This window comes from Streptosporangium sp. NPDC049248, assembly GCF_040678965.1.
Lineage (GTDB): Bacteria > Actinomycetota > Actinomycetes > Streptosporangiales > Streptosporangiaceae > Streptosporangium > Streptosporangium fukuiense.
Genome location: NZ_JBFAQY010000021.1, coordinates 111626 through 165428, shown reverse-complemented (window position 1 = coordinate 165428; position 53803 = coordinate 111626). Strand labels below are relative to the sequence as shown.

40 protein-coding genes (1 of these 40 only partly in view) are annotated in these 53803 nt (G+C 69.2%); 15 read left to right on the top strand and 25 right to left on the bottom strand.

Annotated elements, in window-relative coordinates; all coding sequences use genetic code 11:
- The first annotated feature begins 157 nt into the window (after positions 1-157).
- From AB0K21_RS31220 to AB0K21_RS31205, 4 genes are all read left to right on the top strand, one after another.
- Complete coding sequence (locus AB0K21_RS31220) at positions 158-616, top strand: ATP-binding protein (protein ID WP_364155261.1); 459 nt, start codon at positions 158-160, stop codon at positions 614-616.
- Positions 617-1159: 543 nt separating this feature from the next.
- The gene (locus tag AB0K21_RS31215) at positions 1160-1537 is read left to right on the top strand and encodes a hypothetical protein (protein ID WP_364155256.1); all 378 of its coding nucleotides are present in this window, start codon (positions 1160-1162) and stop codon (positions 1535-1537) included.
- Positions 1538-1683: 146 nt separating this feature from the next.
- Positions 1684-2292: a hypothetical protein gene (locus AB0K21_RS31210; RefSeq protein WP_343964003.1), complete on the top strand. Its 609-nt coding sequence runs from the start codon at positions 1684-1686 to the stop codon at positions 2290-2292.
- Between the two features lie 238 nt (positions 2293-2530).
- Entirely contained in the window at positions 2531-3418 is an 888-nt protein-coding gene (locus AB0K21_RS31205) for an aminoglycoside phosphotransferase family protein (protein ID WP_364155253.1), read from the top strand.
- A gap of 817 nt (positions 3419-4235) precedes the next feature.
- On the opposite strand, the gene AB0K21_RS31200 is transcribed toward AB0K21_RS31205, so the two are convergent.
- From AB0K21_RS31200 to gdhA, 3 genes are all read right to left on the bottom strand, one after another.
- Positions 4236-4817, bottom strand: coding sequence for a hypothetical protein (locus tag AB0K21_RS31200; protein WP_364155251.1), 582 nt, complete (start codon positions 4815-4817; stop codon positions 4236-4238).
- Between the two features lie 20 nt (positions 4818-4837).
- Complete coding sequence (locus AB0K21_RS31195) at positions 4838-14605, bottom strand: DNRLRE domain-containing protein (RefSeq protein WP_364155249.1); 9768 nt, start codon at positions 14603-14605, stop codon at positions 4838-4840.
- A gap of 902 nt (positions 14606-15507) precedes the next feature.
- Positions 15508-16851, bottom strand: coding sequence for an NADP-specific glutamate dehydrogenase (gene gdhA, locus AB0K21_RS31190; protein WP_364155247.1), 1344 nt, complete (start codon positions 16849-16851; stop codon positions 15508-15510).
- A 197-nt stretch (positions 16852-17048) separates the two neighbouring features.
- On the opposite strand from gdhA, the gene AB0K21_RS31185 reads away from it, so the two are divergent.
- Positions 17049-17753: a hypothetical protein gene (locus AB0K21_RS31185; RefSeq protein ID WP_364155245.1), complete on the top strand. Its 705-nt coding sequence runs from the start codon at positions 17049-17051 to the stop codon at positions 17751-17753.
- Here AB0K21_RS31185 and AB0K21_RS31180 read toward each other — a convergent pair.
- The 4 genes from AB0K21_RS31180 to AB0K21_RS31165 form a co-directional block, all read right to left on the bottom strand.
- Entirely contained in the window at positions 17693-18355 is a 663-nt protein-coding gene (locus AB0K21_RS31180; RefSeq protein WP_364155243.1) for a response regulator transcription factor, read from the bottom strand. The two genes, AB0K21_RS31185 and AB0K21_RS31180, sit on opposite strands and share 61 nt — an antisense overlap.
- 78 nt (positions 18356-18433) lie before the next feature.
- The gene (locus tag AB0K21_RS31175; protein ID WP_364155241.1) at positions 18434-19615 is read right to left on the bottom strand and encodes a histidine kinase; all 1182 of its coding nucleotides are present in this window, start codon (positions 19613-19615) and stop codon (positions 18434-18436) included.
- An 87-nt stretch (positions 19616-19702) separates the two neighbouring features.
- Positions 19703-21250, bottom strand: coding sequence for a serine/threonine-protein kinase (locus tag AB0K21_RS31170; protein WP_343964013.1), 1548 nt, complete (start codon positions 21248-21250; stop codon positions 19703-19705).
- The gene (locus AB0K21_RS31165) at positions 21250-22827 is read right to left on the bottom strand and encodes a hypothetical protein (RefSeq protein ID WP_364155239.1); all 1578 of its coding nucleotides are present in this window, start codon (positions 22825-22827) and stop codon (positions 21250-21252) included. The genes AB0K21_RS31170 and AB0K21_RS31165 overlap by 1 nt, the downstream gene beginning before the upstream one ends.
- A gap of 622 nt (positions 22828-23449) precedes the next feature.
- On the opposite strand from AB0K21_RS31165, the gene AB0K21_RS31160 reads away from it, so the two are divergent.
- Complete coding sequence (locus tag AB0K21_RS31160; protein WP_364155237.1) at positions 23450-25507, top strand: hydantoinase/oxoprolinase family protein; 2058 nt, start codon at positions 23450-23452, stop codon at positions 25505-25507.
- The gene (locus AB0K21_RS31155; protein WP_364155235.1) at positions 25504-27312 is read left to right on the top strand and encodes a hydantoinase B/oxoprolinase family protein; all 1809 of its coding nucleotides are present in this window, start codon (positions 25504-25506) and stop codon (positions 27310-27312) included. Before AB0K21_RS31160 ends, AB0K21_RS31155 begins: the two co-directional genes overlap by 4 nt.
- On the opposite strand, the gene AB0K21_RS31150 is transcribed toward AB0K21_RS31155, so the two are convergent.
- On the bottom strand, positions 27234-28535 hold the full coding sequence (locus AB0K21_RS31150) for a hypothetical protein (RefSeq protein ID WP_364155233.1): 1302 nt from the start codon (positions 28533-28535) through the stop codon (positions 27234-27236). The genes AB0K21_RS31155 and AB0K21_RS31150 overlap by 79 nt on opposite strands.
- 82 nt (positions 28536-28617) lie before the next feature.
- Between AB0K21_RS31150 and AB0K21_RS31145 the strand changes: the two genes are divergently transcribed.
- The gene (locus AB0K21_RS31145) at positions 28618-29301 is read left to right on the top strand and encodes a TetR/AcrR family transcriptional regulator C-terminal domain-containing protein (protein ID WP_364155231.1); all 684 of its coding nucleotides are present in this window, start codon (positions 28618-28620) and stop codon (positions 29299-29301) included.
- A gap of 59 nt (positions 29302-29360) precedes the next feature.
- Here AB0K21_RS31145 and AB0K21_RS31140 read toward each other — a convergent pair whose 3' ends face one another.
- The 10 genes from AB0K21_RS31140 to AB0K21_RS31095 all read right to left on the bottom strand — a co-directional run bounded on the left by AB0K21_RS31140 (position 29361) and on the right by AB0K21_RS31095 (position 38733).
- A complete protein-coding gene (locus tag AB0K21_RS31140) occupies positions 29361-29987 on the bottom strand; it encodes a Uma2 family endonuclease (RefSeq protein ID WP_364155229.1) in 627 nt (208 codons plus the stop codon).
- A 26-nt stretch (positions 29988-30013) separates the two neighbouring features.
- Positions 30014-30661 carry an adenosylcobinamide amidohydrolase gene (locus tag AB0K21_RS31135; RefSeq protein ID WP_364155269.1) on the bottom strand — a complete coding sequence of 216 codons (648 nt, stop codon included), beginning with the start codon at positions 30659-30661 and terminating at the stop codon, positions 30014-30016.
- A 101-nt stretch (positions 30662-30762) separates the two neighbouring features.
- Positions 30763-31536 carry an ABC transporter ATP-binding protein gene (locus tag AB0K21_RS31130; protein WP_343964027.1) on the bottom strand — a complete coding sequence of 258 codons (774 nt, stop codon included), beginning with the start codon at positions 31534-31536 and terminating at the stop codon, positions 30763-30765.
- A 67-nt stretch (positions 31537-31603) separates the two neighbouring features.
- On the bottom strand, positions 31604-32605 hold the full coding sequence (locus tag AB0K21_RS31125) for an iron ABC transporter permease (protein ID WP_343964140.1): 1002 nt from the start codon (positions 32603-32605) through the stop codon (positions 31604-31606).
- A gap of 72 nt (positions 32606-32677) precedes the next feature.
- Positions 32678-33631 (bottom strand): ABC transporter substrate-binding protein, encoded by a 954-nt coding sequence (locus tag AB0K21_RS31120; RefSeq protein ID WP_343964029.1) that lies wholly within the window; start codon positions 33629-33631, stop codon positions 32678-32680.
- Between the two features lie 424 nt (positions 33632-34055).
- A complete protein-coding gene (locus tag AB0K21_RS31115) occupies positions 34056-34910 on the bottom strand; it encodes a Gfo/Idh/MocA family oxidoreductase (protein WP_343964031.1) in 855 nt (284 codons plus the stop codon).
- The gene (locus AB0K21_RS31110) at positions 34907-35716 is read right to left on the bottom strand and encodes an SDR family oxidoreductase (RefSeq protein ID WP_364155226.1); all 810 of its coding nucleotides are present in this window, start codon (positions 35714-35716) and stop codon (positions 34907-34909) included. The genes AB0K21_RS31115 and AB0K21_RS31110 overlap by 4 nt, the downstream gene beginning before the upstream one ends.
- Positions 35713-36915, bottom strand: a complete 1203-nt coding sequence (locus AB0K21_RS31105; RefSeq protein ID WP_364155224.1) for a cytochrome P450 — start codon at positions 36913-36915, stop codon at positions 35713-35715. The genes AB0K21_RS31110 and AB0K21_RS31105 overlap by 4 nt, the downstream gene beginning before the upstream one ends.
- Complete coding sequence (locus AB0K21_RS31100; RefSeq protein ID WP_343964037.1) at positions 36902-37918, bottom strand: phosphotriesterase-related protein; 1017 nt, start codon at positions 37916-37918, stop codon at positions 36902-36904. Before AB0K21_RS31100 ends, AB0K21_RS31105 begins: the two co-directional genes overlap by 14 nt.
- Positions 37919-37953: 35 nt before the next feature.
- Positions 37954-38733: a phytanoyl-CoA dioxygenase family protein gene (locus AB0K21_RS31095; RefSeq protein ID WP_343964039.1), complete on the bottom strand. Its 780-nt coding sequence runs from the start codon at positions 38731-38733 to the stop codon at positions 37954-37956.
- A gap of 119 nt (positions 38734-38852) precedes the next feature.
- Here AB0K21_RS31095 and AB0K21_RS31090 point away from each other — a divergent pair, with 119 nt between their 5' ends.
- Together AB0K21_RS31090 and AB0K21_RS31085 are read left to right on the top strand one after the other, a co-directional pair.
- Complete coding sequence (locus tag AB0K21_RS31090; protein ID WP_343964041.1) at positions 38853-39767, top strand: TIGR03621 family F420-dependent LLM class oxidoreductase; 915 nt, start codon at positions 38853-38855, stop codon at positions 39765-39767.
- 68 nt (positions 39768-39835) lie between these two features.
- Complete coding sequence (locus tag AB0K21_RS31085) at positions 39836-40429, top strand: histidine phosphatase family protein (RefSeq protein WP_364155221.1); 594 nt, start codon at positions 39836-39838, stop codon at positions 40427-40429.
- Here the strand turns inward: AB0K21_RS31085 and AB0K21_RS31080 are convergent.
- The 5 genes from AB0K21_RS31080 to AB0K21_RS31060 form a co-directional block, all read right to left on the bottom strand.
- Positions 40426-41184, bottom strand: coding sequence for a hypothetical protein (locus AB0K21_RS31080; RefSeq protein WP_364155219.1), 759 nt, complete (start codon positions 41182-41184; stop codon positions 40426-40428). The two genes, AB0K21_RS31085 and AB0K21_RS31080, sit on opposite strands and share 4 nt — an antisense overlap.
- Before the next feature lie 140 nt (positions 41185-41324).
- The gene (locus tag AB0K21_RS31075) at positions 41325-42836 is read right to left on the bottom strand and encodes an amino acid adenylation domain-containing protein (RefSeq protein WP_343964047.1); all 1512 of its coding nucleotides are present in this window, start codon (positions 42834-42836) and stop codon (positions 41325-41327) included.
- 619 nt (positions 42837-43455) lie between these two features.
- A complete protein-coding gene (locus AB0K21_RS31070) occupies positions 43456-43713 on the bottom strand; it encodes a hypothetical protein (protein ID WP_343964049.1) in 258 nt (85 codons plus the stop codon).
- Positions 43714-43836: 123 nt separating this feature from the next.
- A complete protein-coding gene (locus AB0K21_RS31065) occupies positions 43837-44073 on the bottom strand; it encodes a DUF397 domain-containing protein (RefSeq protein WP_030921376.1) in 237 nt (78 codons plus the stop codon).
- Positions 44074-44895, bottom strand: a complete 822-nt coding sequence (locus AB0K21_RS31060) for a helix-turn-helix transcriptional regulator (protein ID WP_343964142.1) — start codon at positions 44893-44895, stop codon at positions 44074-44076.
- Between the two features lie 355 nt (positions 44896-45250).
- On the opposite strand from AB0K21_RS31060, the gene AB0K21_RS31055 reads away from it, so the two are divergent.
- Both AB0K21_RS31055 and AB0K21_RS31050 read left to right on the top strand, forming a co-directional pair.
- Positions 45251-45682 carry an ATP-binding protein gene (locus AB0K21_RS31055; RefSeq protein WP_343964053.1) on the top strand — a complete coding sequence of 144 codons (432 nt, stop codon included), beginning with the start codon at positions 45251-45253 and terminating at the stop codon, positions 45680-45682.
- Between the two features lie 270 nt (positions 45683-45952).
- Positions 45953-48349: a helicase-associated domain-containing protein gene (locus AB0K21_RS31050; protein WP_364155216.1), complete on the top strand. Its 2397-nt coding sequence runs from the start codon at positions 45953-45955 to the stop codon at positions 48347-48349.
- Between the two features lie 105 nt (positions 48350-48454).
- Here the strand turns inward: AB0K21_RS31050 and AB0K21_RS31045 are convergent, their stop codons facing one another.
- On the bottom strand, positions 48455-49441 hold the full coding sequence (locus AB0K21_RS31045) for an ABC transporter substrate-binding protein (protein ID WP_343964057.1): 987 nt from the start codon (positions 49439-49441) through the stop codon (positions 48455-48457).
- Positions 49442-49559: 118 nt separating this feature from the next.
- Between AB0K21_RS31045 and AB0K21_RS31040 the strand changes: the two genes are divergently transcribed.
- The 3 genes from AB0K21_RS31040 (at position 49560) to AB0K21_RS31030 (ending at position 52586) form a co-directional block, all read left to right on the top strand.
- Positions 49560-50633 (top strand): iron chelate uptake ABC transporter family permease subunit, encoded by a 1074-nt coding sequence (locus tag AB0K21_RS31040; RefSeq protein ID WP_343964059.1) that lies wholly within the window; start codon positions 49560-49562, stop codon positions 50631-50633.
- 94 nt (positions 50634-50727) lie between these two features.
- Positions 50728-51795 (top strand): iron chelate uptake ABC transporter family permease subunit, encoded by a 1068-nt coding sequence (locus tag AB0K21_RS31035; RefSeq protein WP_343964061.1) that lies wholly within the window; start codon positions 50728-50730, stop codon positions 51793-51795.
- Positions 51792-52586, top strand: a complete 795-nt coding sequence (locus AB0K21_RS31030; protein WP_364155213.1) for an ABC transporter ATP-binding protein — start codon at positions 51792-51794, stop codon at positions 52584-52586. Before AB0K21_RS31035 ends, AB0K21_RS31030 begins: the two co-directional genes overlap by 4 nt.
- Positions 52587-52605: 19 nt before the next feature.
- Here AB0K21_RS31030 and AB0K21_RS31025 read toward each other — a convergent pair whose 3' ends face one another.
- A protein-coding gene (locus tag AB0K21_RS31025) for a DUF885 domain-containing protein (protein WP_364155211.1) crosses the window boundary here: on the bottom strand, positions 52606-53803 show its 3' portion. Its footprint extends 413 nt past the window's final position; only the last 1198 of its 1611 coding nucleotides appear in the window; its start codon lies beyond the right edge, outside the window; its stop codon occupies positions 52606-52608.

Genomic DNA, 53803 nt, shown 5'->3' with positions numbered 1-53803 from the left:
ACCACCCGGCACGGCACCGTGCAGGGCATCGGCCACCGCCACGTCCGCCTGCTCCAACGAGCCGACGGCTACGGCTACACCACCCACCCGGAAACACGGCACCGCGCCGCGTCTCCTCCCCCGCCTGGAGGCGGGGTCTCCACGCTGGAGATATCTGATGAATCCGGTGAGCGGCTTCTGGCAGGAATACCCGGATGGCGAATCCGAGGTCATCGGGAAGGCGTACCTCAAAATCGATCCGGCGTCCGCGGCAAAGGCCCGCGGGTATGTCCGGGAATGGCTCGGCGCCGCCCATCCGGCGTACCAGAACGTAAGGCTGGCGACGTCCGAGTTGGTGACGAACGCGGTTCTGCACGCCGAACGGAGACGCCCCGACGATCTGATAATGCTCACCCTCACCCGGCGGGCGGGCTCCCTCCGCCTGGAGGTCCTGGACCCGGGCGGCGGCTCCTGGGAGCCCCGGGCGCCCGGAGGCGTACCGGCCGACGAGGAGCGCGGGCGCGGCCTCGACATCGTCGACGAGATCTCCCGGCGGCGCTGGGGAGTCCGCGACCAGGGAGATCTCGGCCGTACCGTGTGGTGCGCGATCGACCAGGCGGCGCCCCCGTGCGAGTGATCGTCACCATCACCCGCGACGGGGTCAGGATCAGCACTCCCGGGCAACCGGGTGTCCTGCTCGGCTTCGACGCCTGGGAAACGTTTCTACACCAAGTCAGGAAAGGCTGGTTCGCCCCGGAGGCGGATGACAGGAGGCGGCCCGACGGCCGGATCACCTGCTGGGCGCGAGTACATTCCGCCGCATTTCCTCGAAAGAAGGCCGGCACCCCGGCCAATGACCGAACAGAGGCCACCGGGACAGTATCCTGACCCATCACGTTCGCCGCCCCAGGGGCCATGATCGGCACTTACGGTATCCCGCCGGAACCGCCTTTCACAACGTCCGCGTCGTTAATCGGCATTCTCCTCAGTAAGGGAAGCACTCGACGGCCGAGAGTGGGGCCAACGGGCCGCCCGGCTCCGTTCTGCTCTATTCCCCACGTCCGCTCATCGGACCTGGGAAGTGGCCCGCGGGATGCCAATGATCCGCAAGTCAGCCTCCAGTACCGCCGCCTAGCGTGATCGTCGGCCACCGGGGCCGACGCTCTCGGAAAGGGAAGGCATGACTGACGACAAGAAGCTTCCAAGGGCCGCCGTACTGCGGATCAACAAGTGCCTGCGGAACGAGTCGGACACGCTCGACCTGAGTCACATACCGCTGGAAACGGTGCCCGAGCAGCTACGTGAGCTGACCGGGTTGCGCGAGCTCCGCCTGTACCTCACCGGGATCCCCGAGCCGCTGGGCGATCTCACCACCCTCACCCATCTCCGTCTGGACGGCAAGCTGACCGGCCTTCCCGAATGGCTGGGCGACCTCACCGACCTCAAGCAGCTCGACGTGAGTGGCCACCGCCCGCCGCCGACGGTCCCGGACTCCCTGCGCCGCCTCGCCCGGACCTCATCACGCTGGCGCCGGTTCCTGGCGACCCTCAACCAATGACGAGCCTCTCGAACACGCCCTCACCCCGCCCCGTAAAGCGTCTCGGATGATCACCAGGATCACACAACGTATCGAATCCACCACAAAGGGTAGAACCAGGAGAAAAGGTGCGAATCGCGACACCGTGAAGTTCTCCGGGGGGGAAAATGCTTGCACGGAGTACCCGATCCCTTGTCGTCCCGGCAGCGGTACTGCTGGCCGTGGCCCTGGTGGGTGGCTGCGGCGGTGACAGGCCGACCGCCCTGAAGCCCGAAGCCGCGGTGGCCACGACCGCGCCGCCCGCCGCCGCCGAAGGCGCCCCGCAGGGCGCGGAGGCCGACCAGGAGTACCCCTCGAACGACTGCCCGGCCACCGGCAACGCCAAGAAGTTCGCCAAGACCCGCTTCGCACTGCACGCGGGCCTCGCCCTGGGAGCCTTCTACCGCTACATCTACCGACCACTGCGGAGCGGGGGCTTCAAGGAAGGGGCGGAGAAGCGGAAGCGGACCTTCGCGAAGGCGGCCGTGGCCGGTCTCTTCACCGTTCACGAACTGAAGGTCGCCAAGCGCTTCGCCCTGGCCAACCCGACGTTGTGCAAGGGCGTCACGGCGGTCACCGCCAGCTTCAGCAACCTGACCTCCAAGCTGAAGAACGGCACCGCCACCGAGGCCGACCTCAACGCCACCAAGAACTCCTTCACCGGCCTGCAGCAGCATGCGACCCAGAACGGCTACGGCTTCAAGGAGAAGAACGTCACCGTCCCCGGCGCGAGCTGAGAGCACCACCGCCTCCGAGGCCGAAAGGCCGTCGCGGGTGACGACAGAAGCGGGCGGCCGCATCGGACAGGTAGGAGTCAGTTTGGCGATTCGCACGCCGGGTGGCCAGATTCACCCGGTGCCGCCAAGGGGATCTCGTCAATTCGAGAGATCACCCTTGTCGTCATGGCGTCCCAAAACCACTTCCTGATATATCCGAGCCGCTTCAGCCCGGCCCTGTGATCGGTAGGGTCACGGCATGCAGAGCCACGACCACGCCCAGGCCGCCCACGACGCGGTGGCCGCGCACCTGCCCGGCTACCGCGTCGACACCATCACGCCGCTCGGCGAGGGTCAGGACAACCTCGCGTACGAGGTCAACGGCGAGTTGATCGTGCGCTTCAGCAAGGAGGCCGATCCCGTACGGCGTGCCATGCTCGTGGACCGTGAGGCCCGTCTCCTGACCGGTGTCGCGGGTTTCTCACCGGTACCCGTCCCCGAACCGGGGTTCACCGTCGCGGAGCAGGGCTGCCTGGCCTACTTCAAGCTCCCGGGCCTGCCGCTGCTCGGCCTGCCCCCGTCGGAGCGGCTGTCCCATGGCCCGTCGGTCGCCGCCACGCTCGGCGGCCTGCTCTCCGCGCTACACGCGGTTCCCCTCGATCGGCTGGCCGGCCTGGTGGAGGTGGACGCCCCGCCGCTGTCCGAATGGCTGGACGAGGCGAAGGAGATCTACCCGACGATCATTAAGGAGATCCCAGAAGCCCACCGCCGAACGGTGCAGACATTCCTGGACACCCCGCCCCCGGACGGCGGCTATGACCCGGTTTTCTCGCACAACGACCTGGGGATCGAGCACGTGCTCGTCGACCCGGCCACGGGTGCGGTGACCGGCGTCATCGACTGGAGCGACGCCGCGATCGTCGACCCGGCCTACGACTTCGGCCTGCTGTACCGCGACCTCGGCCCCGCCGCTCTGGAAGCCGCCCTCGGCGGCTACCGGTCCGGCGACCTCACCGCCCTACGCGAGCGCGCCCTCTTCTACGGCGGATGCAGCCTCTTGGAGGACCTGGCCTACGGCCTCGAAACCGGCCAGGACACATACATCGACAAATCCCGCACCGCGCTGGAGTGGCTCTTCCACTCGTAGGCCCCCCGACGATTTTATAATTTGGTCAGTGCGATCCCTTAGGGCCGATCTTGCAGAGATCAAGAATGCTCTGATGGTGCAGATTTTTACATTTTGAGAAAATATCAACAAAACAGATCTTCACCAAATCGAAGCCATGAGATGACACTGCGACCCGCAACCCGTTTCACATCCCATTTGGAAATTTTTCCGGCCGAGAACAGCAAATCGCCGACCATCTCCCACCAGCCGAGCCTTCAGCAGGCGGGCGCACACGAAGACATCTCAACCAAATAGCTGAACACTCGGAACTAAAAACTACTTTTACTGCCAATCGCTTTCAGTATGTCAGCCACCCAAACCAGATGGTACCCAACAACTCGAGAGTCGTCGTCCAGGGCGTCACGGATATGCCCAATTGACTCGCTCAGCTGCCCAACCGTCAACTCGGGTGGACCGTTGAACATCTCAAAGAGTCCATCGGCTGGAACCGACCAGAAATAGTCTTTATCAAAGGTGACACACTCACCCGCTGACAGGTCTAGACGATCGAGGACTGTTAAGACAATTTGCCGAAGCTCCGAAATCGATATTTCGACGGACGAATCTTCCACATCATCCTCCCATTATTTTCCTTATGTTTCCCCTAAAGGTTTGGACCTCCTTTTTGAGACGCCGAATTTGGCCAGAGATTATTTTTACAAACCTGCCGGCTCGGAGCACGCGCCAATAATCCTTGTAGACGTGTGTTCCGGAGCCGGTCTGCAACCATGACCCGGAGTGGAGTTCGCTGGTCTTCTTCCAGGTGTGAATGTCTGACGTCCAACTCGATCTTCAGTTAGGGTGCATAGTTCGTTGTCAGGGCTGACGCGAATTCACCGGGAACACCTAGTTTACGGAAGTTCGGAGTGATGTACTGGCGCAGTGCGTCGTTAACTGTCAGGAGAGGCCCATACTTCTCGCGCCATCCATCGGCTGGCACACCTTGTATCGCCGCGACTCCGATACTCCTCTCACCCCAACACCCCCACTTTCCAGAAACTCCCGTTAATGCAATGACCTCTGCCGAGAAAACGATTGCGCCGGTAACGTCACCGGAAGGTTCCTCGCTTATTAGCTCCCAGTACTCGTCCATACTTGAGGTGGTAGCTATCGAGGCTGCCGGGTACATGTTGTACTCCGGGACGTAGTACGAATCGCCATCAGGATCGAGAACCAGCAAATGGATCCAGTCATCGCCGTGTAGCTGCGCAAGAGCACAGAGCGCAGGCCAGAAATCAACGCCGAGGACCGCTTCGAACTCGCAGAAGAGCGTGGATTTAGAGGGATTCCTAAACACCATATCTGGAAGACGAGCCTCAAGGTTGAACACTGCAGCAACGCAGGTTCGGACCTCTTCATAGCCACTACGGTCGGCCACGAGTCGGCTTCGCTCCACCATCAGCCACCCAATCTGATTTTCGTATCAATGTTCTTAGATCCGGCCTTATAAAAGTCAGCCGTCCACCCATCATAGCTATTCGCACTTCCCCGAAGGACATACTTGGCGCCACCCTTCTTAAAGATGATTACCTTTCCGTCCTTGGATGCAGACCGACTCCAACCATTAGCAATGAGGTTATTGCCGAACTCCTCGTGGCCAACATCGGTCAGCGCATTTGCGTATCGACTATCCGGAGCAGTGATGTCGTCGCGCTTCGATACAGTTCGCTCGCAACCCGCTGACGTATTGTGAACGAGGACCGGGGTGATGCCGACTAGCACATAATACGTGTGGAAACCATCGACGGTGAGATTGTGGACACGCTGGTGGCCAGTCGTCCACTTTGCGATCCCCACGACCTGGAGCTGGTCACCACCGCTAGTCCGGAGCCAAGCACCGGGCTGAATTTTGGTGGCTTGAACCCAGTCTTGCTGACTGCTGACCCAGAAGGGATGCTGGTCAGTGGCGATGACCACGCCAGTGACGGTTCCCTGGTCGCCGTCGGTGTCGACGGTGATCTGGACGAGGTTCTTGCTTCCCGCACTCGTGATCAGCGCGATGACGGGCTTCGCCTCGGTTCTGCCGGTCTCTGGATCGGTGGCCAGGACAAGGTCACCCACCTCGACCTGTTCGATGGGTTTATGGGACCCATCGGCCATTAATACAAGTGTGCCCGGGACGAAACTGCTACGTTTGCATGCTGCTGTCTTGAGTGCCTTTTCGGCTTTCTGAAGTGCCTTCTGGGCCGCTCCCAGACGCTTCCTGGCCTCAAGCCAGCCCTTCATGGCCGCAACCGCACGCCTGCCGAGATCCCATACCTGTCTTCCGAGCTCGGCCAGCTTCTTCCACTTCCACGGCATGCCGTACTTCGCGGCCAGCTTGCCCACCACTCCACCGGCCAGAGAACTCAGGACGTTGAGGGCGGTTTCACTGCAGGCGTCGATGTTTCCGGTCTTGAAGCACTCGATACCGGCGGTGATGCCCAGCTCTCTGGCGATGAGATCCAGCAGCTTCTTCGCGACACCCAGGAGGGTCGCGAGGTGAGCGTCCACCGCGGACTGGGCACCTTCCACCTTGCTGGCGGCGGCGTTCTTCTTCCACTCCAGGCACTTCTTGGAGCTCTTGTTCTTGGCGCACGGATCGCCCGCGCCGCCGCCCGAGTCCATGATCGGGGCAAGACCCGTGGGATCCGACAGACCGATGGGGTTGTTGGCCGCGTAGCTGTAAGGGTTGGCCCAGTCGGGTTTGTCGAGGTTAAGCAAAGGGTCGGTGGAGATGAACTTGGCGATCGTCGGGTCGTAGTAGCGGGCCGACAGGTAGGTCAGGTCGGTGGAGGCGTCCTCGGTCTTGCCGAGGAAACCCCGGTCGGTGAAGGGAAGGTCGTCGACGCCGCGGCGCTGACCGAAGGGCAGGTAGCGTTCGCGTCTGACCTGGCCGGTGGCGTCATCGATGCCAAGCTGCTGGGAACCGTGCAGCCCCGAGGCCATCCAGGTGACCCCGTCGCCGCCGACACGCATCGCGACCGTGGCGCCGTCGATGGTCGTGTAGTAGCGGGTGCCCTTGACCTGTCCGGCGGACAGTTCCACCTCCATCGCACCGAGGTAGAGCGTGGTCTTGCCGTCGGGGGCGCGACGGATGAGACGCTCACCGGCGGCGTCGTAGACCATCGAGGTGTCCTGGCCGTCAATGCCGGCCTTCTCCAGCTGGCCCAGCTCGTTCCAGGTGAAGACGCCCTGCTTGCCTGCGACGGTGCGCCCGGTCATCTGGCCGGCGTCGTCGTAGGTGTAGGTGTCGCTGGTGCCGCCGGGGCGGTCGATGGCGGTGACCGCGTTCGGCCGGGCGCCCGAGGTCGGGTAGCGGTAGGTGGAGGTCTGGCCCCCGTCGGTCAGTGTGGTGAGGTTGCCGACCGCGTCGTAGGTGTACGACTGCCTGTAGGGGTCGATGCCCAGGTTGTCGCCGCCCGCCACCCCTCCTGCGCAGGAGGAGGCGGTGGTGGTCCAGGCACTGGACAGCCGGTGCAGGCCGTCGTAGGTGAAGCACTCCGACTGCCCCGCGGTCCCGCCCGGTACGGCCGAGGCCGCGTCCAGGATGCGGGTGATCTCACCGGAGACGTCGTAGGTGTAGTGGTCGTCCTGGGCGAGCTGGGGGGCGGTGGTGTCGGCCTTGGCCGTGGTGGTGATCCGGTTGAGCCAACCGGTCCGCTCGTCCCAGATCAGGGTGCGCTTGACCTGGCCGTTGGCACCGTAGGAGCGCTCGGTCATCCGGCCGCTGGCCGACCACCGCGTCTCCTTGACATAGGTGAACCCGCCGCCGAGGTCGGAGGTCAACCCGTTGGCGAAGCCGAGGTCGGTGAAGGTGGAGGTGACCTTCTCCTTGGGGAGACCGCCGGCTGCGGGCATCTCGATCTCGGACATGATGCCCTGGGCGTTGTAGCCGGTCTTGAAGGTGTAGTCCCCGGCCAGTTGCCCTTCCGAAGCCGGGACGGTCAGCGTGGTACCCGTCGGACGCCCGAGCCGGTCGTAACCGGTGACGGTGTCGGTGTAGGCGTTGCCACCGACGTAGCGGGTGGCGGAGGTGAGCTGTCCCTTGGAGAGGGTGTCGTACACGAAACCGGTCAGTTTCGTGCCGGTCTCCGGCTCCCCCGCCCATTGGGCGATCTGACGGCCGAGGTCGTCGTAGCTGTAGGAGACCTTCTGGCCGTTACCGTCCTTGGTCCAGGCCAGTCGTCCGGCGGTGTCGTACTTCATCTCACCGTCGCCGGAGTCAGGGTCGTGGGACGCGACGCGACGACCGAGCAGGTCGTAGGTGAAGGTACGTTCCTTCCCTGCCGCGTCAAGGATCTTGGTGAGCTGGCCGTCAAGGTCGAAGGTGTAGCCGGTGTCATGGTGGGTGACCGCGTCCGCCCACTGTTCGATCTTGGTGACCTGGTCGGCGACATCGGTGTACGTGACGGTCTTGCCGCCGGTCGGCGGCTGGACCTCGGTACGGTCGCCGAAGTGCCTCAGCACGGTGCGCCGCAGTTCGTCGGCCCCGCTGTGCTCGGTCTGGAGCACCGAACGGCCGAGGGTGTCGTAGGTCGACGCGGACCACTGGGGCACCTCGGTCAGGCGCGGGTTGAGCAGGGCGGTTCCCGGCGTGCCGGGGTTGTGGACCGGCCCGGTGGAGGCGGTGGGGAGACCTCGGCCGTCATAGGCGGTGACGGTCACGATCTGGCCGCCGACCGGTGAGGCCGCCTGCCGCTCGCGGTCCCTGCCCCAGCCGTCGACAAAGGTGTAGTCGGTCAGCCAGGTCGCGGAGGCGCCGGTGCCCGAACGCAGCCTGCTGACCGAGGTCCTGGCCGCGGCGACCGGCTGCCGGATGCCTCCGTCGTAGGGAATCGTGTAGGTGACCTTCGCCGCCGGCGTGCCCGTCTCGCTTCTGGGCTCCTCGGGGGTCCAGAGCTGGAGGGTACGGCCCAGCTGGTCGTAGTCGATGTTGAGGTCGTTGTTGTCCGCGTCGCGGATGCCCACGACCTGGCCGTGCAGGTGCGAGGTCCAGGCCGTGACCGTGTGGCCGAGCGGGTTGGTGACCTTCACCCCACCGGTCGGCCAGCCGACGGCCGGACTGTAGGCGGTGGTGGAGACCTTGCCCGCGGTGTCGGTGCTGGAGACGGGACGCCCGTAGCCGTCGTAGGCGGTCTTGGTCGTCAGATATTCGGTGGCGCTGCTGTAGGTGCGGCCCTCGGTCGGGTTGCCGGCCGAGATAGTGCCCGCGGTGGGCGAGGTCGCGCCGTCGTACATGACGACGGTCTTCTCCAGTAGCTCGCCGCTCGCGCAGTCGTCTCCGGCCCGACGCTCACCGCCCGCAGAATAATTGAGCATCCATTTGCTCACATTGCGGGCGTACGTGGTCGAGGTGCAGGTGTTGTCCTCCGCCTTGCCACGCTCACCGTAGTCGTTGACCTTGATGGGCAGACCGTCGTCGTTGTAGGCGGTCTTGGTCTCGGCGTAGCGGAAGCCGTCGGAGACCTTCTCCCTGCTGACCTGGCGGGTCTGCTCCACTCTCGCGGGGTCGTAGATCTGCGGGCCGTCACCGGTCACCACCCGCTGGTACTCGTACCGGGTCCCGGAGAGTTCCTGGTAGTTCCAACCACTTTGGGGCGCGGACAGGGTGTCGACGAACGTCACGACAAGGCGGGGCTTCACACCGGAACTCTCCGAGGAGAGGAACTCCATCGCGGTGTTCTCCCCGAAATTCAACCACTCCTGGCTGGAGACCTGCACGCCATGGTTGTCGGCGCCGTCGGCCCAGGCCTGGGCGACCGAGGTGAGCGCCCAGCTCATCAGACCGTTCGGGCGGCATTCGGTGATCGAGTCGTCCCACAGATGAGTGTCGGGACGGTAGTTCCAGGTCATCTGCCCGCTGCGCCAGCTCTCGGTAACCCTGGACACGTACGCCTTGGGATAGGAGGGGTGGCACCAGGTCGTGCTGTTGTGCATCTCCAGGCGAGCATCAAGAACCTGACGCCCTCGCAGGGCCGAAACGTCAAACTTCAGGTACGAACGGCTGTAATTGATTGTGTTCTGGCCGTTGTAGGAAGCGGACTCCCCGCCGACGGTCAGGGTCTCCTCTCCGGGCGAGTCGGGGGCGTTCCACATCGATTCGAGAGTGGTGTCGGTCACCGGCGGAAGCGCAAGGGTGATCTCGTTGCTGTCGCCCGGGCCGGGTGTGGGGACGGGCATGTCCACGCAGGGACCCATGTCTCTCCAGAAAGAGCTCTCCTCCGGTTCGACGTAGATCTCGTCCCAGTCCTCCTCGTTTTCGAAGTCGAAGTCGCGAGTCGCCTCGTAGCCCCGGTCGTTCCAGAGCACTCGTTCACCCGCTGTGGGGAACTGGCCGGCCGTCCACTCCTCAGCCGCGCAGGAAACACCGGTGGGTGTTGGGGTCGGCGTGGGAGTCGGGGTCGGGGTCGGTGTCGGCGTGGGAGTCGGGGTCGGGGTGGGAGTGGGCGTAGGGGTGGGGGTGGGGGTGGGGGTGCTTGAGGTGACGGTGACGGTGAGTTTGGGGGCGGCACCCGATGAGGTGGAACGGGACGAGGCGAAGTACCGCTCGTACACGATGCCGCTCTCGGGGTGCCCGGCGAGCTGCACACCATTGTTCGCGGTGCCATTGGCCCAGGACTGGGCGATCTGCTTGATCGTCCACGTCATGGGGCCTTCGGCGGCACAGGTACCGGGGGCGTCGTCGAGGACCGCCCCCTGGTTGGTGGTGGTGGGCTCGCTGCCGAAAGAGAGCGAGGCGGGCGCCCACGTGCCGGTGACCTGACGCGCCCGAATCCCCTGGGCCGCCGCACCACAGCCATACCCGTCAACGGAGTTGAGCGTCAGCTTCGCATCCACCACGGTCTTACCCGCCAACGCCGTGGTGTCGAACTTGAGGTAGGCCCTGGATAGGTCGACGTCTCCGTCCACGTCATAGGTACCCGCCGCGAGAAGCTCGTCGTCAGATCCCCCGAACCCCCAGTTGTCCACCGCCGCGTCAGCGACCAGCGGAAGCTGCAGCGTCTGAGTCGGCCCGCCGGTCGAGGTCGGCGTAGGTGTCGGAGTGGGATTGGTTCCTCCGGTGTAGGTGATGGTCAGCGCGGGTGGGACGCCACCGGGCCGGGTGGCGGAGTGGAAGTCGGCGACGTAGTCGGGCAGCGTCTTGGGGAGCTCGTTGTCCAGCAGGACCAGCAGTCCGTGTCCGGGCTCGCCTCCGGCCCATGCCTGGGCGATGGTGGTGACGTTCCAGGTCCAGGCGGCTCCCGAAGCACAGCTCTGGTTGAGTGCGTACCCGGTCCACGTGCTCGCGGGCTGACTGCTCCAATTGGTGCCGGATCCGGGATTTCCGACATCGAAGGGCGTCCAGGGCCCGGTGACCCGTTTGACGGCGATCTGGGGCGCGCTCGCACAGGCGGAGGCGTAGTCATTCTGTAGCCGCAGCGAGGCGGAGGACACGGTGGCGCCATTGAGGAAAGAGGTGTCAAAACCCAGGTAGGAGCGGTAGAGCCGTTTGGCTCCCGTGGTGGTGGACGTGACGAGACGGCCGGTGCTCAGGGTCCGCGCCGTGGAGTAGATGCCGCCGTCATCGGCGATCGAGGTCTCGGCTGTCACACCGAGGGTGGTGGTGGGGTCGACCGTGACCGGGTAGACCGTGGCGGGGTCGGCGAGGAACCCGGGGTCAGGTTTGATCACCAGGGTGTCGCCGGTCAGCTCCATGGAGATCGTTCCCAGACGACCGGGTGTCCTCGCCGACACCTCGTCGGTCGCGGAGTCCCGCCTGGCCGCATCTTCCTTGGCCGTCTGATCCGGCCGCTCGGCCGGAGCGGAGCGGGGCTGGGAGTCCCACATGGCCGGGGCCGAGGTCACCGCGGAGACCCTGCCATGCTTGTCGGTGAGGCGCAATCCGCCGGAGGCGTCCTTGGACAGGGTGAGCCCCTCGGCCTCGACGGCGACGTGGTACTCGACCGGCTTCTCCGGGCGCTCGCGCAGGACCACGTCGTACCGGAACCCGGTGGGCAGCGCGGTGACGACCAGGTCGGCGGCCGGCCCGCCGGCGTCGACATAGGTGGCGACGTTGCCCTCGATGTGAGGCTTGGGCAACGGAGTGGGCCAGCGCAGCCCGAAGGAGTCGCCAGGACGGCGGGTCATGGTGGCGAACGCTCCCTCCCCACCGGTGGAGATCCGTACGTCGGCCAGTGCCGTCCTGGGCCGCAGGGCACCGTCCTGCTCGACGAGTGTCGTGTCGATCGGAACCCAGACACCGTTCTGCCTCACCCGGACCGGGCCGGGCGACACTTCGGCGGTGAAGGTGCGACCGTCGGGCTGGGCATGGGTGATCAGCCGTTCCGTGGTGGCGGCGCTCACCTCGACGGCGGTACCGGTACGCCGGGCCTCGGTCAGCGCGGCCTCCCTGTCCAGTGCCGGGGCGACCGGCTGGGGTGTGGAGGGCTGGGTAGTCGTCTCCGGGCCGACAGCCGACGTCTGGGGTTCGGGCGTCGGCGTGACGGGTTCCCTTTGGGAGTCCTCCGTGCTCTCGCTCTCGGGAGAGGATTGCAGCGCGGCCGTATCACCTTCGGGAGACGGTGCCTGGGAGGTTCGCACCGACGCCGCCCTTGCCCTGGCCTTGGTCAGATGCTCGGGCAGCGCGACCGTCGCCACCCTCGCCGTACGTCCCGGCGTGCTGGAAAACGTCTTTTCGTCACCTCCGGAACCAGCACCGGACGCGTTCTGTGCGGCGCTGCGGCGCCAGGTACGCTCCTCCAGCACCTGGCCGGCCAGCCAGCGCGAATCCTGGTGGACGTTGCCCTCGAAGTCGGTGACCGTCTTGGGATTGTGATCCCTGTGCATGCCGCGGAAGAACGTGGTCGAGTTGACCGAGTAACCCTCGGGGTCGGCACCGGATCCCTTGACCGTCCGGACGGTCTCATACCCTCGGTAGTCGTTCCAGGTGATCTCGTCGATGTCGTTGGTGAGGTAGTTACGCTCCAGGTCCCAGGCGGGCTTTCCCTGGTATTCGTAGGAGGTCACCACTGCCGGTGAGCCTCCGACCATGTCCCGCTCAACGACCCGCTGGACCATCATCTTCGGATGTACGGCCATCACCGGGCGGCGTACCAGGCTTCCGAAGCCACTTGTGGTGCGCGCCCAGCCCCAGTACTGGAACTGTGGAAAGCAGTCGAACCCGGCCTCAAACCATGACCGGGTCCGCAGGCCACTGGTCGGGCAGGGGTTGACCTGGCCGTACGTCACCTCTACCTGGCCGCCCAGGCCGTTGTGCACTCTGGCGATACGCGGCAGGGCGGTCGTGTAGGACCGTTCGACGGCGTCCGGGGCATCGGCCGGCAGGCTCCCGCCGTAGAACTCGGTGCGGAAGCCGAACGACTTGACGGCGTCGAACTCCACGGCGGGGAGCCGGATCTCCCCCGTGCCCGCGGTGCCGACGGGACGGATGTAGTCCAGCCACATCGCCGGGTCGTTCGTGCCTTGGCTCGACCAGTTCCCCTTCGTCAGGTAGAGCTGGCGGAGCTGCAGCTTCGAGACGTCCTCCCAGCTCGCCTGGGCGCTCGTCCGGCTGTAGGTGCCGATCGAGTCCAGCCGCTTGGAGAGGAAGAAGACCGGTGATCCCGGCAGGCACGCGTTGCTTCCGGTCGAGCAGTCCAGGTCCGCCGGAACATCCCAGTAGGTCGTGCAGACCATGTCGTAACACTCGTGCTTCCACGAGCCTGTCGGGGTGGTCGTCGGCGTCGGGGAGGGCGGCGCCTCCGCGCAGGGATCCACCACCGGATTGGCCAGTGGATCGTCCACCGCCATACCCTCGGCGCACCGCCGCACCGAGTTGAACACGGTACGGCTGGTCGCGGCACTGCCGGAGACGTTGACATTGGCGCCCCACTGGACCTGGCTCAGGTAACCACCCCGGTCGTACTCCACCGCCACGTTGCACGGGACGTAGGCGGTGCCGTTCCAGCAGGTCTTGTACTCCTTGACGTACTGGTTGGTCTCGCGTGCCCAGGAGTACTCGGTGACGTTTCCCTTGGCGTCCACCATCCTGTCGAGATTCCACCGCCACACTCCCGTGCAGGAGGGCACCGGCTCAGGCTCGGCGGGCACGTAGTCCGCCGGCGGGTTGAGCGGCCAGCCACCGGAGGGCGGTGTCGGATATGAGTTGTGGCATGGCTCTCCGGCGTCGTCACCGATGAAGGGGATCTGCCAGCGTGACTCCCTGCCGGAGCCGAAGGTGTGCACGTCTCCCTCCTGGGTGGTGATCTGCCAGGAGGAACCGGTGCCGCCGGAGCCGTCGTCACCAAGTTGCCGGATCTTCCAGCCGAAGTCGCTCTCGGTCTTCCACTCCTCGGTCGAGCCGTTCTTCACCAGCCGCGAGGACTTGCCGTCCAGGGAGAGCACCAGCTCGGAGTTGGTCGGATCGGAGGTCGCGCTGTCGCCGTCGTTCTCGTCCGGTGACTCCCAGCACTGGTGGCCGCTGTCCTTCTGGTACGGATGCTTGGCCTCCTTGGGGAGCACGTCGGTGGAGCAGGGCCGGTAGCGGCGCTCGATGAAGCCCAGTCCCGCTACGTCCCAGCCAAGGCCCACCCAGCCCGACTGGGAGTTGGAGATCTGCGTCATTCCGTCCACGCTGGAGGAGTCGTAGCCCAGGGACAGGCCGGGCCCCTCACCCGACGGTGACGGCGGCTCCGGAAGCGGATAGGAGTAGCTGAAGGATCCCGACGACAGGCCCGTCTGCCAGGTACCGGTCGGCTTCAGGTCGGTCGCCTCGAAGTTGCCCGCCGTACCGGCCGCGGCGGTGGACACACCGGACGACATCAGCAGGTAGACCGAGCCGCCCGCCACCGTACCACCGGCGTTCTCGGTGCCGGAGGCGTCGACCTGAGCGATGATCTTTCCGGTTTCCGCGTCGTTGACGAACGGCACCTCCCTCGGACGCAGCGAGCACTCCTGCCCTTGGGGCAACCGCCCGCCCGCCGCGCACGCCGGAAGCCGGACCGCCCGCAGACGCGCGCCGAAACCGGCTCCCTGGATGTCACGGAAACCCGAGTAGTCAAAGGTCATCCAAACCGGCGCGCTCTTGGATCCGCCATCGGCTCGCGTCACCGTCGCGGCGATGCCGACCCCGCCGAGTCGCCTGGCGACCTCTGGCCCAAGCGCGTCCACCCGCACCTTGGAAACCTGTGGGGTCCGTGAATTCACCGAAGGAATCTGCGGCTTGGGAACGCTGGCCGAAAATGCGCTTTTCGACTGAGGAACAAAGGTGATCGGTGCCACCGACAGCGAAAGCTCATTTGCCGCGACCGGCTGGGAGTCGGAGAGCACCAACTCCGTTTTCCCCGGCTTGGGCCACACCGGTGGAGAGGGCTTGCCGGGGGACGGCGTATTCTCCAGCCCTTTTACCTGGGCCACGCTCTTGATCTGGCGTCCGTCGAGTGAGGGCTCGGAAGTGGAGCCCGCGACCTGCGCCGGAGGCTCCACGAACTCGGTCAGCACAATCGTTCCCGAGACCGCCAGAACGGCGACCAAACCTGTGACCACCCATGTCCGCGCATGCGAAACAGCCACCGCCACACCCTCCACAGAACATGCGAAACGTGCGGCGCCAGATGCTGCCGCTCAGGTCATAAATAAGGCATAAATAAATCCTTGTAGATCATCGGTGATGATTTTTTATTGGTCAAGATCAGATCCGTCCGGCTATGAGCACGCAGCGTGAGATGGCCGGAGAATCGAGTCTCTTGCTTTCCGTATTCGCTGATCATCTTCTTGGGACCGATTCGTCGATCAGCGAAGGGCTCCAGAAAAAGCCGGGCCGACCTCGTGTGGCGGGACTGTCACGCCGCGGCGAGGTGCCTGTTCCCCGTCAGGGAGGCCGGCGGCCTGGTGGGACGGCGCGGCCCGCTTTCCTCACGGCGTTTCCGCGGATGGGACTCGGGCTTCAGGACAACGCGTCCACGGCTCAGTTGAGGACGACGCCGGAATTCCGATACACCGGAAACACGCTCGGCCTCTGTGTCCGTGATAGAAGCGGCGCCCGGTCATGGAAGGTGTGCCGGTGACCGACGCCTTTGGCGGTCACGGCAGACGACTCGGGTCAGGGCTCAGATCAGGCCGAGGGAGAGCATCGCGTCGGCGACGCGCTTGAAGCCGTCGATGTTGGCGCCGGCCGCGTAGTTGCCCGGCATGCCGTACTCGTCGGCGGTCTTCAGGCAGCGGCCGTGGATGTCCTTCATGATCTCCTGAAGGCGGCGCTCGGAGAACTCGAAGGTCCACGAGTCACGGCTGGCGTTCTGCTGCATCTCCAGCGCGCTGGTGGCCACGCCGCCCGCGTTGGCGGCCTTGCCCGGACCGAAGGCGACACCCGCCTCCTGGAAGATCCGGATGCCCTCGGGTGTGGTGGGCATGTTGGCGCCCTCGCCGATCGCGATGCACCCGCCGCGTACCAGAGCCTCGGCGTCCTTGCCGGTGATCTCGTTCTGGGTGGCGGACGGCATCGCCACCTCGCACGGCAGCTCCCAGATGCTCCGCCCCGCCACGAAGGACACGTTGCCGCCGTGCCGCTTGGCGTAGGCGTCCATCCGGAGGTGCTCGACCTGCTTGACCTGCTTGAGCAGGTCGAGGTTGATGCCCTTCTCATCGACGACGTACCCCGAGGAGTCGGAGCAGGCGATCACCGTGCCGCCGAGCTGCTGCACCTTCTCGATCGTGTAGACGGCGACGTTGCCCGAGCCGGACACGACGACGCGCTTGCCGTCGAAGGAGGTGCCGCGTGCCTTCAGCATCTCGTCGACGAAGAACGCGCAGCCATACCCGGTCGCCTCGGTGCGGACCTGGGCGCCGCCGTAGCTGAGCCCCTTGCCGGTGATCACCGCGGACTCGTACCGGTTGGTGATGCGCTTGTACTGGCCGAACAGGTAGCCGACCTCGCGCTGGCCGACGCCGATGTCCCCGGCGGGGACGTCGGTGTACTCACCGATGTGCCGGTAGAGCTCGGTCATGAAGCTCTGGCAGAAGCGCATGATCTCGCGCTGGGAGCGGCCCTTGGGGTCGAAGTCCGAGCCCCCCTTGCCTCCGCCGATCGGCAGGCCGGTCAGCCCGTTCTTGAAGATCTGCTCGAAGCCGAGAAACTTGACGATGCCCAGGTACACCGAGGGGTGAAAACGCAGTCCCCCCTTGTAGGGCCCGAGCGCGCTGTTGAACTCGACCCGGAAGCCACGGTTGATGTGGACCTCACCCTGGTCGTCCTCCCACGGCACCCGGAAGATGATCTGTCGCTCCGGCTCGCAGATCCGCTCAATGATCTTGGATTCGGCATACTCGGGATGCTTGCCGAGGACCGGTCCGATGCTCTCCAACACCTCGCGAACGGCCTGGTGGAACTCGATCTCACCCGGGTTGCGGCGCAGGACACTGTCGTAGATCGAGTCCAGTTTTTCGTGCAACATCACTTATCTTTCTGATCGCCGGCCCACACACTGTGGTCTAGACCTTATGAGACGCACTTCTCACACCTTTCACCGGCCCATGGTGAGAACTTCTTACCCCGTGAGAGGGACCTCGGATCAGCCCGGCGACGGACGACCCGGCGGGGGCCCGCCGCCTAACTTCCTGAACTAAGCGGCCCCCCACAGGAAGAAAGACCATGTTCAAGGATTCAGCCGACTTCCGGCGCGTCACATCAGGCCTACTGCTGATCGTCGCCCCGCTGCTCCAGGCCATCGCTGTCATCCTCGATCCCGGCACCTGGGGCGACGAGCGCGAAGCGGTCAGTTTCGCGGAAAATCCCGCCCTCGCCCAGGTCCAGTCGGTGATGTACCACTGGGCCTACCTGCTGATGGCCATCGCGGTCTTCGGCCTGCTGCACGTGATGCGCCGCCGCGCGGTGGTCTTCGGCCACATCGCCGGCTCGCTCACCATCCTCGGCTACATCAGCCTGTCGGGCCTGCTCATGACCGACCCGGTGGAGTGGTGGCTCGGGCAGCGGAACACCCCTGAGCAGGCGCAGCGGATCCTCGACGAGATGCTGAACCTGCCCGGCGTCGTCTTCGGGTTCCAGATGCCCTGGCTGTTCTTCGCCATCTTCGGCCTGCCCGTCCTGCTGATCGGCGTCTGGCGGGCGGGATTCGCACACTGGTGGGTGCCACTCGTCGTCGGCGTCAGCTATCTCGCCTCGCTGGTGGTCCCGTACGGTCCGGTGACCGTTCCGATGTGGGCCGCCGCCGCGGTCGCGCTGGGCCGGCTCGGCGTCAAGATGATCCGGATGAGCCGCGAGGAGTGGATCTCCTACTACCCGACCGCCACCCCCGGCCGCACCACGCCCGACTCGTACGCGAACACCACCGCCTGAGCGCGGTCCCGCAGATGGAGCTTCATCAATACCCGTGCCACATGGGTCTTGACCGTGGCCTCACCGACAAAGAGCTTCCCCGCGATCTCAGAGTTGGTCAGGCCACGGGCCAGGGAGCGCAACACCTCCAGCTCGCGCGGGGTGAGGTCGGCCAGCTGCGGCGGGGGCGCGGGATCATGGCGGCCCGCGAAGGAGGCGATGACCCGGGTGGTGACGGCCGGGTCGAGCAGGGCGTCCCCGGCGATGACGACACGGATGGCGTCCACCAGTTGCTCGGGCGGCGAGACCTTGAGCAGGAACCCACTGGTCCCCGCGCGGAGCGCGGTGTAGAGGTTCTCGTCGGTGTCGAAGGTGGTCAGCATGATGATCTTCGGCGATTCCGGCTGTCCCAGGAGCTGCTTGGCGGCGGTGAGGCCGTCCATACGGGGCATCGAGATGTCCATCAGCACGATGTCGGGCTTGGTACGGCGGACCACGGCGATGGCCTCGACCCCGTCGGGGGCCTCACCGACCACCTCCATGTCGGTCTCACTCTCCACGACGAGTTTCAACCCGGCGCGGACCATCGCCTGGTCGTCGGCGATCACGATACGGATGCTCACTTCTTCTCCTTCTTGCCAGGCGGATCGGCGCCTGGTTCATGGTTCGGTCGGTCAACCGGCTCATACGGCCGGTTCCACTCATGCGATCGGCTCACCGGCCGGCACCTCCAGCGAGGTCGGTAGGGACGCGTGGACACGGAAGCCGCCTTCTGGACGCGGGCCGGCTTCGAAGGTGCCGCCGAAGAGCGCGACGCGCTCACGCATGCCGACGAGGCCGTTGCCCGTCGACAGCGCGGAGAACGTCTCGCCGTTCCCGCTCCCGTTCGTGACCTCCACCTCCACGGAGTCCCGGCGGTAGGAGAGCATGATCCGGATCTCGGACTCTCCGGCGTGCTTGACCGCGTTGGTGAGGGCCTCCTGGGCGATGCGGTAGACCGACAGATCCAGCCCGGATGCCAGCCTCACCACCTCCCCCCGTACGTCGAGGGTGACCCGCAGCCCGGAGGAGGCGAGCGAGTCCACGGTTCCGGACAGTAGGTCCAGGCCGGGCTGCGGGATGCCCTCGTTCAGTGGCATCCGCAGCGCACCCAGCATGACGCGCAGTTCCTCGACCGCCTCGCGCCCCATCCGTTCGATGCCCAGCAGTGTCTCGTCATCTCCGCCTCGCGAGCGGCGGAGCGCCCCGACCCGCATGACCATCATGCTGACGCTGTGGGCGACCACGTCGTGCAGCTCGCGGGCGATGCGCGCTCTCTCCCGCGCGACGGCCTCGGCGGCCTCGCGTTCCCTGTCACGTTCCAGGTGAACGGCCTGCTCGGCCAGGCGGTATGCCCGAGCGACGTGGGCATGCAGGGCGAGGCCGGTGAGGTAGGCGGCGCCGAAGAGGACGATCAGGAAGACGACCTCCGCCAAGGGGAGCCGGCGGTGGTCGACGGCACCGGAGGCGAACACCAGGATGCCGGTGACGGCCCAGGCGAGCCCGGGTCTGAAGGGGAGCTCGGCACCGACGGTGTGGAAGACGATCAGCAGGGAGGCGAGCTGCCAGGTCTGACAGTGTTCGTACCCCTGCCGGTACCAGACGTACTGAGCGATGATCATCAGGATGAACACGGCGACCGGCGACCGGCGCCGGAACCACACGAGCACGCCGGTGACGAGCGCCTGGCCGACCCACCACAGCTCGGTCGTCTCGGTCACGCCGTACTCGGGGGCGACGGTGAACGCCTCCAGCGTGCCGAGGGCGACGATCGCGACGCCGATCAGCAAGTCGGGCTTCGGCACCGCGCGCAGGCGCCGAAAAGAGGAGAGGAGAACCGCCATGCGGGGAGACTAAAGCTTGATGACCGTCTTGCCCATAGGACAAAACACCCGGACAAGTCGATCACAAGTGGGACGCAAGTCAACGGTTCAGAACATTGGGAATGAAACACTCCGCACGAACTGATTGGCGGTCGCGTTGTCGCACCTGCCGGACGCGCAGAAATAGATGATGAGGGCCGGCTCGTCCGGCCGCTCGACGACCCAGCCGGTGAATTCGAGCTGGCCGCCGCGCTGTGGGTCGGCGATCGTCCCCTGCAGCCGGATGGCCGGCTGCCCGCCCACGCTCACCTGGACGACCTGGGAGAAGACGCTGACCGTGCCGGGAAGCGAGGACTGCATCGTCTCCTGCAGCTGTTTGGCACTGCTGCGCGGGTCGAGGGTGTCGAGCGTCTGCGCGTAGAGACCGGCCGCGTCCTGGGGGTCGTCCTTGATGATCTCGTTCACGGTCGCCCAGTCGGCGGTGACGGGCGTGGCGAACAGCGCCCGGAACTGCTCCACTCTCGGCGAGGCCACCACGAACACGTCGGCGTGCGGTTGGAGGGTCCAGGCGCCGGGGTGCTGGAAGGCGACCGGCACCGCGGCCGACCCCTGGTACGCCACCCAGGTGTCGCCACCGCGCAGGAACGTCGCGAGCATCGCCACCAGCGCGACGATCGCCGTGATCGCCACCGCCGCACCGATGAGAATGCCCTTCCCGCCGGATCTGGGCCTGCTCGGCTCCGGTCGCCCCGTGGGCACCGTCGGTGCGGCGGGGCGAGCCTGGGTGAGCTGGTACGGCCGGCCGGCACCGCTGATCGCGTCACGCAGTTCGGCGACGAACTGGCCACAGGTCTCGTAGCGCTGCTCGGGCGACTTGGCCAGGGCCCGCATCATGACACCGTCGACCTCAAGCGGCAGCTCGGGGCGGAGCGTGGTGAGCGGAGTGGGGGTCTCGGCGAGGTGTGCCCAGAGCAGGGCGATCTCGTTGTCGCGCTGGAAGGGCAACCTCCCGGCCAGCGCCTCGTAGACCACGCAGGCCAGGCCGTACTGGTCGCAGCGGCCGTCGATGTGCTCCTTGTTGATCTGCTCGGGCGACATGTAGCGGGGGGTGCCGATGAACTGGTTGGTCTGGGTCAGCCCGGAGATCGAGGTGCGGTGCTTGGTGATGCCGAAGTCGGTGAGGTAGGCGTGGTCGCCCTCGGTGTGGGCGGCGATCAGGATGTTGGCCGGCTTGACATCGCGGTGAACCAGGTCGTGGGCGTGCGCGGTGTCGAGCGCGGCGGCCACCTGGGCGAAGGTCCGGTTGACCTGGCTGACCGGCATCGGGCCCCGGTCGTAGAAGAGCTTGCGCAGGTCGGGGCCGTTGACGTAGCGCATCGCGATGTAGAGGGTGCCGTCGTCGGCGGTGTCGGCCTCGTAGATCGGGATGATGTTGGGGTGGTCGATGCTCGCGACGGTGCGCGACTCCAGCACGAAGCGCTGACGGAACCGCTCGTCCTCGCCGAGGAGCGGGTTGAGGATCTTCAGTGCCACCCGGCGGTTGAGCCTGGGGTCGACCGCGAGGTAGACCACGGCCATGCCGCCCTTGCCGATGATGTCCTCGATCTGGTAGCCGGCCACTTCCCGGCCGATCAGCGCCCTGTCGTTGGCTGACATCACGTCTTGGCCGGCTGGCCGCAGTAGCCGCAGAAGCTGTGGGCGGGACCCAGCCGCATCCCGCAGCCCGTGCAGTACTTCTGCACCGTCGTCTCGGCGGGTCTGGGGTCCGGAGCGGTGCTGGAGCCCGGATCGCGCGCCACCAGCACCGGCTGGCCGGGCGAGGTCGAGGAGATCTTGGGCAATGCGGGGAAGGAGCGGCCGACCACGATCGTTGAGTCGACCTGCTCGTCGAAGACCGATCTCGCCTGCACGGGCGGCGGGTTCACGCTGGGAGGCGGGATGGGGGGCAGGGTGTCGGCGGGCGGGCTCGGCTCCGGTGCCGGTTCGTGGTCGGAGAGCCTGCGGCGCCAGAGCAGGATCGCGGTGGCCAGCACCACCAGCACCAGCAGGCCGCCGCCGACCAGGAACGGCCACAGCGGCGCGCCGCCGGGCGCGTCGGTGGAGGCCGCCGCCCTCTTGGTGCCCTCGTCCTCCGCGGTGCCACGCTTGGCCTGGGCCGTCTTGAGGTGCGCGGCGGCCACGGTGTGGCCCGGGTAGAGGTCCAGCACCCGCTGGAAGGCGGGGACCGCGTCACCGTAGTAGTGGGTGTGGAAGCGGGTCAGCGCCTGCTCGAAGGCGGCGTCGATCGGGCCGCGGGCGGGCGCGACGTCCGCCTCGGCCAGGGCCTTGGTGACCTCCCTGACACCGATCATCCGGGCGTCCTTGCCACCGCCGAGCAGCAGGCCGACGACCTCGCCCTTCTTGTCCTCGATCACCGGGCCGCCGAGCAGCCCCCTGTCGACCAGGGCGCCCAGCTTCTCCGGCTCGTTGACCTTGTTCTCCGGGTCCTTGAACTGTCGGCCGCCCTCACCGGCGCCCCCCGCCCGCAGGTGGGCGATGTCGACGGTCTCCGGCAGGTTCGCGGCCGGTCGACCGGTGAACCCGGCGATCGCCACCGGCGAGCCGTCCTTGGCGGGCACCTCGGCGGCGAGCGGGGCGGTGGGCAGGCCCGCGCTCCCGTCGGCGCGGCCGACGGGCCTCAGCACCGCCGGGCTGTCGGGCTTGTCGCCGACGCGGACGATCTCGGCCTTGAACCCCTCCTTGTCGGCGGGGGTGATGTTGGGGAAGACCCTGATCTCTGTGGTGACGTCGATGATGCAGGTGGCGGTGGGCTGCTTGGGCGGGTAGCACTCCTGCAGGTGGTGGTCGAGCAGGTCGTCCTTGAGCTTGTGCCGCTCGAAGTCCGCGGGGACCTTGACCTTGTGGTGCTCGGCGAAGATCTTGTTGGCGGCGTAGATCCGGACGTCCCTGTCGTTCTTGACCACCCGGGTGAGGGTGACCATGCCCCCGTCGGGGTTGATCACCGTGCCGGTGCCGCTGCCGATCGGCACCTCGTAGGAACGCTCCACGTGGACCAGCTCGCCGATGTGGTCAAGGAGCGTGATGTCCACGCGCGCCGTGGCCTCGATCCTGGCCACCGCGGGGGTCACCAGGTCGGTGATCCCGCTGGGGTGCTCGTGAGCCAGGGCGGGCGCCACCCCGGCGACCGCCAACAGGAGGCCTCCGAACACCGCCGCCGAACCGAACCGCCGCATCGCCACTCCCTACAGGGGATAGGACAAGGGTCGCAAACCAGAGTGAATAAGTGAACCATTCAGGCCCGAGGGCTTGACTTTCTTTCCGCCGTTGCCCGCACCTGGTCACGAAACGGATGTCTCCGCCCCGTCCTCACCATCACCACCCCGGCGCCGACCATGCCTTTCACCATGTCCACCCCCCGTCGCGGACAGTTACGCAAAGTCTAATCCCGACGGGGCCCCGGCGCGACAATGTATACCCTGCGGGAACCGGCTCCCTCGTCTCGCCCAATGACCCGCAGTCACCTCAATCCAGCGGGACGAAAACCCCATATTTCTCGATATTTCCATCTAATAAGCAATAAAGGGGATAAAGCTCTCATTGCTTCCCATCCGCCCGAGGAGGCTCCTCCGGTACGCGAGCGGAGGGCCCGCGAATTCGAAAACGCGAGAGGAGCGGAGGACGAGGGCCACCGGGACACGGGCGAGCCGGTCACCCGGACGCGGCCCAGGCGACCCCATGGACAAGCGCTTGCTAGGGAAATAGCCTGCCCTTCGTGGGCGAGCGGGCGCGGAACCCGTCCCCGCGTCGCGACGGGCCACCTGCCCGGAGCGCCGGACGATCAGACGGGGAGAGCCGTTGAGCCACTCGATCGGGGTCGACGTCGGAGGGACGTTCACGGACGTGGTGCTCCGCGGGCCGGATGGCGGGATCAGCGTCGCCAAGTGCCTGAGCACCCACGACGACCCGGCCGACGGCATCGTCACGGGCATCGTCGCCGCGCTCGGCCGCAGGGACCCCTCCCTGGTGACCAGGGTCGTGCACGCGACCACGCTGGCCACCAACGCCGTGCTCGAACGCAGAGGCGTCCGCGTCGCCTATGTCACGACCAGAGGTTTCCGCTCGGCGATCCCCCTGGGCCGCTACGCGCGAGTCGAGGAGGACCGCTACGACCTCCGCTTCGACCCTCCCGCGCCGCCGGTCGCCGCCGGTGACTGTTTCGAGGTGCCCGAGCGGGTGGACCACCGGGGCGAGGTGCTCGAACCGCTCGACGAGGCGGCCGTGACCCGCGTCGGCGAGGAGATCGCGCGGCGGGGTGTCACCGCGGCCGCCGTCTGCCTGCTGCACTCGTACGCGAACCCCTCGCACGAACGGCGGGTCGCCGAGATCCTCCGACGCGTCGTGCCGACCGTGGTGATCTCCTCGGAGGTCTGGCCGGAACTGCGCGAGTACGAGCGGGCGACCACCACGATCATGTCCGCCTATGTCGGGCCCGTCATGGCGGGATACCTGCGGCGGCTGACCGCTCGGCTGGCCGGCATCGGAATCACCGCGCCGGTGCACGTCATGGACTCGGGCGGCGGCGTGATGTCCGCCGAACTGGCGGCCCGGCGGGCCGTGGCCACCATCGAGTCCGGGCCCGCGGCCGGGGTGCTGGCCGCCGCCGCGTCCGGCCATCCGGACGTCGTCTCCTTCGACATGGGCGGGACCACCGCTAAGACCTGCGTGATCAGGAACGGCGAGCCGGAGATCACCCACGAGTTCCACGTGGGCGGCAAGGGCAGCTTCGGCGGGCGCAGGGCCGGGACCGGGGTGCCGGTCAAGATCCCGGCGATCGATCTGGCGGAGGTGGGGGCCGGAGGGGGCAGCATCGCATGGGTGGACCCGGCCGGCACCCTGCGGGCAGGCCCGCGCTCGGCCGGTTCGGAACCCGGCCCGGCCTGCTACGGCCTGGGCGGCGACGAGCCGACGGTGACGGACGCCAACCTGGTGCTCGGCTACCTCGACGCCGCCTCGTTCGCCGCCGGGACGATGTCGCTCTCCCTCGACCTCGCGGAGAAGGCGGTCGACCGCCGCCTCGCCGGCCCGCTCGGGGTCTCCCGCGCCGAGGCGGCGCACGCCGTCCACGAGATCGCCAACGCCTCGATGGGATCGGCGGTCCACGTGGTGACGGTGCAGCGGGGCATCGATCCCCGAGGGTTCGTCATGGTCGCCTTCGGCGGCGCGGGCCCGATGCACGCGGCCAGGGTCGCCTCCCGCTTCGGCATCTCCACGGTGGTCGTTCCCGCGCACTGCGGGGTCGGCTCCGCGGCCGGCCTGCTGGCCGGCGACCTGTCCACCGACCGCGTCCTGTCCGCCCCGGGTGCCGACCCGGTGCGGGTCTTCGCCATCCTGGCCGAGACCGCCGCCGCCGACCTGAACGTGACCCTCGGCTCCCCCGGCGTCTCGGTCACCCGCTCGGCCGACGTCCGCTTCACCGGACAGGCCCACGACCTGACCGTGCGATGGAGCGACTCCCCCGCCGAACTGGCCGACCGCTTCTTCGCGAGATACCGGCAGGTGTACGGCATCGAGCAGCGGGGCCCCATCGAGGTCGTCGGCTACCGCGTCCGCGTCACCCAGACCGCCCGGCACTCCCTGGTCGGCACCGCGCCCGGAGCCCGGGAGCCGGGTGGGCCCCCGAAGCGCCCGGAGGCCCACGATGCCTCCGACACCGCCGAGGTGCGGCGGGCCGCGTACTTTCCCGAGCTCGGCGGATACGTACCGGTGCCGGTGCTCACCAGGGCGGCCCTGCGCGAGGTGGCGGGACCGGCGATCGTCGAGGACGCCGAGGCGACGATCGTGGTGCCACCGGGCTGGACGGCCAGGCTCGCGGACGACATGTCGGTAATCCTCACCGAGGGCGGAACACCATGACGCGGGAACCCCCGACGGCGCACCGGCGGCCCGCACGAGGGGTCCTCGCCGGGGGTCCCCACGAAGGGGCGAGTCGGTCGACGGCGGAGACGCTGACCGCGGAGGTACTGCGGAACGCGCTGGTGGTGGCGGCCGAGGAGGCGAGCATCGTGGTGGTGCGCTCGGCCTACTCGACGTTCATCGTCGAGGGGTCCGACGCCTCGGCGGCGATCCTCGACGCGGGTGGGCGCCTGGTCGCGCAGTCGATGGCGACCACGCTCATGAACAGCATGGCGTTGAAGGTCGCGCTGCCCGAACTGCTGAAGGACATCCCGGCCGCCGGGATGCGGCCCGGTGACGTGTTCGTGCTCAACGACGCCTACCGGGGCGGGGTGCACACCAACGACCTGCTCGTCTACCGGCCGGTCTTCGTCGCCGGCGAGCCCGCCTACTTCACCGCGACGATGATCCACGTCTCGGACCTCGGCGGCCTGTCCGCGGGCGGCATGGCCCCGCTCGCCACCGACATCTTCCTTGAGGGCCTGCAACTCCCCCCGGTCCTGCTGGCCACCTCGCGCGGCGTGGAACCGGCGATCGAGGCGATCCTGCGGGCCAACAGCCGTACCCCCGACAAGGTCATGGGTGATGTGCGCGCGCTCGTCGCGGGCACCGCGGTCGCCGCGACCAGGATCGAGGCGCTGGTCGGCGAGTACGGCCCGGCCGGGCTCGCCCGGGGGATCGACGACTATCTGGACCACACCGAGACGCTGACCCGCGCGGCCCTTCTCGCCCTGCCCGCCGGGCGCTACGAGGCGTCCTACCCGATCGACGACGACGGCATCGACCTCACCGTCTCGCACACCGTCAGGGTCGCGGTCACCCTGACCCCCGGTGCGGGAGCCGTGCTCGACTTCGACGGCACCGACCCCCAGGTCCCGGCGGCGATCAACTCCTCCTCGTCACAGTCGCTGGCCGCCGCCGTGTTCGCGATGCGCTGCTTCCTGGACCCGTCCATCGCGATGAACGACGGCTGCCTGCGGGCGATCGAGGTGCGGCTGCCACCCGGATCGCTGCTCAACGCGCGTTCCCCCTACCCGTGCGGTGGCCGGTTCGTGCCCATCTACGCGGCGATGGAGGCCGTCTTCCAGGCGCTGTCGGACGCGATGCCCGAGCGCGCCATCGCGGCGAGCGGCATCCTGCAGCCCTTCTCCATCGCGGCCGTCGGGGCGCCGTACTGGATCCACCTGTCGTACGACTTCGGCGGGGTCGGCGCCCGGCAGGGCAAGGACGGCCCGGACGCGACCGGCGTGCACTTCGGCATCGGCCGCAACTCGGTACCCCAGGTCGAGCCGGTCGAGACCCGCTGCCCGCTCGTCGTGGAGTCGGTGGAGACCGTTCCCGACTCCGGTGGCCCCGGCAGGTACCGGGGCGGCCTCGGCTCCCGCACGGTGATCCGCTTTCTGGCCGACGCCCACGTCACCACCCGGGGCGACCGGCTGCGCAACGCCCCGCCCGGGCGCTCCGGTGGCCTGCCCGGCCGGCTCGGCGGCTTCTACCTGCGGCGCGCGGACGGCTCGCTGGAACACCTCGCCTCCAAGGTGAACAACGTCCGGCTCGGCGCGGGCGAGGCGTTCGTGATCGAGACGACCGGCGGCGGCGGCATCGGCTCCCCGTACGAGCGGCCCGTCGCGGAGGTCCTCGCCGACCTCGACACCGGCCGCGTCACCCCACACGGCGCCCTCGCCGACTACGGGGTCACCCTCGAAGACGACGGCACGGCGACGCGGCCCCGGGCGGCCTCACCGGAACGGCCGGGCCTGGAATAGCCCGACTCCGAGGCGGTGTCCCCACCGTCGTCGTTCCGGCCCAGGTCGGCGGGCAGGAGTTGTTCGGTCAGCAGGCGGCGTACCCGTGCGCGGCGGTCAGGGGCATCCAGCCACCGTCGCACCAGCCGCCACCCATGGACGTAGCCGAAGATGTACGGGCTCATGACGGACGGTCTGAGCAGGTTGAGGGTGCGGGCGATCTCGCTCTCGTCGTACAGTGCCCAGCGCGCCAGGTAATCGCCGAGCCGCGCGTCGGACGATCCCTCGGCGGCCAGGAAGGCCGCGTTGCCCCACACCCCCCACAGCACGTTCTTCGCGTGGTGGATCGCGGCGAGGTCGCTGCCGTCCCGGCGGATGCCGAACTCGGGCAGGACGGCGCCGGCCAGCCAGGTCTGAGCCTCGTCACCGGGAAAGAGGATCTCCTGCGCGCACAACCCGAGTCCCTCGCTGATCAGGAACGACGGCGAGAGCATGAACCGCACCCGCTGGTCCGCGCGGCCCTGCCCGTCCACCAGCAGGCGCTCCTTGAGCAGCGACTCGGCGATGTGCCCCGGATGTCCCTCGTGGGCCACGATGTACAGCAGGTCGGCCAGATTGAACGGGAGGTCTCCGTTGATGAAGATCGTGGACTCGGTGCCGCCGTGATGGTGTCCGGCCGCGTGGTAGGACACCCCGCCGACCACCTGGCAGCCGACGCTCTCGTCCGCGGGCAGCGTCACGATGGTCTCGGTACGGGCACGGGTCTCGGCCACGGCTCTGCCCACCAGGTCGGGCAGCCGCTCCATCCGGGTCAGGGTGTGGGTCCGCTGCCAGGCGCGCAGCCGTTCCGCCAGCGAGCCGCGAGTCTTCGGCAGCGCCGCGTCCAGCAGTTCGTGCGCCTCCTCGAACACCGACTCCGGCAACGGCCGCGGCCGTAACCCCAGGCACTGCTGGGCATACTCGGCCAGCGGCAGCCTCTCCCCGTCCAGGTACCGGGCCACCGCGCGCATCGCGCGGATCTGCGCCACCAGGTACGGGGCCTGCTCGGAGGCGAGGGCGTCCAGCAGCCGGTCGGCCTCTTCGGCCAGCCGGCCTGGCCGGGGCGGGCTCTGCGCCCCTGCCTGGGTGCGCCATTCGTCCGGGCCCCGGTAGATGAGCACGGCGCCTCCGGAGGGGACGGCGATCAGACGGTCGATGAGCAGGGCCAGCATCGCGTAGTCCCTCAGCCACACCTGGTCGGTCATGGGATTCTCCTCGTCGTGATGGGACCGGGGCCGCTAAATTAGCTGTACGGTTTTCCGTACAGTGCACGGAAAGGGCGGCGCCATGCCGAGCGGGCAGTCCATCTGGTTCCGCGACGAGGGGCCCGCTCGCAAACCACGTCTGTCGCGCGAGCGGATCGTCAGGGCGGCTGTCGAACTGCTGGACGCCGAGGGCGCCGAGTGCTTCTCCATGCGCGCCCTCGCCGCCCGCCTGCGCGCGGGCACGATGTCGCTGTACGAGTACGTCACGAGCAAGGAGGACGTGCTGGACCTCGCTCTTGACGAGGTCTTCGGTGAGGTCGAGATGGCGGAGACCGACGCGTCATGGCGCACGATTCTGATCGGGCAACTCTCGCAGAGCCGCCAGGTCATGCACCGCCATCCGTGGATACCCGCCCTCGTCGCCACCCGCCCGCTGGCGGGGCCCAATGCCCTGGCCCGCTCCGAGTTCTTCTACTCGGCCCTCGCCCGCGCAGGTCTGCGCGGCCCGGCGCTGACCGCCGCCGTGGGAGCGCTGACGTCCTACGTCAACGGGTACGTCTCCTCGGAGAACATCTGGTGGTCCCGGATTCGCGCTCCCGCCGCCGACGCCGAGATCCGCGACCAGGTCCAGCGGCACCTGGATGAGCGCCTGAAGTCCTATCCGACGCTCGCCCGGCACGCCGAAGTCGGCAACGGTGACTTCGACGACCAGTTCGCGCTGGGCCTGGCCATCATCCTCGACGGCATCGAGGCCCGGCTCGCCTGACCGCCACCGGAGACAGCGCCTCCGGCCCAACCGGGCAAGGACTTCCGGGAACGGTACGACTATCCGCGTGGCCGGGTGAGCGCGGCGGGGTCGAAGGAGACCTCGAACGGCGCGAGCAGGTTCGCGACCTCGCCCGCCTCGTATCTTTCGGCGGGTTTGTAGTCGTCCCCGGCGAGTTCGTGGACGTGGACGGACGGGCCTTCGGACAACTCGATCCGCCAGTAGGCGGGAATGCCCGCAGCGGCGTAGGCGGCCCTCTTGAGGTGGCGGTCTCGCGCCTGCGTGCTCGGGCTGACCAACTCGACGGCCAAGAGGATGTCACGTGGCGCGAACATCAGCCCTCTCTCATCGACGGTCTCCGTCGGCACCACAACAAGGTCAGGGATGAAGAAGTCACGGCTACCCACCCGGAGGTTCACCTCCTGCAGCGGCTGGAACTCTGGCGGCGCAGCGTCTTCGAGAATGCGCGCGAGACGCAGACTCGCGTACTGATGCAGGGGGACAGGGGAAGGACTCACCAGCAGGCTCCCGTTGAAGAGCTCGTAGCGGTTCCCGTCGTCGGGAAACTTGAGCAGGTCGTCGACAGTGAACGGCGGCTCTCCTTGGAGAACCGTCCGCCTGGCCGCCGGCTCCTTCGTTGCCATCGTGGTCACCTGCTCAGTGTCGGGAGTCTCGCCCTCGCTCACATGCTACTTCCCACAATTCCATTACTTTAAGTGGTCAGGACATCACGGTTTGCCCACTGCTGGGCGCCCTCTCGGACGGCGGTGTGGACGGCGCGGGCGACGCGGGCGCCCCAGGTGGAGCGGGGGCCGCCGAAGAGTTCCTCCGGGCCGTGGTCGGGGACCGCCACGCAGACCGCGTCGGAGGCAGTCCCGGTACCGGGGAAACCGACCTCCAGCAGGGCCTGGGTCTTGGCCTCGGTCACCGTCATGACCGCGTTGACCAGGGCGGCGTCGCTCATCGCGACCGGTACGACGACGACGATGTTGATCGTGCCAGGCAGGTACACGGGGGCCAGCTCGGGGTCCGGCACGCCTTCGGGCGCGGCGGCCCAGGTCGGGACGCGCAGGCCGACGGTCGCCATGACCTCCACCCCCCCGTCGTCGGCCCGGGTGAAGTGCTCGACCGAGGCGGCGGTGAGCATGCCGACCCCGGGGCCCGGCGGGGCGAGCTCCAGCAGGTGGTCCACCGGGTCCATCCGCGAGTATCCACCGACCACCTGCGCGTTGAGCGCCCAGGCGGCCGGGCCGATGCCGCCGCCGACCATGGCCGAGGAGATCGCCCGCCACCCGGGGCCGAACTCCCAGAGCAGCGAGGCCAGCCGGGCGCCGTCCTCCTCGCGGTGACTCAGCCTCAGCGAGACCTCGCGGACGTCCGGCTGGATCTCGGGCCCGCTCAGCAGCCCTTCGGACGAACCTCGCGTACGCCCGGGAACGCCCGGACGGATCTCGGACCCGGTCAAGGACGCTCCAGATGGACCTCGGGCCTGCCACCGGGGCCGGTGGCGACGCGGACGCGGGCCTCGAAGTGCTCACCGATCAGCTCTCCGGTCAGTACTTCGGCCGGGGTGCCGGAGGCGGCCATCCGGCCGCCCGAGAGCAACATCATCGAGTCAGCGTACTGGCCGGCCAGGCTCAAATCATGCAATGTCGTGACAACAGTGAGTCCGTCGGCCAGCCGGAGCCGGTCCACGAGCTCCAGCACCTGCTGCTGATGTCCCAGGTCGAGGGCGGTGGTGGGCTCGTCGAGCAGGAGCACCGGGGCCTGCTGGGTCAGCGCCCTGGCGAGCACCACGCGCTGGCGCTCGCCTCCGGACAGACGGCCGAGCCGCCGGACGGCGAGGTGCGACAGGTCCAGCCGCTCCAGCACCGAAGCGGTCACCTCGCGGTCGCGGCGGCCCTCGCGGCCCAGGTAGGGGATGTACGGGGTACGCCCGAGCAGGGCGTAGTCGAACACCGTCATGTCGACCGGCAGCGCCGGGGACTGCGGGGCGTAGGCCAGCAGCCTGGCCCGGTCCCTGGGCCGCAGCCGTCTGACCGGCACGTCGTCGACGAGCACCTCGCCCGCACAGGGCAGCACCCCGGCCAGGGCGCGCAGCAGCGTGGACTTGCCCGCGCCGTTGGCGCCGATGACGGCCAGCCAGCCGCCGTCATCGACGTCGAGCCCGACGCCGGACAGCACGGTCCGCCGGTCCAGCACCACCGACAGGTCGCTCACCGCGAGACGACTCACCGGATCTCCCCTCCGCGCGGCGCACGGGCCACGGTCGCGTGCGCCCCGTACGGACGGACCTGGCCGCTCATGTCTCCACCCGGCGGGTCATGCGCAGTACGGCCACGAAGAACGGCGCGCCGAAGAAGGCGGTCACCACCCCGATGGGCAGCTCGGCGGGGGCGAGCACGGTCCTGGCGATGAGGTCGGCGAGGACCAGGAAGGCGGCCCCGCCGACCAGCGAGATCGGCAGCACGACCCGGTACGAGGAACCGGTCAGGCGGCGGACCACGTGCGGCACGACGATGCCGACGAAGCCGATCAGCCCGCTGACCGCCACGGCCGCCGCGGTGGCCAGGGAGGCCGCGAACAGCACGACGAGGCGGACCCTGGCGGCGTTCAGGCCGAGGGTGACCGCCTCGTCGTCACCGACCGAGAGCACGTCGAGCAGCCTGCCGTGCAGCAGCATGACCGTCACCGAGACGACCGCGTACGGGGCCACCAGTGTGACCTGCCCCCAGCCGCCGCCGACGTTGCCGAGGATCCAGGCGTAGATGCGCTGGAGCTCCTCCACCCTGAGCTGCTGCAGGAACGTCTGGACGGCGGTGAGGAAGGAGGTGACCGCCACACCCGCGAGGACCAGCGTGGCGGTGCCGCCGCCCCGGCCCGCCGCGTTGCCCAGCGCGTAGGCGAGCAGGACGCCGCCGACGGCGCCGACGAAGGCCGCGGCGGGAATGCCGATCGCCTCGCCGTCGCCCTTGCTGAGAACGATCGCCGCCGTGGTCGCCAGACCGGCGCCCGCGGCGGCTCCCAGCAGGTAGGGGTCGGCCAGCGGGTTACGGAAGACCCCCTGGTAGCCGGCTCCCGCGACGGCCAGCAGACCGCCGACGATCGCGGCGAGCAGGACCCTGGGCAGCCGTATCTCGGCCAGGAGGCTCAGTTCGACCGGGGCCAGCCCGGAGTCGGCCGAGACGAACGGCAACCAGTCGAGCAGCTGGATCAGCACGCTGCGCGGCGCGATGTCCGCGGCACCGACCAGCAGCCCGGCGAGCATGCTCGCCAGCAGCAGGGCCACGGCCACGGCCGTCACCGCCGGGCTGAGCCGGGCCGCCTGCCCGGCCGTGCCGCCGGGGACGCCGGAGGAGCGGGGGAGATCTGTCAACTAGCTGGCCGCGGCCTTCTGAACGGCCTCGCCGACCTGCTGGGCGAGGTCCACGACGCGCGGTCCCCAGCGGGAGGCGATGTCGTCGTCGAGAAGGATGACCCGGTCGTTCTTGATGGCCGACAGCTTGGACCAGCCCGGACGCTTGGCGAGGGTGTCCTTCGACTGGCCGCAGCACTTGGTGTCGGCCAGGAAGATCAGGTCGGGGTCGGCCTGCGCGACGAACTCGGCGGAGAGCTTGGGGTAGCCGCCCGCCGCGTCGGGGGCCTTGTCGGCGATGTTGGTCAGGCCGAACAGCCCGTAGATCTGGCCGATGAAGGTGGCGGAGGTCGCCGCGTAGGGGGTGACGTCCAGCTCGTGGTAGTAGGTGAGCTTCGCGTTCTTCGGCGCGGCGGCGGCGAGCTCGTCGATCTGCTTCTTCATCCGCTCGGCGAGTTCGGTGGCCCGCTCGCCGTTGCCGGTGGCGGCGCCGAGGTCGGTGATCTGGTCGTAGGCCTCGTCGAGCTTGGTGGCGGCGGGCTCCAGCAGCACCGGGACGCCGACCTTGCCCAGCGCGGCGACGATGCCGTCGATGTCGTTGGAGAGCACGACCAGGTCGGGCTTCTGGGCGATGATCGCTTCGACGTTCGGCTTGAAACCGGACAGGTCGCTCTTCGGCGCCTCGGCGGGGTGGTTGGACTGGTCGTCCACCGCGACGACCTGTGCTCCGGCGCCGATCGCGAACAGGCTCTCGGTGGCGGCGGTCGACAGCGAGACGATCCGCTCGGGCCTGCTCTCGATGGTGACGGAGCCGTTGCCCGCCTCGACGGTGACCGGGAAGCCCGCCGCCGAGGGAGTCGCGGCGGCACTTGCGGAGGTGGTGGAAGGCGGGGTCGCGGGGGATGTCTGACCGCATCCGGCGAGGGTCAGCGTGGCGAGCAGGGCGCCGGCGAGGGCGCTGCGTACGGGCCTCAAGGGAGGTCCTTTCAGTTACCGGAACCGAGGGACCCAGACAAGGACGGGTCACCCTTTTCCACGAGGGTCGGCGTCGACGACGCGGCGGAGGCGACCTGGCTCGACCCACGAGGGGCCATGACAGTTGCGGGACAGCGCCGGACTCACACCGGACTTCGCTCACACCACGCGTTGGACGAACGCTATCAACTCCCCCGAACAGCCTCTATGCCGAGGCTTCGGACAGACCGCTCTGTGGCTCCTCGGGTAGGCCGCGCCAAGGACCGCTCTCCAGGCACAACGCTACCGGCGAGCCGTCCCGCGACAGGCCGCGCTCCGGCGGGACCGCCCGTCAGACCTCCGGCCCGCTCTTCGAAAGAGCCGCTCTCCGTCCCCCTGACAGGCCGCGCCCGTCCGGCGGGCCGTCGTTCGGCGGGGGCGCCTCTCAGCCGAGCTGCTCCTCGGCGGCGGCGATGATCTCCTGCAGGCGCAGGCCGTGCGCGGCGTCCAGGGGGTGGCCGCCACCGCGCCGCACGGTCCGCTCGAACTCCATGAGCATCAGGGAGAAGACGTCGGAGCCCAGCCGGGTGTCGTCCATGCTCTCCCGGCCGAGGCGGCCGTAGATCTCGACGTCGGAGGGCGGGCTCTCGCCCGGCACGCTCATGCACAGCGACGCCTCGCTGACCGCGCCGGTCTCGTGCTCCAGCAGCAGGCCGACCCAGCCCAGCGGGTTGCCGTGGGCGCGGACCCCGACGACCCTGCCGAGCGCGGCGTCCAACATGTCGATCATGTGCGGGCCGACGTCGAGGATCGCGCCGCGCTCCAACCGCCAGGAGGTGGCGAAGTCCCCGCCGAGCATCGCCCCCGAGATGTTGGCCGCCCGGCCGCCGAACGGCTCGATGGCCGTGACCCTGGCCAGGAAGGCCCGGGTGGCGGGCGAGTAACGCCAGGTGAGGACCATCTGTGAGGCCACGCCCGCCTCGGCGACCGCCTCGGCCAGCCGCCGCGCGCCGTCCAGGTCGGCGGCGAGCGGTTTCTCCAGCAGCAGTGCCTTGCCCGCCTTGGCGGCGAGCACGCCGAGCTCCGCCTGGACGGCGGGCGGCACCGAGAACGCGACCGCCTCGCAGTTGTCGAAGAGTTCCTCGATCCGCTCGAAGACGGGAGCGCCGAATCTGGCCGCTGCCTCGGGGCGACGAGCCCACACGCCCGCCAGACGTGTGTTCGGACCAGCCGCCAGCATCGGCGCGTGCACCATCTCGGCCCACGGTCCGGCACCTACCAGACCCACAGATAACGTCACGGATCCAGTTTCGCACGCTCCCAGGCCCTGATCGCGTGCTCCGGACGGTGCGCCGTCGTCCCGCTGTCGACCACGATCGTCTGGCCGGTCACGCACCGCGCCTCGTCCGAAGCGAGGAACGCGACCAGCGCCGCCACGTCGTCCGGCTCCGCCGCCCAGGGCAGCAGACGTTCGGCGGCCTTCTCCGCCAGCCGCCGCGGGGACATCGCCCCGCGCGCCGCGTCGGTCATGACGAGGCCGGGGGCGACCGCGTTGCAGCGGATGCCGCGCGAGCCGTACATGGTGGCGACGTAGCGGGTGAATCCGGTCAGGGCCGCCTTGGACGTCCCGTAGGCCGCGTGGTCGGCGTCGCCCACCAGCCCGGACACCGACGAGGTCAGCACGATCGCGCCGCCGTCGCGCATCGCGGGGACCGCGTGCTTGACCATGAGCATCGCCCCTCGCAGGTTGACGGCCATGGTGCGGTCCCAGATCCCGACGTCCAGGTCGAGCAGGTCCTGGTCGCGGCCGTAGACGTCGCGGTCCAGGCAGGCGGCGTTGGAGTGCAGCACGTCCAGCCCGCCGAACGAACCGGTCAGCTGCGCCACGGCCGCCTTCACCTCCGCCTCGTTCGACACGTCGCAGTGGAGCGCGCACGCCGTACCGCCGCGGGCCCTGATCGCCGAGGCCACCGAGCGCGCGCCCGCGGCCCACAGGTCGGCGACCCCGACGCAGGCGCCCTCGGCGGCCAGCCGGCGCGCGGTCGCCGCGCCGATTCCCGAGGCGGCACCGGTGACCAGCGCCACCCGGCCGTCGAAGCGCGTCACCATTCCACGTTCAGCGCGGTCAGACCCCGCCCGACCAGCGACGTGCGGTAGGTGACGGGCGGTCCGCCCGATGCCAGGCGGAGCCCCGGGAGACGGCGGCCCAGCACCTCCAGCGCGGTACGGAGCTGCAGGCGGCCGAGCGCGGCTCCCACGCAGAAATGGATGCCGTAGCCGAGCGTCATGTGCGCGTCGGCGTTGCCGCGGTCGATCCGGAACTCGTCCGGCTCGTCGAAGACGCGCTCGTCGTGGGCCGCGGAGTCGGTGGAGAGCAGGCAGAGCGAGCCCTTCGGGATGGTCACGCCGCGCATCTCCACATCGACGGCGGCATACCGGAAGGAGCCGAGGCTGGCGCCGTCGATGCGCATGCACTCCTCCACCGCGTTCTGCACCAGCGCGGGCGGCACCGGCCAGATCCCCTCGCGCAGCAGCCTGAACACGCTGTTGCCGAGCTGGTTGGGTACCGTGTCGTTGCCGCCGAGCAGGATCGTGGAGATCAGCTCGACGACCTCGCGGTGCGACAGCTCGGTGCCGATCAGCGAGGTCATCAGCGAGACGAAGTCGTCGCGCGGCTCTGCGGCGCGGGAGGCGACCAGCTTGTCGACGTAGTCGAGGTAGGTCAGGAAGCTCTCCGCCAGCACCAGCTGGCGCTCGGGCGGCTGCGGCGACAGGAAGAGCTGGAACCAGTCCTTCACGTGCTCCTTGACGAAGGCCTCGTCCTCCTCGGGGACGCCGATGAAGCGGGCGGTGAGCTTGATCGAGGGCACGTGCGCGATCTCCGCGACCAGGTCTCCCCCGCCGCTCGGGATCACCCGGTCGAGCACCTCCTCGTTCAGGTCGCGGAAGCGCTGTTCCATCGCGGCGACGGCGCGCGGGGTGAAGGCGCGCGAGACCGAGCGGCGCAGCCGGGTGTGGGTGGGCGGGTCGACGTTGGCCACGAAGCTGGACAGGAACGAGCCGTGCTCGCCCAGCATCCGCCTGGTCTCGCCGGCGAGGCTGCGGGAGATCGTCAGCGAGCCCTCGGAGGAGAAGCGCCCGGGGTCGCCGTAGGCGGCGCGCACGTCCTCGTGCCGGCTGATGACGTAGGCGCCCAGGTGCTCGCTGTGGAACACCGGGCGCTCGTCGCGGAGCCTGCGCAGGAAGTCGTAGGGCGCGGCGACGTGCCAGGCCGCGCTGACGTCGAAGTCCTCAGCGGTGATCATGACCTGCCTCTCGGTACGGCTCGCGCCGGGCGAGGATCTGGCGGGGGTTGGCGATGAGCATCAGGTCGATCTGCTCGGAGGTGACGCCCCGCCTGCGGAGCTCGGGCAGTACGTCCCTGGAGATGTGGAGCAGGTGGTAGTTGGGGTGGCGTCGCCGTACGACGTCGGCGTCGAAGCGGTCGTTGAAGCAGTAGGAGTCGTGGGAGAGGACCATCCGGTCCGCGTGGCCGCGCGCGGCGAGTTCGGCGACGATCGCCACCCGGTTCTCGAACGAGCTGATCGTCTCGATGCCGAACCTGTCCATGCCCAGGTAGGAGCCGTTCGCGATGAGTTCTTCCAGGTAGGTGACGTCCGTCGCGTCTCCGGCATGCCCGATGACGACCCTGGAGAGGTCCACGCCCAGCCGGGCCAGCAGCTTCTGCTGCTCCAGGCCGCCGCCCGAGGCACTGTGCGAGTGGGTGGAGATCGGCACCCCGGTCTCCAGGTGCGCCTCGGCGACCGCGCGAAAGACCCGCTCGCAGTTGGCGGTCATGCCGAGGTGGTCGGTGGCGCACTTGAGGACGCCGGCCTTCACCCCGGTACGGCCGATTCCCTCGGTGATGTCCCTGACGAAGAACTCGGCCAGCCGGTCGGCGCCGCCGAACAGCGAACCCGGCCCGCGGTTGCCGAAGTAGGGCGGCAGCGCGTCGTAGGTGTAGAGGCCGGTGGCGACCACGATGTTGACCTCGGTCAGCTCGGCCACCCGCTGCACCGCGGGCACGTAGCGGCCCAGGCCGACCACGGTCAGGTCGACCACCGTGTCGATGCCGTGCCGTTTCAGGTCGTTCAGCTTGGCCGCGGCCTCGTGGGCGCGCGCTTCGAGGTCCCAGCCCTCGGGAATGTCCGGCCAGTTCCACAGGATCTCCGGGCTGAGCCCGAAGATGTGCTCGTGCATGAGCGTCGCGCCCGGATCCCCGATGGGGCCGGTGATCGTCTCGACGCTCGGGACGGGGCTGTCACTCATGTCCGCTCACCACTCCTCGCTCTTCGCCGCCCCGTTCACGCGTGCGCGACGACCGGGAACCTCGGGTGTTCGAACGGCTGGTTGACGACCAGCCCCAGGCCGTCGGTCTGCCCGTACGGCGTGCCGGTGTAGAGCGCGTCCGCGTCGAAGTAGGTGACCGTGAACGACAGCCTGGCACTGTCCCTGCGGTTGGCGGCCGCCCCGTGGACGGTCAGTGCGTGGTGCACGGTCGCGTCTCCGGCCGCGAGGTCCAGCGGCGGGGAGGTCTCCAGCTCCTTCAGCCACGGATGCTGGCTGAACTGGTCGTCGCCGTCCCTGGCGAAGGAGCGGCCCAGCAGGCCGTACCGGTGGGAACCGGACAGGAACCGGAGTGAGCCCATGTCGGCGGGCACGTCCACCAGGGCCAGCCAGACGGTGAGCATGGCCGAGCGGTCCATCGGCATCCACGGGAAGTCCTGGTGGAACTCGGTGGCGCCGTGCCCGCCGTCCGGCTCCTTGATCAGCAGGTTGGTCACCTGGATCCGTACCCCGGCCACCCCGTGCAGCAGCCGGGTGGCGGCGCGGCCGAGGGCCGGGGCGAAGGCCAGGTCCCGGAAGTGCTCGTCGGTCTCGGCGATGTCCCTGGACTGGCCGAACGCCTGGTCGACCTTGGAGGCGACCACCCGCGAGCGCTCGGCGAGGTGTTCCCGGGCACGGTCGCGGAGCAGGGCCACGTAGCCGCCTTCGACCAGGCGTGGCAGCCTTACCCAGCCGTTGTCCGCGAAGAAGGCGACCTCGTCGTCGGTCACCTCGCGGACCAGGTTGTCGTCAGCCATTGGCTCAGTGTCGAACCTCCCGCCCGCTAAAGCAAGCGCTTGGTAACAACAGTCGCCTTTCCGTGCCCGGGCGGCACCTCTATGCTTAGCAAGCGCTTGGTTGAACAGAGGGGATGCCGATGGATCGCCCGTTCCGGTTCGCCGCCGTGATCCGCGAGGCCACCTCGGCCAGGGCCTGGGCCGAGGCGGCACGCCGCCTTGAGGGCTCGGGCTTCGACGTGCTGCTCGTCCCCGACCATCTGGTCGGCCCCCGCTTCGCGCCGGTCGCGGCGATGACCGCGGCGGCGTGCGCCACCAGCCGTCTGCGGGTCGGCACGCTGGTGTTCGCCAACGACTTCCGCCACCCCGCGGTGCTCGCCAAGGAGGCCGCCACCGTCGACCTGCTCTCCGAGGGCCGCCTGGAGCTGGGCCTCGGCACCGGCTGGATGGCCGCCGACTACGCCGGCGCCGGGCTGGCGTTCGAGCCGCCGGGGGTCAGGGTGGACCGGCTGGCCGAGGCGATCACCGTGCTCAAGGGCCTGTGGGCGGACGGCCCCTTCACCTTCCACGGCAGGCACTACCGGATCACCGCCCTGGACCAGACCCCCAAGCCCCTGAGCCGCCCCCACCCTCGGCTGCTGCTCGGCGGCGGTGGCCCGCGCATGCTCGGGCTGGCCGCCCGCGAGGCCGACGTGATCAACCTCGGCATGCGGGTACGCGCCGACGGGACCGGCCCCGACGGCGCGGACGGCGGTCTGGACGCCTTCCTAGCCAAGATCGACGTGGTACGGCGGGCCGCGGCCGGCCGCTACGACCGGATCGAGCTCGGCACCAGCGTGCAGCAGCTCGGCGTCCGCAAGCGGGACGAGCCGTGGAGCGCCGCCGACTCCTCCCGGCAGGACGAGACGCCGCAGGTGCTGCTCGGCACCCGCCAGGACGTCGTCGACAAGCTCCGCCACTGGCGCGACACCCACGACCTGTCCTATTTCGTGCTCCACCACGAGCGCGACCTGGACGCCTTCATCCCGGTCGCCGAGGAGCTCGCGGGCCGCTGACCCGTGGCGCCTCGCCGCCCGCGCCCCGGGGCGTGGGCGACGAGGCGCCGGCGGCATGATTGGGCATCATGGACCAGATGATTCTGTTGCGGCACGGCGAGACCGAGTGGAGCCGGAACGGCCGGCACACCGGGCGCACCGATCTACGGCTGACCACCGGAGGCGAGGAGCAGGCACGGGCACTGGCCCCGCTGATCTCGGACCGGACGTTCGGCCTCGTCCTGGTCAGTCCGGCTCGGCGCGCGCGGGACACCGCCGAGCTCGCCGGGATCAAGGACTACGAGACGGATCCCGACCTGTGGGAATGGGACTACGGCGGCTACGAGGGCATCACCGCCCTGAAGATCCGCGAGAGGCGCCCCGGCTGGCACCTGTGGCGCGACGGCGTCGTCCCCGGCGACGCCGAGCACCCCGGCGAGAGCGCGGAGCAGGTCGGTGCCCGCGCCGACCGGGTGATCGCCCGCGCCCTGGCCGCGGACGGCGACGTGGTCCTGGTCGCCCACGGGCACTACCTGCGGGTGCTGTGCGCCCGCTGGCTCGGCCTGCCACCGACCGACGGCCGCCTGTTCCGCCTGGACACCGGCACCTACTCCCGGCTCGGCTTCGAGCGCGACGAGCCGGTCGTCCTCACCTGGAACGCCCCGGTCCTCCCCACCGCCTAGATCGGGGAGAGCCGGGAGCCGGGGAAGGGCGCCAGCAGGGTCTCCCGCCACGGGCCCGCCAGGAACTCCCTGGCCCGCCTGCTCCAGTCGAGCAGCCGGCCGTCCGGCTCCACCTCGTCGTCCAGGCCGAGCGCCGCGTCCCTGGACCGCTGAAGCGCCAGGTGGTCGTCCAGCGTCATGCCCCAGACGGTGACGACCTCGGTGTCGCAGAACAGGACCTCGTACAGGCCGATCGGGCGGTGGCCGTGGTCGGCGAGGACGGGCGCGCGCTCCTCGCGGACGGCGTCGAGGTAGTCCAGCGCGGCCCCGGGCCGCACCTGGGCGCTCTCGAACAGGTAGAACGGGGCCGCGTAGCCCTCGGCGGTGATGTCGGCGAGGGCCGGACTGCCGCGCACCGCGCCCAGCGGCCGGGAGAAGGCGGAAAAACGCAGGTCGTCGATGTCGGAGAGGAAGAGCCTGCCGTCGACGCCGTCGTAGATGTTCATCATCTGCCGCCAGCCGCCGTCCCAGCCGCCGTGGCAGTCCCAGAGCGTGACCGCCTTGAACTGGGGGTGGCCGGTGATGCCGACGGCGTAGAAGGCGCCCACCAGGTCGATGTCCCTGGATCTGATCGACAGCCCCTGGGTCAGTTCCGGGGTGTCGAGGGCCTCGTCCTCCTTCTTGTAGCGGGTGAGCCAGGTGAGGTACTCCAGCGGCCTGCGGGAGTTCATCGGCCGGAAGTCGACCTCTTCGATCAGGTAGATGCCTCGCCGCACGGTAAGCGCCTCCTCGACCCAAGCGATTGCTTGGTGGAACCCTAGTCGAGGAGGATCATGCCGTACAGCGTGGAGATCCGGTTTGGACGGCGAGGTCGTCCCGGCCACCCGCGGGCACTTCCTGCGGAACCCGCCGCGCCTCAGCGACGTCGCGTCCGCTGGACGGCGTGATGGGCGGCGAGTCCCGCCCTGTCGAGCTTGCCGTTACCGGTCAGGGGGAACGAGTCGAGCAGCTTCACCCTGTGCGGCACCATGTGACGTGGAAGCGACAGTCTCGCGTACCCCTTCACATCGGCCTCCGTGACCGCCCCCGGCGACGCGGAGTCGACGTAGGCCACCATCTGGGGCTCCCCGATGGGGGTTTTCTCCACCACGCACGCGACGCCTCTCACCCCGGCCATCCCGCTGAGCACCGACTCGATCTCACCGAGCTCGATCCGGAACCCCCTGAGTTTGACCTGCGTGTCCCTGCGGCCGATGTAGTAGAGGTTTCCCTCCCCGTCACGCGTTCCCCAGTCGCCGCTGCGGTAGTGGCGCGATCCGGCCGGGCCGGTGACGAAACGGCTCGCGGTGAGATCCGCGCGTCCCAGGTAGCCGTGGGCGACCCCGCCCCCGGAGACCCAGATCTCCCCTGGCTCGCCGACGCCGACCTCCGCTCCGGTGGAATCCCGCAGGCTGACCGAGAGATGGCTCAGGGGCCGCCCGATGGGCGTGGCGGACTCCGGCGCTCGGGCGAGCAGCTCGGGGGAGAGAAGGCAGTGCGTCACATGAACGGTGGTCTCGGTGATCCCGTACATGTTCACCATCCGGGCCCCGCCGAGGCCGGCGCTCCACCACAGTTCCAGGTCCGGCGGGCACACCGCCTCACCACCGAAGACCACGTATCTGAGTGCGGGCAGGCGGGTGCCCGAACGTGCCAGCTCCCTGACCAGGTAGCCGAACACCGACGGCACCTGGTTGAGGACGGTGACACGTTCGGAGAGCAGGGTGGAGATCATCGCCTGGGGGTCCACGACGACCTCCGCGGCGGGAACCAGCAGGCGGGCACCGTGCAGCAGCGCGCCCCACATCTCCCACACGCTGAAGTCGAAGCTCAGTGAGTGGAACAGGACCCAGACGTCGTCCACGTCGAAGGAGAAGACCTCACCGGCGGCGTCCATCAGGCCGAGCACGTTGGAGTGGGAGACGACACAGCCCTTGGGAGCGCCGGTGGACCCGGAGGTGTAGATGACGTAGGCGGTGTCCGGAGGGACCTCCAGGGCCCCCGCCGACGCCCGCTCCACGATCCAGAGGGGGCCGATCTCGGCGAGCACGGACTCGCCGGCCACCGGCAGGTCCGTGACGATGAGACGCACACCGGCGTCGGCCAGTATCTGGTCCTGGCGTCTCTCCGGGTACGCGGGGTCGATCGGGACGTAGGCGCGGTCGGCCATCATGATCCCCAGCGGCACCGCGACGGCGTGATGGCTCCGAGCGACCCTCGCCGCGACGAGCCGATCCCCCGCGAGCCTGCGCAGCTCTCCCGCGACCCGCAGAGCCAGGGCTTCCAGTTCCCCGTACGTGAGCTCGCCGCCGGTTCCCCGCACCGCCAGGCGCGAGGGGTGCGCTCCGGCCACGGCCTGGAAACGGGTATGCAGCCGATCTTCTGGCATCCCCGCACCTCCTTGGTGATCGTTGTGTGTTTCGAACCGCATGTCAGCGGGTCTCCCGGCGGGACGGGGGCGCGGCTCGCCCTCCGTCGCGTCGAACCGGGAGGCCCGTTCGGCGAAGCCGGGTGCGGCCACGGCCTCGCGCACCGGCTCCCATGCGGAGGCGACAGAGGATCCGAGCGCTCTCACCGTCATTTCGGGAAGCAGCGATCACGCTAGTGGGAGGTCCTGCGAAAACCTTGAAACATGCTTGGGTTTGGCTTGGAGCCCCAGGAGGGGTGTGCCGCCCAAGACGCCACGGCGACAGAAGGCACCGGAAACAGCGGTCATGCCGGGTGAGCGCCCAGGCCGCACCCGTACGGGAAAGTCGGCGACTCAGCGGCCCCACATCCGCCGCCTGCGGAGACGCACCCTCCGGGCGGCCCTGCCGCCGGAGTCCGGCCGGCAGGAGACGCAAGACGGAGGACGCGGGTGGAGACGATCTCCTGCCGCGGACGCGCAAAGCCTCACCAGGTGGCGGATTCGCCGGTGAGACGACGGGCCATGAGATCGTTCACGGCCAGGTGGATCATGGCTTCGGACCGGTCGGGGAAAGGGGCCTCGCGTGGTGCGGAGATCCCGTTCAGGCGGCCGCGGCGGCGGGCTGCGGGCCCCGGCCGGTCAGCCATTCGAGCACCTTGCGATGGCCGTGGCAGGCGTCCTCGAAGTGACCCCAGCGCCAGTAACGTGGCTGGTCGCGCACTCCGGTGACCCATGTGCGGTAGGACACCGGAGTGGGCGCACCCTCCCCCGTCACCGCCGAGGCAACGCCGTAAGTGCGGATCACGACGCGCCCGCCTGGCGCGAACAGCACGTCGTCGGCCACCGGGTACAAGGTCATCTGGTCGAGCACGGCTTGAGCCCCCAATCGCTGTGATCTCAAACTCTTCCGTGCCGTTCCACTCTCCCGGTTACACCACCGGCGCGGCTCGGTTAACCCGGCGGCTCTGAGGTAAAAACGGTGTTACACCGTTAAACCGTCGAACTCCCCATCCTTCACCCCGAGCACCAGGGCACGAATCTCGTCCCTGGTGTAGATCAGGGCAGGCCCCTCGGGAAAACGCGAGTTTCGGACCGCGATGCTGCCATCCGAAAGTTCGGCAAGCTCGACGCAGTTACCCGTCGAGTTGCTGTAGCGGCTCTTGCGCCAGCTGGCCCCGGCAAGGTCAGTGGCCGGCATGCCGTTGTAGGTCTGCTCCATTTACATCTCTCTGAGAAGGTCGCCGAGGATCTCGGCGGTGCCCCCGGGCGTGGTGCTTTCCACGCACAACTGCTCCATGGCCGTGAGGTATGGATCGATGTCCTCACGTTTGTCCAGGTAGAGGGCACCCCAGAGCTGCTCGACGTAGACGACGTCCGACAGGTCGGACTCGGGAAACCGCAAGATGCTGAACGCGCCACCCTCAGCCGCGTGCATGCCGAATCGGAAAGGCATCACCTGGAGGGTGATGTTGGGAAGCGTGGACACTTCCAGCAGGTGCTGGATCTGCTCACGCATCGTCTCCTTACCTCCGATGGGACGCCTCAGGGCCGCCTCGTCGATGACCGCCCACAACCGGGGGCCGTCCTTCTTCGTTAAGCGATCCTGCCGCTGCATGCGCATATGCACACGACGCTCGATCTCCGCCTCCGGCACGTCCGGGTAGCCCAGCCGGATCACGGTGCGCGCGTAGGCGGATGTCTGCAGCAGGCCGGGAATGAACTGCACCTCGTAGGTGCGGATCATGTTCGCCGCCTCCTCCAGCCCCACGTAGGTGGTGAACCAGTTCGGCAACAGGTCGCCGTACTTGTGCCACCAGCCGGGGGTGTTCGCCTCGCGGACCATCTCCAGCAGGCCGCGCCGTTCTGCGTCGTCGAGTACGCCGTACAGGGTGAGCAGGTCTTCCACGTCACGCGTCTTGAAGCCGACGCGGCCGAGTTCCATACGGCTGATCTTGGACTCTGAGGCACGGATGTGGAATCCCGCTGCCTCACGGGCGAGCCCCTTCTCCTCACGCAGCCGGCGCAGACTCGCGCCGAGCATGATGCGCCGGACAGTGGAACCGGTACCGGGCGGATCCATGGACACGTGATGCTCCTCGCTCGCTTTCCTGATCGACAGTCTGTCACTTCGCGGCCGAAGAGTCCCTGGCCACGATCAAGATCCCCTTTCGTCCAAAATTACCCAATCACCGGTAACGGTAGCGGTTGCACACACCTTATGCACGTGCATTCGCTCTTGCACCTGCACGGGAGTTTGCACCATGATTGCGACTGTGCAGTCCGCCCAAACCGCGCCCCCCCGAACGTCAACGTCATGGACGGCGCTCGACTGGTGGCCCCCCGCAGGCTGGTGGCCCGACTCCGCGCGTGATCTTCTCTCCGGATCCCCCGCAGCCATGGCCAGCGCCACCTTCGTGCTCCCGCCACACGCCGAGTCCGTCCACTCCGCCCGCAGCTTCGCGACGGGCACCCTCACCGGCTGGGACCTCGGCGAGCTGGGCGAGAACATGGAGCTGGTCGTCTCGGAACTGGCGACCAACGCCCTCAGACACGGCCTCCGGCTCGCCGAGTCACGCGCCAGGGAGCCGATCCGGCTCTCGCTGATCCGACGGGGCAATCTGGTCACCTGCACGCTCAACGACCCGGGAGCCGGCTTCCCCGCGCTCCGCGATCCTTCGCCGCTCGACATCGGCGGCCTCGGACTGCACATCGTCGAGTCACTGAGCCTCCGCTGGGGCTGGGCACCGCTGGCCCCGTACGGCAAGATTGTCTGGGCCGTCCTGCGGACCGCCCTTCGCGAGGATCCCGCCCCCCTCGACCGCCCGTAGACCCACGAACGCCCGCCACGCCCCGCTCCTTCACCACCTCCACCGACCTCTTCCGGACGGCGCCGCCTCTTCCCCTCAAGGGCGCCAATCGGTCCCGGGGCCGCCACTCCTCCCTCCCGGCGGCCCCGGGACCGGTTAGAACCGGATGGGGACCTCATATAACGCGTCGCATTCTGCGCGGTAGACGCCGTCAGAGATGCCCTCTGCATTACCGTGGATGTTTATGGCTCACGGAGAGTCCCCGCGCGAGATTCCTGAGAGAGCTGCGAGATGGACGATCACCTGCTCGGCTGGTTGAAAACCCTCGACGAAGAACGGCTCGCCCGAGTTCTGGCCAACCGGCCGGACGCCATCGCCCCGCCGTGGCCGCGCCGCCTGGACACCCTGGCGCAGCGGCTGGGCAACGGGTTCGCGGTGATGGAGGTCATGCGCGGCCTGCCGCTGCCCTCCCTGGAGGTGGCGCAGGCCGCGCTGACCCTCGGCGAGCAGGCCGGGCCCGAGGCGGTGGCCCGTTTCATGGGCGTGTCCGAGGCCGAGGTGGCGCCCTGGCTCGACCTGCTGTTCGACCACGCCCTGGCGTGGCCGGACGCCGAGGGCCGTATCCGGGTGGCCGAGGGACTCGCCCGCTGGTGGACCGCCCCCTGCGGGCTCGGTGAGCCGCTCCCCAACTACCTGAACTCCTGGACGGTCAGCGCGGACGCGCTGCGCGAGCTGGCCAGGACCCTGGGCCTGCCGCACGGCCCGAAGCGGCGTACGGTCGCCAGGGTCACCGAGATCCTCTCCGACCCGCACCGGGTGACCGCACTGCTGGAGAAGGCTCCCGAGGGTGCGAGGCGGCTGCTTGAGGAGTTCGCCTGGGACGGTCCTGTCCGCGACGTGGACGGCGGCGAGTTCGTGGTGCCGGGGTCTCCCGAGAAGTGGGCCACCGACCACGGGCTGCTCTTCCGCCCCAGCTGGAATGTGGCCGAGATGCCCCGTGAGGTGGCGCTCGCGCTGCGCGGCCCCGACTACCACCCGCCCTTCACCCCCGTCCCGCCCGACCTGGCCACGCTCCCCGTAGACCCCGAGGCCGTCGACCACCTGATGACCCTGGCCGCGCCACACGTGGTGGAACGCTGCGCCGCCATGCTGGAGAACACCGCGAAGTTCCCGCTGCCGCTGCTCAAGGCGGGCGGGGTGGGGGTGCGCGAGGTCCGGCGGGTGGCCAAGGACACCGGCTGCGACGAGGACGAGACCCGTCTGCTGCTGGAGGTCTGCGCGGTGGCCCGGCTGCTGGCCTGGGACGACTCCGCCGGCGGGCTGGTGCCCACCGAGAAGTTCGACCGCTGGCGGCTGGACGACGCGGCCGCCAGGCTCAGGGTGCTGCTGTCGGCGTGGTGGCGGATGGAGCGCTCGTCGCTCCGGAAGGTCGACGGCAAGTACGGCACGGTGCTCGGCGACGATCCCGCCGGGGCCATGGTCGCCCGCGCCCGGCGGGCGGTGCTCGGCGTGCTGGCCCGCCTGCCCGCCAGCACCGCGTGCGTCGACCTGGCCGGGCTGGTCGAGTCCGCGTACTGGCACGCCCCGCTGCTGGACCGGTCGCTGCTGGCCGAATGCGCTCCCGCCGTGCTGGAGGAGGCCCGGATGCTCGGGCTGGTCGCCCTCGACACGATCACCGACCTCGGCCGCGCGATGGCCGGGCTGGACGCCTTCCCCGGCGACGAGATCGACGACTCCGCACCCCTGGTGGAGAACGACCCCGTGCTGGTCGAGTGCTCCACCAGGGCGCTGGCCAGCGTGCGGCGGAGCGCGCTCTTCGGCGCCGACCTCACCGCGGTGGTGACCGGCCCGCCCGCCGGCGAGCTCGCCGAACTGCTCGACCGGGCCGCCGAGCGCGAGTCGCGCGGCGCGGCCTCGGTCTGGCGGTTCACCCCGGCCAGCGTGCGCCGGGCCATGGACGCCGGCTACACCGCCGAGGGTCTGCTGACGGACCTCGCCGAGGTGGGCAGGGTGCCGCAGCCCCTCGAGTACCTGATTCACGACGTGGCCAGGCGGCACGGCGAGGTCACGGTGACCACCGTCGCCTGCATCGTGCAGGCCTCCGACCCGGTGCTGCTGGCCGAGATCGCCGGGCATCGGCGGCTGGGCAGGCTGGGCCTGCGGCTGCTCGCCCCGACCGTGCTGGCCAGCGCGATGCCCGCCGACAGGACCCTGGCGGCGCTGCGGGAGAACGGCTACGCGCCGGTGCCCATCGAGGACACCGGGGAGATCACCATCCGCAGGGCCCGCGTCGAGGAACCGCGGAACGGGCGGCTGATCCTGCTGCCCGGAGGCAGAGTGGCCGAGTTCGAACAGCCCCCGTACCCACTGGTGGAGCCGCCGCCGGACCCCCGCGAGCACGCCCAGCGCCTGCTCGTCGCCGAGGGCCAGGCCGCCCAGTCCGGCGGCAGGACGTGGGCGGTCATCGGCCGCATGGCCTCCCGCCTGCCGACCGCCCAGCAGTCGCTGCTCGGCTTCGTCGTCGATCGGGGCGTGCGGGCGGCGATCACGCTGACCGACGGCCTGACCGCCACCATCAGCCACGGCGAGCTGCGCAGCGGCGTGCTCGACGCGTGGTGCGAGGAGGCGGGCGACTACCTGGAGTTCCCGCTGGCCGACATCATCGAGGTCCGCGGCGCTTACACCTGATCCCGCCCGCCGGCCGCTTCGCGGAGCCGAGCGCGTGGGCCGGTGCCTCCCAGATCCGCGACCGGACCCACGGCCGCGGTCCGGCTGACCTTCCCGGCCACCGGGCTAGAGCTTCTTGGCCTTGACCAGGTCGGCCAGGAGCTTCTCCAGCACGTCGGCGTAGCCCTGGTAGCTGTAGCGCTCCTCGGCGTGCCAGGCGTAGACCTGCCCGGCCTTGACCGCGGGCAACTTGGCGAAGGTCGGCTTCTTCATCATCTCGTCGACCCGCATCGACTGGGTGCGGGCGTCCACCAGGATCACGTCCGCCTCGTAGGTGTCGGCGTTCTCCCAGCTCAGCGTCTCCCAGAAGCCCGCCTCGTCGACCTTGTCCGGCACCACGACGTCCAGGCCCAGCTCCTTGAAGTAGCGCACGTCCGCGTGGTCGTCGGGATTGACCACCCACATCATCTCCGGGCCACCCGACATGATCAGGATCTTCAGGTTCTTGGTCTCGGGGGTGACGAGCGCCTTGGCCGCGGCGTCGAACCTCGCCTTGGCCGCGGTCACCTCGGGGGCGTTGAGGTCCGCGCCGAGGGCGGCGGCCACCTCGCCGTACTTCCCGATGATCTCGGGCAGCGACTTGCCGACCAGGCGGACGCCGAGGGTGGGCGCCACCTGCTCGATGGTCGAGGTGGACTTCTCCGGCACGTACCAGAGGGTGTCTCCGGTGTACATGCCGCTGACCAGCAGGTCCGGCTGGAGCGAGATGTACTTCTCGACGTTGAACTCGTCCCACACGTTGCCGATGGACTCGACCTTGGTGATGTCGACGTTGCCGACCTGGGGGTCCCTGGTCCCGTCCTTGAGCCTGTGCGGGCCGAAGACAGCGACCGGGCGGACCCCGAAGTCCCAGAGCGCGGCGGCGGCGCCGACCTGGGCGACGACGCGGGCGGGGCGCTCGGGCCGCTCGATCTTCTTTCCGCGGTCGTCGGTGAAGGTCCACGGACCCGCCGCCGACGAGGAGGCAGCCGGAGAGCCACTGGCCGCGGGAGCCGTCTCGGTGCCGCTCCCGCAGGCGGCCAGGGCGAACACGAGGCCGAGGCCGACAGCCATGAATCCCCGCCGCGGAAGGACAGGTAGGGACATTTCGCTCTCCAAAAGATAGGCTTACCTAAATGGCTATTTCATTAGATTAGCCTTACCTTAGCTATACCGACAGGGAGGGGGACCGGTGAGCAGGGCCGGTGTGGCCACGGCCGCGTCCAGGACGGCCGGGGAACCGGACGGCACGTCGCCGCCGGCGAAACGGCGTGCGGCCACGCTGGCGGCCGGGCTGCCGGCCGCGCTGGCCGTACTGGTGCTGCTGGCGCTGGTCAGCGTCGCGGTGGGATCTCGCTCGGTCCCACTGTCCACGGTGCTGGACGCGTTGCTCGCCCCCGACGGGTCCACCGACCACACGGTCATCAGGGACCTGCGCGTGCCACGGACACTGATCGGCATCGGCGTGGGCGCGGCACTCGGCCTGGCCGGCGCGCTGATGCAGAGCCTCACCCGTAACCCGCTCGCCGATCCAGGTCTGCTGGGCGTCAACCAGGGCGCGGCACTCGGCGTGACGGTCGCCATCGGGCTGCTGGGCCTGAGCGACCCCTCCGTCTACGTCTGGTTCGCGTTCGCCGGCGCGGCCGCCGCAGCGGTGCTGGCCTACGCGCTCGGCTCCGCCGGACGCTCGGGCGGCGGCCCGGTACGGCTCACGCTCGCCGGTGTCGCGCTGGGCATGGTGTTCAACGCCGCGGCCTCGGCGATCCTGCGGGCCGACACCGCGACCTTCGACCGGATGCGGTTCTGGCTCACCGGTTCGCTGGCCGGGATCAGCGCCGACGTGGCGATCCGGCTCGCCCCGTTCCTCGTGGCCGGCCTGGTGCTCGGACTGCTGCTGGCCAGGCCGCTCAACACCATGGCACTGGGCGACGAGGCGGGACGCGCGCTGGGCGTGAACATGGCCCGCACCCGCGGGCTGACCGCGCTCGCGGTCACCCTGCTGTGCGGGGCCGCCACCGCCGCCGCCGGGCCGCTGTGGTTCGTGGGCCTGGCCGTGCCGCACGCGGTACGCGCCTTCACCGGCCCCGACCAGCGCTGGGTCCTGCCGTACACCGTCGTGCTCGCCCCCGTGGTGCTGCTCGGCTCCGACATCCTCGGCCGGGTGGTCGCCGCCCCCGCCGAGGTGCAGGTGGGCGTCATGTGCGCGTTCGTCGGCGCCCCGGTTTTCATCCTGCTCGCCCGCCGCCGGAGGCTCGCCGCCCTATGAAGGAAACCCTCCCGGTACGGGCCTCAGAGGCCCACCGCACGGACCCACATATGAAGCCGGCACGGGCCTCAGAGGCCCACCGCACGGATCTCTCGTGATCGCCCCACCGCCGGCCCCCGCCAGGAAGAGCGGCCGTCCCACCGGGCCCCCGCTGAACGCCCTGCGCGTGCGTTCCTGGTCGCTGCGGCTCTCCCCGCGCGGCCTCGTCACCGGCACCGCCATCGCCGTACTCGGCCTGGTCGTCAGCCTGGTCGCGCTGTCCGTCGGCGAGTTCACGGTCCCCATCGGCGACATCGTGGCCGCGCTGTTCGGTGAGGGCCCCCCGGTCGCCGAGCTCATCGTGAACCGCCTGCGGGCACCGCGGATCGTGACCGGCCTGCTGGTCGGTGCCGCGTTCGGGCTGAGCGGGGCGATCTTCCAGAGCCTCACCCGCAACCCGCTCGGCAGCCCCGACTTCGTCGGCCTCACCTCGGGGGCGGCCACCGGGGGCATCGCCGCCGTGGTGCTGGGCGGCAGCGCCTGGCACATCGCGGGCGCCTCGCTCGCCGGGTGCGTCGCCGGCGCGCTGGCCGTGTACGCCCTGGCCTTCCAGCGCGGGATACAGGGCTACCGGCTGATCCTGGTCGGCATCGGGGTCAACGCACTGCTGATCTCCGCCGACTGGTACATGCTGACCCGCGCCGACATCGGCGACGCGGCCACCGCCGGGGCGTGGATCACCGGCAGCCTCGGCGGGCGCGGCTGGGAGCACGCGATCCCGGTCGCGTGCGCGATGGCCGTGCTCCTGCCCGCCTGCGCCTGGCTGTCGCGCCCGCTGCGGATGATGGAGATGGGCGACGACTCGGCCAGGGCCATGGGCATCCGCGTCGAGCCGGTGCGCGCGGCGGCGATCGCCGTCGGCGTGCTGCTGTGCGGTGTCGCCACCGCCGCCACCGGACCTGTGATCTTCGTGGCGATGGCCGCTCCCCAGCTGGCCCGGCGGATCAGTCGTTCCCCCGGCGTCACCCTGGTCACCTCGGCGCTGACCGGCGCCACCCTGCTGGTCGGCGCCGACCTGGCCGCGCAGCGCCTCTTCGCGCCGGTCCAGCTGCCGGTGGGAATCATGACCGCCGCGATCGGCGGCGTATACCTGGTGTTTCTCCTGCGGAGGGAACGACGTTGAGACTGTACGGCACCGGCCTGACCCTCTCCTACGACAAGCGTGTGGTGGCCAGGGACCTGGACGTCACGATCCCCGACGGGTCGTTCACCGTGATCATCGGCCCCAACGCGTGCGGCAAGTCCACGATGCTGCGCGCCCTGGCCCGGATGCTCAAGCCCCGCGCGGGAGCGGTCCACCTGGACGGATCCGTGATCACCTCGCTGCCCTCCAAGGAGGTGGCGCGCAGGCTGGGCCTGCTGCCGCAGAGCTCGATCGTGCCCGACGGCATCACGGTCGCCGACCTGGTGGGCCGGGGCCGCTACCCGCACCAGCGGATGATGCGCCAGTGGTCCCGCGAGGACGAGGCCGCGGTGGCGGCGGCCATGAAGTCCACCGACGTGACCGAGCTGGCCGACCGCTGCGTGGACGAGCTCTCCGGCGGCCAGCGCCAGCGCGTCTGGCTGGCCATGGCGCTGGCCCAGGAGACCCCGATCCTGCTGCTCGACGAGCCGACCACCTTCCTGGACATCGCCCACCAGATCGAGGTGCTCGACCTCTGCGCCGACCTGCACGAGCAGGGCAGGACCCTGGTCGCCGTGCTGCACGACCTGAACCAGGCCTGCCGCTACGCCACCCATCTGATCGTGATGCGCGACGGCCGGATCGTCGCCGAGGGCGACCCCTCCACGATCGTCACGGCCGACCTGGTACGGGAGGTCTTCGAGCTACGCTGCGAGATCATCGAGGACCCGCAGAGCGGCACCCCGCTGATCGTCCCCGAGACCCGCCGCCGCACTCCCGTCAGGACGTAGACGCGGGTCCCCCTAGAGACTAGGCCTCCAGCGCGACCCGGCGGGCCAGGCCCAGCGGGAGGCCACCACCGGAACCCGCCAGCGCGTCGTGGAAGGCGCGCAGGTCACCGCGGCCCGCGGCCAGGTAGTCGTCGCGGATGCGGTCGATCTCCAGTGCCCCCGTCAGATAGGAGGGCGCCTGGGTGGGCCACGCGCAGTAGCGGTTGACCTCCCCCTTGGCCGTGCCGGGGGTGAGCGAGGACCTCGTGGTCATGAACTCCTCGGCCTGCTCGATCGTCATGTCACCGCAGTGCAGCGAGGTGTCCACGATGATGCGGGCCGCGCGGAAGAGCCGGAAGTCCAGGTGGGCGAGCTCCTGGGCCGGAGTGGTGAAGTAGCCCTGCTCGTGCATCAGCTTCTCGACGTACAGGCCCCAGCCCTCGGTGAAGTACGGGGTGCGGAACAGCCTGCGGGCCCGGCGCGGGTTGCCCGCCATCCAGGACAGGTGCCAGTGGTGACCGGGGTACGCCTCGTGGACGGCGATGGAGGGCATCTGGGCCCTGGCGTTGGTGCGCAGCCGCTGGCGGACCTGTTCCCCGGTGAAGGAGGACGGGGTGAAGGGCACGAAGAAGTGCCCGATCCTGGAGGTCGACAGGGGCGGCGGCGGCATGTAGGAGGCGACGGCGAGGATGGGCCGCTGGAACTCGGGCGACGGGACGACCAGGCACTCCTCGCCCTCGGCGAAGGTCACCAGGCCGCGCTCGCGGACGAACCTCCTGGCCCGCTCCGTCTCGGCCTCGTACTCGGCCCGCATGTCCGCCAGCGTCGGCGCGTGGTCGTCCTGGAGCTCGGTGATGGCCGCGTGCCAGTCGCCCGAGCCGCCGTCCAACCGGGCCGCGACCTCGCGCATCCGCGCGTCCAGCCCGTCGTAGGCCTCCTGCCCTCGCCTGAGCAGCTCGTCGGCGCCGTAGCCGAGCATCTCCCGCTCGCGCAGCAGCGTGGAGTAGAGCTCCTCCCCCATCCGCCAGGTGCCCTCCGCCCGGAAACCTTCGAGGAACTCCACCAGCTCGTCGAAGGCCGCCGCCGCGGGCTCGGCCGCCGCGGCCAGCCGGGTGCGCAGCGCCTCGTCGGACACCTGGCCGGGGACCGTCTCGGTGAGGAAGCGGCGAGCGGTCCGCGCCTGGCCCAGCCCTCGCTCGATCAGCAGCGGGGCCGCCAGCGCGGGGTCGAGGTTGGCC

Bases quoted from the DNA above. Each gene is read 5' to 3' on its own strand.
- AB0K21_RS31220 (WP_364155261.1), top strand. From the start codon at position 158: ATGAATCCGGTGAGCGGCTTCTGGCAGGAATACCCGGATGGCGAATCC.
- AB0K21_RS31215 (WP_364155256.1), top strand. From the start codon at position 1,160: ATGACTGACGACAAGAAGCTTCCAAGGGCCGCCGTACTGCGGATCAAC.
- AB0K21_RS31210 (WP_343964003.1), top strand. From the start codon at position 1,684: ATGCTTGCACGGAGTACCCGATCCCTTGTCGTCCCGGCAGCGGTACTG.
- AB0K21_RS31205 (WP_364155253.1), top strand. From the start codon at position 2,531: ATGCAGAGCCACGACCACGCCCAGGCCGCCCACGACGCGGTGGCCGCG.
- gdhA (WP_364155247.1), bottom strand. From the start codon at position 16,851: ATGTTGCACGAAAAACTGGACTCGATCTACGACAGTGTCCTGCGCCGC.
- AB0K21_RS31185 (WP_364155245.1), top strand. From the start codon at position 17,049: ATGTTCAAGGATTCAGCCGACTTCCGGCGCGTCACATCAGGCCTACTG.
- AB0K21_RS31175 (WP_364155241.1), bottom strand. From the start codon at position 19,615: ATGGCGGTTCTCCTCTCCTCTTTTCGGCGCCTGCGCGCGGTGCCGAAG.
- AB0K21_RS31170 (WP_343964013.1), bottom strand. From the start codon at position 21,250: ATGTCAGCCAACGACAGGGCGCTGATCGGCCGGGAAGTGGCCGGCTAC.
- AB0K21_RS31165 (WP_364155239.1), bottom strand. From the start codon at position 22,827: ATGCGGCGGTTCGGTTCGGCGGCGGTGTTCGGAGGCCTCCTGTTGGCG.
- AB0K21_RS31155 (WP_364155235.1), top strand. From the start codon at position 25,504: ATGACGCGGGAACCCCCGACGGCGCACCGGCGGCCCGCACGAGGGGTC.
- AB0K21_RS31150 (WP_364155233.1), bottom strand. From the start codon at position 28,535: ATGACCGACCAGGTGTGGCTGAGGGACTACGCGATGCTGGCCCTGCTC.
- AB0K21_RS31145 (WP_364155231.1), top strand. From the start codon at position 28,618: ATGCCGAGCGGGCAGTCCATCTGGTTCCGCGACGAGGGGCCCGCTCGC.
- AB0K21_RS31105 (WP_364155224.1), bottom strand. From the start codon at position 36,915: ATGATCACCGCTGAGGACTTCGACGTCAGCGCGGCCTGGCACGTCGCC.
- AB0K21_RS31100 (WP_343964037.1), bottom strand. From the start codon at position 37,918: ATGAGTGACAGCCCCGTCCCGAGCGTCGAGACGATCACCGGCCCCATC.
- AB0K21_RS31095 (WP_343964039.1), bottom strand. From the start codon at position 38,733: ATGGCTGACGACAACCTGGTCCGCGAGGTGACCGACGACGAGGTCGCC.
- AB0K21_RS31090 (WP_343964041.1), top strand. From the start codon at position 38,853: ATGGATCGCCCGTTCCGGTTCGCCGCCGTGATCCGCGAGGCCACCTCG.
- AB0K21_RS31085 (WP_364155221.1), top strand. From the start codon at position 39,836: ATGGACCAGATGATTCTGTTGCGGCACGGCGAGACCGAGTGGAGCCGG.
- AB0K21_RS31075 (WP_343964047.1), bottom strand. From the start codon at position 42,836: ATGCCAGAAGATCGGCTGCATACCCGTTTCCAGGCCGTGGCCGGAGCG.
- AB0K21_RS31070 (WP_343964049.1), bottom strand. From the start codon at position 43,713: ATGACCTTGTACCCGGTGGCCGACGACGTGCTGTTCGCGCCAGGCGGG.
- AB0K21_RS31065 (WP_030921376.1), bottom strand. From the start codon at position 44,073: ATGGAGCAGACCTACAACGGCATGCCGGCCACTGACCTTGCCGGGGCC.
- AB0K21_RS31060 (WP_343964142.1), bottom strand. From the start codon at position 44,895: ATGCTCGGCGCGAGTCTGCGCCGGCTGCGTGAGGAGAAGGGGCTCGCC.
- AB0K21_RS31055 (WP_343964053.1), top strand. From the start codon at position 45,251: ATGGCCAGCGCCACCTTCGTGCTCCCGCCACACGCCGAGTCCGTCCAC.
- AB0K21_RS31050 (WP_364155216.1), top strand. From the start codon at position 45,953: ATGGACGATCACCTGCTCGGCTGGTTGAAAACCCTCGACGAAGAACGG.
- AB0K21_RS31045 (WP_343964057.1), bottom strand. From the start codon at position 49,441: ATGGCTGTCGGCCTCGGCCTCGTGTTCGCCCTGGCCGCCTGCGGGAGC.